Source organism: Bifidobacterium sp. LH_413, assembly GCF_056357015.1.
The window spans coordinates 344129-401799 of sequence record NZ_JBKEVK010000002.1; the positions used below are offsets into that span (position 1 = coordinate 344129).

Annotated in this window: 41 protein-coding genes, 1 tRNA gene and 3 pseudogenes (2 of these 45 running past the window's edge); 24 read left to right on the forward strand and 21 right to left on the reverse strand. The window is 65.0% G+C overall.

Annotated features, from left to right (window positions below):
• The 4 genes from xylA to AC1AYN_RS05480 form a co-directional block, all read right to left on the reverse strand.
• Positions 1–657: the beginning of a xylose isomerase gene (gene xylA / locus AC1AYN_RS05465; RefSeq protein ID WP_101621831.1), read on the reverse strand. It extends 687 nt beyond the left edge of the window; 657 of the gene's 1344 nt are visible here — the first part of the coding sequence; the start codon lies at positions 655–657; its stop codon lies off the left edge, out of view.
• 263 nt (positions 658–920) lie between these two features.
• Positions 921–1877: a zinc metalloprotease HtpX gene (htpX, locus tag AC1AYN_RS05470; RefSeq protein ID WP_476502282.1), complete on the reverse strand. Its 957-nt coding sequence runs from the start codon at positions 1875–1877 to the stop codon at positions 921–923.
• 269 nt (positions 1878–2146) lie between these two features.
• Positions 2147–3409 carry a serine hydrolase gene (locus tag AC1AYN_RS05475; RefSeq protein WP_476532478.1) on the reverse strand — a complete coding sequence of 421 codons (1263 nt, stop codon included), beginning with the start codon at positions 3407–3409 and terminating at the stop codon, positions 2147–2149.
• A 352-nt stretch (positions 3410–3761) separates the two neighbouring features.
• Positions 3762–5222, reverse strand: a complete 1461-nt coding sequence (locus tag AC1AYN_RS05480; protein ID WP_476532479.1) for an FAD-dependent oxidoreductase — start codon at positions 5220–5222, stop codon at positions 3762–3764.
• A gap of 272 nt (positions 5223–5494) precedes the next feature.
• On the opposite strand from AC1AYN_RS05480, the gene AC1AYN_RS05485 reads away from it, so the two are divergent.
• Together AC1AYN_RS05485 and AC1AYN_RS05490 are read left to right on the forward strand one after the other, a co-directional pair.
• Entirely contained in the window at positions 5495–7018 is a 1524-nt protein-coding gene (locus tag AC1AYN_RS05485; protein ID WP_476532480.1) for an amino acid permease, read from the forward strand.
• 14 nt (positions 7019–7032) lie between these two features.
• Positions 7033–8028, forward strand: a complete 996-nt coding sequence (locus tag AC1AYN_RS05490) for an asparaginase (RefSeq protein WP_476532481.1) — start codon at positions 7033–7035, stop codon at positions 8026–8028.
• Between the two features lie 370 nt (positions 8029–8398).
• Here AC1AYN_RS05490 and AC1AYN_RS05495 read toward each other — a convergent pair whose 3' ends face one another.
• Positions 8399–10831, reverse strand: a complete 2433-nt coding sequence (locus AC1AYN_RS05495) for an HAD-IC family P-type ATPase (protein WP_476532588.1) — start codon at positions 10829–10831, stop codon at positions 8399–8401.
• A 467-nt stretch (positions 10832–11298) separates the two neighbouring features.
• On the reverse strand, positions 11299–13359 hold the full coding sequence (locus tag AC1AYN_RS05500; protein ID WP_476532482.1) for a S1C family serine protease: 2061 nt from the start codon (positions 13357–13359) through the stop codon (positions 11299–11301).
• Positions 13360–13903: 544 nt separating this feature from the next.
• On the opposite strand from AC1AYN_RS05500, the gene tgt reads away from it, so the two are divergent.
• The 3 genes from tgt (at position 13904) to AC1AYN_RS05515 (ending at position 16449) form a co-directional block, all read left to right on the forward strand.
• Positions 13904–15253, forward strand: coding sequence for a tRNA guanosine(34) transglycosylase Tgt (tgt, locus tag AC1AYN_RS05505; RefSeq protein WP_476532483.1), 1350 nt, complete (start codon positions 13904–13906; stop codon positions 15251–15253).
• 183 nt (positions 15254–15436) lie between these two features.
• On the forward strand, positions 15437–16270 hold the full coding sequence (locus tag AC1AYN_RS05510) for a nitroreductase family protein (RefSeq protein ID WP_476532484.1): 834 nt from the start codon (positions 15437–15439) through the stop codon (positions 16268–16270).
• Positions 16271–16363: 93 nt separating this feature from the next.
• A tRNA-Leu gene (locus AC1AYN_RS05515) sits at positions 16364–16449 on the forward strand.
• Between the two features lie 64 nt (positions 16450–16513).
• On the opposite strand, the gene AC1AYN_RS05520 is transcribed toward AC1AYN_RS05515, so the two are convergent.
• Entirely contained in the window at positions 16514–16846 is a 333-nt protein-coding gene (locus AC1AYN_RS05520) for a putative heavy metal-binding protein (RefSeq protein ID WP_476502270.1), read from the reverse strand.
• 464 nt (positions 16847–17310) lie between these two features.
• On the opposite strand from AC1AYN_RS05520, the gene AC1AYN_RS05525 reads away from it, so the two are divergent.
• The 7 genes and pseudogenes from AC1AYN_RS05525 to AC1AYN_RS05555 all read left to right on the forward strand — a co-directional run bounded on the left by AC1AYN_RS05525 (position 17311) and on the right by AC1AYN_RS05555 (position 22773).
• Positions 17311–18159, forward strand: a complete 849-nt coding sequence (locus AC1AYN_RS05525; RefSeq protein ID WP_476532485.1) for a GNAT family N-acetyltransferase — start codon at positions 17311–17313, stop codon at positions 18157–18159.
• Positions 18160–18669: 510 nt separating this feature from the next.
• Positions 18670–18775 (forward strand): annotated as a pseudogene (locus AC1AYN_RS05530) (DivIVA domain-containing protein); the annotation flags it as partial.
• The gene (locus AC1AYN_RS05535; RefSeq protein WP_476532589.1) at positions 18775–19032 is read left to right on the forward strand and encodes a DivIVA domain-containing protein; all 258 of its coding nucleotides are present in this window, start codon (positions 18775–18777) and stop codon (positions 19030–19032) included. The pseudogene AC1AYN_RS05530 and the gene AC1AYN_RS05535, both read left to right, overlap by 1 nt.
• Complete coding sequence (locus tag AC1AYN_RS05540; protein WP_476532486.1) at positions 19029–19466, forward strand: very short patch repair endonuclease; 438 nt, start codon at positions 19029–19031, stop codon at positions 19464–19466. Before AC1AYN_RS05535 ends, AC1AYN_RS05540 begins: the two co-directional genes overlap by 4 nt.
• Before the next feature lie 234 nt (positions 19467–19700).
• Entirely contained in the window at positions 19701–20855 is a 1155-nt protein-coding gene (locus tag AC1AYN_RS05545; protein WP_476532487.1) for an ATP-binding protein, read from the forward strand.
• A 293-nt stretch (positions 20856–21148) separates the two neighbouring features.
• On the forward strand, positions 21149–22072 hold the full coding sequence (locus AC1AYN_RS05550) for a hypothetical protein (RefSeq protein WP_476532488.1): 924 nt from the start codon (positions 21149–21151) through the stop codon (positions 22070–22072).
• A 335-nt stretch (positions 22073–22407) separates the two neighbouring features.
• Positions 22408–22773: a hypothetical protein gene (locus tag AC1AYN_RS05555; protein ID WP_476532489.1), complete on the forward strand. Its 366-nt coding sequence runs from the start codon at positions 22408–22410 to the stop codon at positions 22771–22773.
• Here the strand turns inward: AC1AYN_RS05555 and AC1AYN_RS05560 are convergent.
• Positions 22743–24176: a hypothetical protein gene (locus AC1AYN_RS05560; protein WP_476532490.1), complete on the reverse strand. Its 1434-nt coding sequence runs from the start codon at positions 24174–24176 to the stop codon at positions 22743–22745. The genes AC1AYN_RS05555 and AC1AYN_RS05560 overlap by 31 nt on opposite strands.
• 203 nt (positions 24177–24379) lie before the next feature.
• Here AC1AYN_RS05560 and AC1AYN_RS05565 point away from each other — a divergent pair, with 203 nt between their 5' ends.
• Positions 24380–25489 (forward strand): helix-turn-helix transcriptional regulator, encoded by a 1110-nt coding sequence (locus AC1AYN_RS05565; RefSeq protein WP_476532491.1) that lies wholly within the window; start codon positions 24380–24382, stop codon positions 25487–25489.
• Between the two features lie 66 nt (positions 25490–25555).
• Here the strand turns inward: AC1AYN_RS05565 and AC1AYN_RS05570 are convergent, their stop codons facing one another.
• Positions 25556–25810: a hypothetical protein gene (locus AC1AYN_RS05570; protein WP_476532492.1), complete on the reverse strand. Its 255-nt coding sequence runs from the start codon at positions 25808–25810 to the stop codon at positions 25556–25558.
• 160 nt (positions 25811–25970) lie between these two features.
• On the opposite strand from AC1AYN_RS05570, the gene AC1AYN_RS05575 reads away from it, so the two are divergent.
• From AC1AYN_RS05575 to rhuM, 5 genes are all read left to right on the forward strand, one after another.
• Positions 25971–26393, forward strand: a complete 423-nt coding sequence (locus tag AC1AYN_RS05575; protein ID WP_476502263.1) for a (deoxy)nucleoside triphosphate pyrophosphohydrolase — start codon at positions 25971–25973, stop codon at positions 26391–26393.
• Positions 26394–26564: 171 nt separating this feature from the next.
• The gene (locus tag AC1AYN_RS05580; protein WP_476532590.1) at positions 26565–29804 is read left to right on the forward strand and encodes a DEAD/DEAH box helicase; all 3240 of its coding nucleotides are present in this window, start codon (positions 26565–26567) and stop codon (positions 29802–29804) included.
• A gap of 195 nt (positions 29805–29999) precedes the next feature.
• Positions 30000–31313 (forward strand): ATP-binding protein, encoded by a 1314-nt coding sequence (locus tag AC1AYN_RS05585; protein WP_476532493.1) that lies wholly within the window; start codon positions 30000–30002, stop codon positions 31311–31313.
• Between the two features lie 27 nt (positions 31314–31340).
• Positions 31341–32453 carry a metallophosphoesterase gene (locus tag AC1AYN_RS05590; RefSeq protein WP_476532494.1) on the forward strand — a complete coding sequence of 371 codons (1113 nt, stop codon included), beginning with the start codon at positions 31341–31343 and terminating at the stop codon, positions 32451–32453.
• Positions 32454–32577: 124 nt separating this feature from the next.
• On the forward strand, positions 32578–33888 hold the full coding sequence (gene rhuM, locus AC1AYN_RS05595) for a RhuM family protein (RefSeq protein ID WP_476532495.1): 1311 nt from the start codon (positions 32578–32580) through the stop codon (positions 33886–33888).
• Here the strand turns inward: rhuM and msrB are convergent.
• The 6 genes and pseudogenes from msrB to AC1AYN_RS05625 all read right to left on the reverse strand — a co-directional run bounded on the left by msrB (position 33792) and on the right by AC1AYN_RS05625 (position 42446).
• A complete protein-coding gene (gene msrB / locus AC1AYN_RS05600) occupies positions 33792–34859 on the reverse strand; it encodes a peptide-methionine (R)-S-oxide reductase MsrB (protein WP_476532496.1) in 1068 nt (355 codons plus the stop codon). The two genes, rhuM and msrB, sit on opposite strands and share 97 nt — an antisense overlap.
• A 10-nt stretch (positions 34860–34869) precedes the next feature.
• Complete coding sequence (locus tag AC1AYN_RS05605; RefSeq protein WP_476532497.1) at positions 34870–37596, reverse strand: bifunctional lysylphosphatidylglycerol flippase/synthetase MprF; 2727 nt, start codon at positions 37594–37596, stop codon at positions 34870–34872.
• A gap of 80 nt (positions 37597–37676) precedes the next feature.
• Positions 37677–39179 (reverse strand): alpha/beta hydrolase, encoded by a 1503-nt coding sequence (locus AC1AYN_RS05610; protein ID WP_476532498.1) that lies wholly within the window; start codon positions 39177–39179, stop codon positions 37677–37679.
• 650 nt (positions 39180–39829) lie between these two features.
• A complete protein-coding gene (locus AC1AYN_RS05615; RefSeq protein ID WP_476532499.1) occupies positions 39830–40360 on the reverse strand; it encodes an Hsp20/alpha crystallin family protein in 531 nt (176 codons plus the stop codon).
• A gap of 751 nt (positions 40361–41111) precedes the next feature.
• A pseudogene (locus tag AC1AYN_RS05620) lies at positions 41112–41396 on the reverse strand (acylphosphatase); the annotation flags it as partial.
• A 138-nt stretch (positions 41397–41534) separates the two neighbouring features.
• On the reverse strand, positions 41535–42446 hold the full coding sequence (locus AC1AYN_RS05625) for a DMT family transporter (protein WP_476532500.1): 912 nt from the start codon (positions 42444–42446) through the stop codon (positions 41535–41537).
• Between the two features lie 84 nt (positions 42447–42530).
• Here AC1AYN_RS05625 and AC1AYN_RS05630 point away from each other — a divergent pair, with 84 nt between their 5' ends.
• On the forward strand, positions 42531–42851 hold the full coding sequence (locus AC1AYN_RS05630; protein WP_476532501.1) for a hypothetical protein: 321 nt from the start codon (positions 42531–42533) through the stop codon (positions 42849–42851).
• 167 nt (positions 42852–43018) lie between these two features.
• Here AC1AYN_RS05630 and AC1AYN_RS05635 read toward each other — a convergent pair whose 3' ends face one another.
• The 6 genes from AC1AYN_RS05635 to AC1AYN_RS05660 form a co-directional block, all read right to left on the reverse strand.
• The gene (locus tag AC1AYN_RS05635; RefSeq protein ID WP_476532502.1) at positions 43019–44209 is read right to left on the reverse strand and encodes a toxic anion resistance protein; all 1191 of its coding nucleotides are present in this window, start codon (positions 44207–44209) and stop codon (positions 43019–43021) included.
• 279 nt (positions 44210–44488) lie between these two features.
• Positions 44489–45598 carry a hypothetical protein gene (locus tag AC1AYN_RS05640; protein WP_476532503.1) on the reverse strand — a complete coding sequence of 370 codons (1110 nt, stop codon included), beginning with the start codon at positions 45596–45598 and terminating at the stop codon, positions 44489–44491.
• Entirely contained in the window at positions 45595–46311 is a 717-nt protein-coding gene (locus AC1AYN_RS05645; RefSeq protein ID WP_476532504.1) for a hypothetical protein, read from the reverse strand. The genes AC1AYN_RS05640 and AC1AYN_RS05645 overlap by 4 nt, the downstream gene beginning before the upstream one ends.
• Positions 46311–48059, reverse strand: coding sequence for a VWA domain-containing protein (locus AC1AYN_RS05650; protein WP_476532505.1), 1749 nt, complete (start codon positions 48057–48059; stop codon positions 46311–46313). Before AC1AYN_RS05650 ends, AC1AYN_RS05645 begins: the two co-directional genes overlap by 1 nt.
• A gap of 319 nt (positions 48060–48378) precedes the next feature.
• Positions 48379–49476 (reverse strand): alpha/beta fold hydrolase, encoded by a 1098-nt coding sequence (locus AC1AYN_RS05655; RefSeq protein WP_476532506.1) that lies wholly within the window; start codon positions 49474–49476, stop codon positions 48379–48381.
• A gap of 228 nt (positions 49477–49704) precedes the next feature.
• Positions 49705–52158: a prolyl oligopeptidase family serine peptidase gene (locus AC1AYN_RS05660; RefSeq protein ID WP_476532507.1), complete on the reverse strand. Its 2454-nt coding sequence runs from the start codon at positions 52156–52158 to the stop codon at positions 49705–49707.
• A gap of 185 nt (positions 52159–52343) precedes the next feature.
• Between AC1AYN_RS05660 and AC1AYN_RS05665 the strand changes: the two genes are divergently transcribed.
• The 5 genes and pseudogenes from AC1AYN_RS05665 to AC1AYN_RS05685 all read left to right on the forward strand — a co-directional run.
• Positions 52344–53045 carry an FhaA domain-containing protein gene (locus AC1AYN_RS05665; protein WP_476502248.1) on the forward strand — a complete coding sequence of 234 codons (702 nt, stop codon included), beginning with the start codon at positions 52344–52346 and terminating at the stop codon, positions 53043–53045.
• Between the two features lie 69 nt (positions 53046–53114).
• Positions 53115–53702 (forward strand): FHA domain-containing protein FhaB/FipA, encoded by a 588-nt coding sequence (locus tag AC1AYN_RS05670; RefSeq protein WP_476532508.1) that lies wholly within the window; start codon positions 53115–53117, stop codon positions 53700–53702.
• A gap of 7 nt (positions 53703–53709) precedes the next feature.
• Positions 53710–55129, forward strand: a pseudogene (locus AC1AYN_RS05675) (PP2C family protein-serine/threonine phosphatase); the annotation flags it as partial.
• Between the two features lie 358 nt (positions 55130–55487).
• The gene (locus AC1AYN_RS05680; protein WP_476532591.1) at positions 55488–57005 is read left to right on the forward strand and encodes an FtsW/RodA/SpoVE family cell cycle protein; all 1518 of its coding nucleotides are present in this window, start codon (positions 55488–55490) and stop codon (positions 57003–57005) included.
• Positions 57002–57671 carry the 5' end (the start) of a peptidoglycan D,D-transpeptidase FtsI family protein gene (locus AC1AYN_RS05685; RefSeq protein ID WP_476532509.1) on the forward strand. It continues 797 nt past the right edge of the window, so the window shows 670 of its 1467 coding nt (coding positions 1–670); the start codon lies at positions 57002–57004; its stop codon lies off the right edge, out of view. The genes AC1AYN_RS05680 and AC1AYN_RS05685 overlap by 4 nt, the downstream gene beginning before the upstream one ends.

Sequence of the window (57671 nt, forward strand, 5' to 3'; positions counted from 1 at the left end):
GGCGTAGTCGGCGGCCAGGTGGAAAAGCTTGGCCATGTGGGCCTGCTCGCGGTGCATCTGCGTGTTCCACAGGTTCTCGTAGCCTTCACGGCCGCCCCAGAACACATAGTTCTCGGCACCGAGGCGCTTGGCGATCTCGAGGCTCTTCTTGACCTGCGCGCCCGAGTAGGCGAAGATGTCGGCGAACGGCGAGGTGGCGGCACCGGAGACGAAGCGCGGGTTGGTGAAGAGGTTCTGGGTGTTCCACAGCAGCTTGACGCCAGTGGACTTCATGTTCTCCTCGATCTTGTCGACGACCTTGTCGAGGTTGGCGTTGGTCTCGCGCAGGGTGTCACCTTCCGGCGCGATGTCGCGGTCGTGGAAGCAGAAGTACTCGACACCCAGCTTGGTGTAGAACTCGAACGCGTAGTCGACCTTGGCGAGGGCGAGGTCCATCGGGTTCGTGTACTTGTCGTACGGACGCTCGGCGGTGCCGTCGCCGAACGGGTCGACGAGGCGCTGGTCGAAGGTGTGCCAGTAGGCGACCGCGAAGCGCAGCCAGTCCTTCATCTTCTTGCCGGCGACGACCTTGTCGGCGTCGTAGTAGCGGAAGCCGAGGCCTTCCTTCTCGCCCTTGCGACCGACGTACTCGATCTTGTCGATATCCCACAGACCCATTGCAGTCTCCTTTGATGTTCGTGTTCACTGCGTTCTTCGTCGAATCCGCGTGGCGTCCCATCACTGTGCGCCGCCATCCGTTTCCGATTGACGATTCAATATGTTAAATGGTCGAACAATGTTTGTCAAACGAATGAACTTAATAGGCCGCATACGGCGTGTCCCCAATGATTCCAACGTTTTCCCCGCCTCATAACAAGTGAGTCCCCGATGACCTCAATCATCGGGGACTCACATCGGCCGAATCGGCGGACGGCGAGACGCTACCAGCGCACCTGCGCAGGACCGCCGACCCCACCGGCACCGCCGTACACCTGGGCGGCGCGCATCTCCTGGGCCATCTGCATGAGGCGCTTGATGCGGTCCTCGGTCGGAGGATGGGTGGAGAACAGCTTCGAGAATCCCACCGAGGAGAACGGGTTGGCGATCATCATCGCGGAGACGGACTGCGTGCCGGCGGTCTTGCGCATCGGCGTGGTCTGCGCGCCGTACGAGATCTTATTGAGCGCGGAGGCGAGCGCTTCCGGATCGCCGGTGAGCATGCTGCCGTCCTCGTCCGCGTCGTATTCGCGCGTGCGGGAGATCGCCAGCTGCAGCAGCGACGCGGCGATCGGCGCGAGGATCGCGCTGAGCAGCACGCCGATCAGGCCGAGCCCGCCGGACGCGTTGTCGCGTTCGTCGCGCGACGTACCGCCGCCGAAGTACATGAGCGAATAGCCGAGATACGTGATGACGGTCGCCATCGCGGAGGCGACCGCCGAGGTGAGGATGTCGCGGTTGTACACGTGCATCAGCTCGTGGCCGAGCACGCCACGGATCTCACGTTCGTTGAGAATCCTGAGGATGCCCTGCGTGCAACAGACAGCGGCATGGCGTTCGTTGCGCCCGGTGGCGAACGCGTTCGGACTCATCGTCGGCGCTACGTAGATGCGCGGCATCGGCTTGCCGGCCTTGGCGGACAGCTCGCGGACGATCCTGTACAGCGTGGGCGCCTCCGCCTCGCTGACCTCCTGCGCCCCCATCGACGCGATAGCGAGCTTGTCGGAGAACCAGTAAGAGAAGAACGTGGAACCAAGTCCGATGAGAATGAAGATGCCGAGGGTTCCCCTACTGCCGCCCGTGGCCCACCAGACCAGCATGACGACGGCCCACATCACTCCGAAAAGCAGGGCTGTCTTCAGGCCATTGCAATGGCCGTGCACACGCATTTTGCCGTCCATACGGCTCACGCTAACGGGGCTATCTGAAATTTCGCTGGACGGCAGCCGAGCGGACCGTGCGATGTTTCACGTGAAACACCGCCTGCATGCATCCCGAAATCCCTCCCCCAGTCGGCTCCGCCGACAGCCCCCTCGTCAGAGGGGGGCCAACATGCCACCACCAAAGACGACACCAGCCTCGCCTCCCTCTGACGAGGGAGGTGGCACGGCGCAGCCGTGACGGAGGGAGAGACCCCGGCACTACCGGCGGGCCCGAGAAGATGACCCGCTTACTGCGCCATCGCCGACGAGTGGATGCCGTCCAGCGCGGAGACCAGACCGGCCACCAAGTCGTACTGTTCGACCGCATCGGTCATCACCGCGAGTACGTACCCGCCGGAAGCGTTCGTGACGATGCCGGCGTCGTTCAACGCGTGATAGTCGTCCTCGTCAATCCACCCCGCCTTCGTGTACACCGCATAGCCGTCCTGATCACCGAGCGCGTTGTGGATGCTCGAGTTGAGCGTATCGGTGAACTCGCCCGCGAGCCATTGCCGCGCCGCATCGGACGTGGCCGGCTTCGACCCGCGCACGGCGAGCGCCGAATCGCCATCGAACAGGTAGCCGTACCCCATCGCCCACATGCGCGCCATGTCCATCGACGAGATGTTGAGGTACGCGCCGCCCGTCACGTCGACGCCCACATGCGCGCGCGTCGCCCACGCGGCGAACGCCCCCGAACCGTACGTGCGGTGGAGCGCGGCGAAACTGCTGTTGTCGGATACGGAGATCGTCTGCGCGATGAGCTGGTTCACGCCCGCACCGGTCGAGGTGAGCGCCATGTCCGACGCAATCGCCGACTCGTCCTCCTCCGACGCGGCCGACGCGCCCGTCGCGTCGCCGTCGGCGGAGGAGACCGGCTGCCCGTCGGTGCCGACGCCGGTCGGGTTCGCATCCGACGACTGCTGGACCGCGTCGAGGTCGATCGTGCCGGTCGCGGCGAGGGAGATGATGTAGGGGCCTTTGATCGCGGACGCCGAGTAGCGCGCGTCGCCGCCGTGCACGGCGAGCGCACGGTCGGTCGTCATGTCGACCATCGTCGCGGATACGCCGTATCCGGCCGACGTGACGGTCGCGACGGCCTGGTCGAGCGCCGCGCGGTCGTCGTCGGATAGCGTGAAACCTTCCGTGGAAACGTCGGCCGCGCCGTCGAGGCCGCCGATCGCGTTCACCGCGCGTTCCGCGGCGGTGAGCGCGCGCGGCTTGGCCGTCGACGCGCGGTGCAGCGCGGGATGGCCGGACGCGGCCTCCACCACGTCGCCCGCGCCCGCCACCCAGCCGGGCACGTGCGCGATCACGCCGACGACGAGACAGACCACGGCGAGCGCCGCCACGCCGACGACGATGCGCCGGCGGCGGTAGACGGCGCGCATCCGCCGTGACGCATGCTGGTATTGCGTCGTGTGGTGGCGGCGCGCCTGGCCGTTGCGCGACGGCCGTCCGCCGCCATGCGCTCCCCTCCCCCTATGCGAGGAGCCACGCGACTGCTTCATGACGGACCACCTTCCGATTATGCGGATACGCGATATCACGTCTGCGATATCACGGTCATGGGATATCACGAACGTGATATCGAACCGCATGATGATGACTGACGCACGGGCCCGCGTATGCCGACGCGCGCACGTGTACGTATGAGAATAGGACGAAGCATATGACGAAGCCGCGATCGGCAGGGATTCCGGTGGGACCCGGATCCGATTCCGCCGATCGCGGCTTCTGTGTGACGCACGGATGTGGCGCGCGGCCGAGCACTCCCGGCGGGTGTTTCACGCCATGCTACGACGTGTCACGTGAAACGCGGCGTGAAACACCTGGCCGGAATGCGACCGACCGACTCGCGACTCACTCGGCGTGGGCAAGCTCGCGCATCTGGGCGGGCTCGATGACCTTCTTGTGCTCACGGCCCTCTTTCGCGCCCTCGGCGCGTTCGAAGGCGTCGACCTTCTTCCAGCCGGCGAAGTCGATCGGCTTGACGCCGCGGCTCTCCAGCAGGCGGTCGATGGACTCGGGGTCGCGGTCGGCGGCCACGCGGCCACCCTCGGCGGCCTTGGCGAGGTCCTCGAGCATGTTGGTGACGATGGCGAGCGCGTCCGACTTGGTCGAACCGATCAAGCCGACCGGGCCGCGCTTGGCCCAACCGGTGGCGTACAGGCGTTCGCGCACCTCGCCGCCGTCGGCCTCGGTGGTGATGCGGCCGTCACCGTTCGCGTTGGCGAGGTGGGCGCCGTGGCTGTCGTAGGCGATGCCGGGGGCCTCGGCCGGCTGGTAACCGATTGCGTGGTAGACGGCCTCGACCGGGTAGTCGGTGAACTCGCCGGTGCGGTGCATCACGCCGTCGGCGCCGGTCTCGGTGCGCTCGACGCGGATGGCCTTCACCTTGCCGTCCTCGCCGACGATCTCGGTGGGCGCGGAGTTGAAGTGGACGTAGTACTTGCGGTCGGCCGGGTTGCCCTCGTAGTCGACGTCGCCGTCGTCCTCCATGTCCTCGGCCATCTCGCGGATGGCGAACAGCTCCTCGACCATCTGGCGGGTGAGCTTGTCCTTGCCGGCGACCTCGATGGTGTCGTCGTCCAGTTCGAAGTCGTCCTCGTTGATGATGAGCTGCACGCCGGGCAGCTTCTCCATCTCGCGCAGCTCCTGCACGCTGAACTTCGCCTGGGCGACGCCGCGGCGGATGAACAGGTGGAGCACCTTCGCCTTGTTGTTCTGGATGCCCTCGTAGACGTTGTCCGGGATGTCGGTCTTGGCCTTGAGGTCGTCGGCGTTGCGCATGAGCTCGCGCGCGACGTCCATCGCCACGTTGCCGCCGCCGATCACGGCGACGTTCTCGGCGGTAAGCGGCCATTCGCGGGCGCCCGTGGGGTAGCCGTCGTACCATTCGACGAACTTGGCGGCGCCGTACACGCCGTCGAGGTCGGCGCCGGGGATGCGCAGCGGCTTGTCCTTGACGGCGCCGGTGGCGAACAGCACGGCGTCGTAGCGGGCGAGCAGGTCGTCGAGGGTGACGTCCTTACCGAACTCCACGTCGCAGTACAGGTGGATGTCCGGGTTGTCGAGCGTCTTCTCGAGCGCGGAGGCGATGAACTTGATGGACGGGTGGTCGGGGGCCACGCCGTAGCGGACCAGGCCGAACGGCACGGGCAGCTTCTCGAACAGGTCGATGCGGGCCTTCGTGCCGAGGCCCAGCTCCTCGCCGAGCTTCTTGAGCTGGCGCAGGAAGATGTCGGAGGAGTAGACGCCGGCGGGGCCCGCGCCGATCACGGCGATGCGGAGTTCGTTTGCAGTATTCGAAGATTCAGTCACGCGTAACAGGTTATCGCAAGCCGCCGAATCGCGGTACCCCCATTTTCCACGCATTGCAACGCTTTTCGCACATTCCGCACATTCGCCCGCACATTCCCGCTCGCCTCGGCGTCCACGCGCACTCCGGCGTCCCGTTCGAAGATCCGCCCCTTGGTTGTGAGCTACGACGGGATCCGTTCACCTGATTGGTTATCGAGCGTCATATCATGTTCACCGATTGCGCGCCACGATGCCGCGATATCGGAGAATCCACCGAACAAAAGGACGGAATCATGAGTGAGAGAGAGAAGACGACCACGCCGGAGGCCGCACCTGCGAACGCCGGAAAGGAAACCGGCAAGGAGACCGCCAAGGAAACCGCCACCGTCGTGCGGGACAAGGGTGACGCCGGCTACGCGAAGGAGCTCAAGCCCCGCCACATCCAGATGATCGCCATCGGCGGCTCGATCGGCACCGGCCTGTTCCTCGGCGCGGGCGGACGTCTCGCGCAAGGCGGCGCTGGCCTGACCATCGCCTACGCGATCTGCGGCATCTTCGCGTTCCTGATGGTGCGCGCGCTGGGCGAGCTGGCGATCCGCCGCCCGTCGTCGGGCGCGTTCGTCTCCTACGCCCGCGAGTTCCTGGGCGAGAAGGGCGCGTACATCACCGGCTGGATGTTCTTCCTCGACTGGTCCACCACCGTCATGGCCGACATCACCGCCGTCGCCGTGTACTTCCACTACTGGAAGGCGTTCGCCGACGTGCCGCAGTGGCTGCTCGCGCTCGGCGCGCTGGCCCTCGTGTTCGTGCTCAACATGATGAGCGTGAAGATGTTCGGCGAGGCCGAGTTCTGGTTCGCCGCGATCAAGGTGTTCACGATCATCGCGTTCATGGTCATCGCCATCTGGGCGATCGTCACCGGCGCACCGGTCGGCGACACGCACGCCGGCATCGCCAACATCACCGAGCACGGCGGCTTCTTCCCGATGGGCATCGCGCCCGTGTTCGCGCTGACGCTGGGCGTCATGTTCGCGTTCGGCGGCACCGAGATGGTGGGCGTCGCGGCCGGCGAGGCGCAGGAGGCCAAGGAGGTCCTGCCGAAGGCCATCAACTCGATGATCATCCGCATCTTCGTGTTCTACGTGGGCTCCGTGATCCTGATGGCGCTCGTGCTGCCGTACACCGCGTACTCGTCGAACGAGTCCCCGTTCGTCACGTTCTTCTCCGGCATCGGCATCCCGCACGCGGGCGATGTGATCCAGGTGGTCGTGCTCACCGCCGCCCTCTCGTCGCTGAACGCCGGCCTGTACGCCACCGGCCGCACGCTGCGCTCGATGGCCATCGCCGGCTCCGGCCCGAAGTTCGCGGCCCGCATGAACAAGCACCACATCCCGTACGGCGGCATCATCATCACGTCCGCGCTGGGCCTGATCGGCGTGGTGCTCAACGCGGTGCTGCCGTCCGACGCGTTCGACATCATCATGAACCTCGCCGGCATCGGCATCGCCGGCACGTGGGCCTCCATCCTCGTCACGCACCTCGCGTTCCTCAAGAAGGTGAAGGCCGGCGAGGAGACGCGCCCCGAATACCGCATGCCGGGCGCCCCGTACACGAACTACGTGTCGCTGGTGTTCTTCGCGATCGTCGTGATCTCGAACCTGACGAGCGCTTCCGGCCGCTGGACGCTGGCCCTGTTCGTCGTCGTCGTGATCGCCATGGTCATCGGCTGGTACTACGTGCGCGGGCGCATCGACGGCAACCTGCTGGACGAGATGCTCGACGCCGACGCGGTGGACGAGGTCGAAGCCGCCAAGTAGGAGGAGCAATCATCATGCGCATTCACATCACGTATACGGGCGGCACGATCGGCATGGTCAACTCGCCGCACGGGCTCGCCCCCGGCGCCGACATGCTCGGCTGGCTGCGCGGACTGCTCGACGGCACGCAGATCGGCACCGACGAGGTCTCGTACACCGAACTCGACCCGCTGATCGACTCGTCGTGCGCCACGCCGGACAGCTGGCAGGCGATCATCGACGACCTGCGCGCGCACCGCAACGACGCCGACGCGTTCGTCGTGCTGCACGGCACCGACACGATGAGCTACTCGTCGGCCGCAGTGTCGTATGCGCTCACTGGCTTCGGCAAGCCGATCGTGTTCACCGGATCGCAGTATCCGCTGGGCATGGTCGAAACCGACGCCACGGCCAACGTGACCGGCGCGCTCAACGCGGTCATCAGCGGCCGGGCGCACGGCGTCTCGCTGTTCTTCGGCCATCATCTGATCGCCGGCAACCGCGTGAGCAAGGTGTCGTCGTGGGCGTTCGAGGGCTTCGACGCGCCGTCGGCCGGACTGCTCGCGCAGACCGGCGCGCCCTGGCACTGGGAGTCCTACGAGGGCCGCGGCGAAGGCTGGTACGACCCGCTGCCGTACACGCGCCATGACGTGGCGGTGATCGACATGGCGCCGGGCATCACGGCCGCGCGCCTCGACGCCATGCTCACGCCGCGCCCCGAGGCGGTGCTGATTCGCGCGTACGGCGTGGGCAACGTGCCGTGCACCGAGCCCGGTCTGACCGACGTGCTCGCGAAGGTGCTGGACGAAGGCGTGCCCGTCGTGGTGGCCTCGCAGTGCCAGCAGGCGACCGTGCTGCTCGGCCATTACGAGGCCGGCGACGCGATCGCGCGCGCGGGCGCGGTCGGCACGGGCGACATGACGCTCGAGGCCGCCTATGCGAAGATCGTGTTCCTGCTCTCGCAGGGCCTGACCGGCAAGGATCTCGCCGCCTGGGTCCCCCGATCCATCGCCGGCGAGATCACCGTGTGAGTCTGCTGGCCGCCGCGCAGGCGACGCAACGGGGTGGATGCCGCGTATTACGGCGTCCACCCCGTTTCTTAACGGCATCTCGCTTGGGAGGGGTACGTTTTGACCGTTCCGGAGGCGTATCCGCGTTACGAGGGGTACTCAATCACGGTCATTCCGGGCACGGAGAGCGGCATGGAGCCACTCAAGCCCGTTATGCCCTCTGTCAGATACCCCTCGTAGGCCAGTTGCCTCCGCGCAAGGACGACGAGGTACCCCTCCCGAACGAGAAAGCGCCATGGGCAAGCACTGCGACCGCGCGAAACCCGCACACCGCAACGCAGCACCGACGCGTCACCACCACAGTACCGGCGCAGCGCGAACAGCGATGCCACTAGTCCCGGTCCAACACGGCGGTGAGCGCCCACAGGATGCTCACCACGTCGATGCCCTCCTGCAGGAACGCGCCGACGACCACCGGGATCAGGTCGAACGCGGCCGCGACCATGCCGACGACGGCGAGCGCGAGACCCACGATCACGGCCTGGAGCATCACCCGCTTCGTACGCCGCGCGATGGCGATGGCGCGCGGCACGGCGGCGATGTCGTCGTTCATCACGACGACCTGCGACGATTCGGAGGCGGCGGTGGACGTGCCGTCGGTCATCGCGACGCCGATGCCCGCGGCCGCCAGCACCGGAGCATCGTTCACCCCGTCCCCCACCATCATCGTGACGGGATTGGCCACCGCATGGGAACGGACGATCTCGCCGGCTCCTCCGTTCCCGCGTTCCCTGTCTCCACCAGCGGCCACACGCACCGCGGCCACCTTGTCTTCGGGGAACAGCTCGGCGTGTACCTCGTCGATGCCGACTTCGCGCGCGATGATCTCGGCCGAGGCCCGCTTGTCGCCGGTGAGCATCGTGAGCTTGGCGACACCCAGCTGGTGCAGCTTCGCGAGGGCGGCCTTCGCGTTCGCGCGAGGCACGTCGCGCAGCACGATGCGCGCGACCAGCCGCCCGTCCACCGCCACATACGACGCCATCTCGTCCGCCGCCAGCATCCCGAACCGGGCCCCACTCTTTGCGCCCTCTTGAGCGGGCCGCATTCCCGACGCCGGCACCACACTCCCCGCGCCCTTTGCGCCCCCTTCCAAGGGAAGCCGCTCCAGCTCGTCGCGTCCCTGCCTCCCCTTTGCGCCCCCTTCCAGGGGGAGCTGTCCGCGCAGCGGACTGAGGGGGTCTCCCGTGCCCCGGCCCGTCCGTCCGGCACCAGCCACCGTCACGAACCCGTCCTCGCCCGCGGCCGCGAACGCCAGCCGCCCGACGCGCACCGCATGACCGTTGACTTCGGCGGAGATTCCCTTGCCGGATTCCTCCTTTACGTTCGTCACGACTGGATAGTCACGCCCGTATCCGCCATTGCCGGCGCCCGCCGCACCGCCGCCCGCGACGGCCGCCGCGTTCTCCGGGCACTCGCGCCGCCCGGCCGCGTACCGCGCATGCAGCCGTCCGAGCGCCTCGCGCCCAGCCGCCGCGATGCCTTTGGCGAGCACATGCACCGAATAGCTTTCGACCACGCCCGCGAACATGAGCACATGGTCCTCGTCGAGTCTCGGCACGCGCGCACCCGCAACACCGGCACCCGCGATACCGTCACCATCCACCATCTCCACACGCACGACCTGCGGCTGCTTGACGGTCAGCGTGCCGGTCTTGTCGAAGAACACCTGCGTGACGCGCCCCAGCTGCTCAATCACATCCTGCGTCTTAATGAGCACGCCGGCGGCGGCGAGACGCGACGTGCCGGCGATGTACGCGACCGGTGCGGCGATGAGCAGCGGGCAGGGCGTCGCGAGCACGAGCACCTGCGCGAACCGCAGCGGCGTGCCGGCCACCGCCCACGCGACGCCGGCGATGAGCAGCGAGAGCAGCGTGAACGACACGGCGAGGCGATCCGCGGTCCGCACGACCGCCGGCCGCGACTCCTGCGCCTGGCTCACCATCGTGAGAATCCGCTGGTACTGCGAGTCGGCGGCGACTTCGACGGCGCGCATGGCGAGCGTCGTCGAACCGTTGACCGCGCCGGACATGACGCGCGCGCCCGCGTACACTTCGCGCGGCACCGGTTCGCCGTTGATCGCGCTCAGGTCGAGCGTGGCCGCGCCGGACAGCAGTTCGCCGTCGACCGGCACGGTTTCGCCGGGCAGCACGATGATCACGTCGCCGAGCCGCACCTGGTCGACAGGCACGGTGTCGAATCGCGCGTCCGCGCCCGGCCGCACGCGCGCGTCGGCACGCGCGACGGCCGGATCGCAGGATTCCGGGTCACGGCCGGTGATCGCGCACACGTCGTCCGTCGGTCGGGTGGCGCGGCGGAAGCCATCGTCGCGGATCGGCGCGATGTTGCGCGCCGCTCCCCTGCCCACGCCGGGCAGGTTCGCGACGTGTGCGGTGCGCGGCGCCGCGTCGAGCAGCGCGGTAAGGCTGTGTTCCGCCTTCGATTGCGCGTATTCCTCGATCGCCTCGCCGGACGTGACCATGAGCACGACCGCCCACGACGCCCAGTATTCGCCCACGACGAGCGTGGACAGCATGGCGAGGACGGCGAGCAGGTCGATGCCGACCTGGCCGTGGCGGATGTCGTCGATCATGCCGATGACAGTGTCGATCACGGTGTATGCGACGAGCGCGACGACGATCCACTGGCCGAGCGAGAGATGACTCAGTGCGGCGAGCACGGACGCGTGCGACGGGAGCGCGCCCCACAGGCAGATGTTCCACAGCAGGGCGATGGGAATCGCGGAGAGGACGACGACCGGCAGCATCGGCAGGCGACGGCACAGGTCGGCGAGCGCGGGGATGGTGCCGCGGCGTTTCGATGAGGTGGCCTGGTCGACTGAATCGGTGGTGAGGGATGGGATGAGCTGGCTCATCTGATGCTCCTTACGCTGGTACGGGCCGGGCGTGCCGCTTTGCAATCGCTTGGCCTTGACGGTATGCAAAACGTGACGCACGGCTGGTGCGGTCACGCCTTGTTAACCCATCGGCGGCATCGGGGCGGGAGCGGGGCCGGACCCTGCGCTTCCGCATGATGCATCGCTCGATACACGGCGTAAAGAATCGATATTCGGTTATTGCGCTGCCATTCTAACAGCGGCCCACGAGCGCCGCAACCCACGGCGTGGGCGCGGCCACACGCATTGCGCGCCCACGTCCCCCACCTGCGGCCGGCCCGGAAACGGGAAAGCCCCGGCACTCGCGCGAAGCGAATGCCGGGGCGGGACGCTGCCGATCACCACATGTTGAACGGGAATCCGTTGCTGCCGGAACCGTCCGAACCGTCGGAGCCGGAGCCGGAACCATCCGAACCGGAGCCGTCGGAGCCGTTGCCGTTCTGGCTGTTGGAGTCGGAGCGGTTGGAGCCGTTGACCTTCTCCTCCTGCTGGTCGAGCGTCACATCGACGTCCATGGTCTTGCCGTCACGCACGATGGTGAGCGTCGCCTTGTCACCGAGGGCGGAGGCGCGCACGAAGCCGAGCAGGGAGGCGTTGCTGCCGACCGCGTTGCCGTTGAAGGCGACGATCGTATCGCCTTCCTTCAGGCCGGCCTTGGCGGCCGGGGAACCGGAGACGACCGCGGAGCCGGACGAGCCCTTGGTGATCTTCGCGCCGGCGCGGGTCACGCCGTCGGCCTCGACCGTGTCGGAGGTGATCGTGATACCGAGCGCCACGTGCTTGACGGAGCCGTTCTCGATGATCTCGTTGGCGACGCGCTTGACGAGGTTCGACGGGATCGCGAAGCCGATGCCGATCGAGCCGGCGGTGCTGGAGGACGACGAGCTGGAGGTGGAGGCAATCGACGAGTTGATGCCGATCACCTGGCCAGCCGCGTTGAAGGTCGGGCCGCCGGAGTTGCCCGGGTTGATGGCCGCGTCGATCTGGACCGCGTTGGTGACGATGTCGTTGTTGTTGTCGTCCATCACCGTGACCGGGCGGTTGAGCGCGGAGACGATGCCGGAGGTGGCGGTGTCGTCGTAGCCGAGCGGGTTGCCGACGGCCATGATGTCCTCGCCGACGGCGAGCTTGTCGGAATCGGCGAATTCGACGGCCTTGAGGTCGCTCGGCGGATTGTCGAGCTTGATGACCGCGAGATCGGTGGTGGTGTCGGTGCCGACGACCTGCGCGGAGTACATCTGGCCGTTGGAGAGCGTCACCTGGATCTTCTGGGCGCCGGAGATCACGTGGTTGTTGGTCACGATGTGGCCCTTGGTGTCGAGGATCGCGCCGGATCCTTGGGCGGAGCCATCGGACAGCTGGGTCTGGATGGAGACCACGGAGTTGGAGACCTCCTTGGCGACGGCCTTCCAGTCGGGGGCCTCGCCGGACTTCGCGGTGGCGGAGCCGGAGCCGGAGGAACCGGAGTTGACGTTGGCCAGCGAGCTGGTGGTCGGCACCCTGACCGCGCCGCTCGTGATGGCCGCGTAACCGACGCCGAGGCACAGGCCGGCGGACAGGAGCGCGGCGACCACGCCGATGACCACGCCGCGCACCGTGCCGTTGGCGGCCTTCGGGCGGGCGTTGAGGTTCGGGGTATTCGGATCGTTCGGGTTGTTCGGGTTGAGACCGAACGGATTGCCGTTGTTCGGGGTCCCGGGGGTTCCCGGGGTTCCCGGGGCGGACGGGTTGGGGCCGAACGGGTTCTGCTGCGGGTTCTGCGGGTTCTGCGGATTCTGCGGATTCTGCACGCCCTGCGGCGCGAACGGATTGTTGGAGGCTCCCGGTACGCCGGCGTACGGGTTGCGGTCCGGCGCGGGCTGCGTCTGGCCCGCGGATGCGCCGGACTGGGTGCCTTGGGCACCGGTCTGCGTGGGCACCGGGCCGTAGGCGCCGTATTCGGGGGCCGGACGGTACTGGCCGTATGCGGGCTGGGACGGCTGGGAGGCCGGGGCCGTCGGCGCGTCAGAGCCGGTCGGCGCCGAGGAGACCACGGTCTGCTCACCCTTGGCGGCGGCGTAGTCGGGAACCGCTTCGGGCGTGTTCGACGCCGTGGCGGGCGTGGAGGCGATCGGGGCCACAGGCGCGGTCGGGAACGTCTGGGTCGCGGCGGAGCCGGATGCGGCGGCCGCCTGTGCGCCCTGCACGGCCGACGGATCGATGGTCTCGGTGGGCTGCTCGTTGTCCGCGGGCTCGCCGCCGTATGCGGGGGCGAAGCTCTGCGTGGCCTGCGCATCCCGCTGGTCGGAGGTATCGGCACTGGTCTGCGGCGTCAGCGGTTGCGTGGCCGAGGTCTGCTCCTCCTGCGGCTGCGTGTTCTGGTCACCCTGCGGGTTCCAGCTGTTCTGCTCATCAGCCATAATCGTCTGCTCCTTCATAGGAACGGCGGCTTCATATCGTTGTCTGCACTTCAGCAATCTCGCCGCCGGTTCGTATTGCTACCTAAGAGTAAAGGCAGTAGCTCTGGATGTTTCCTGAATGTTCGTTGGAAGTGCCGAGTGAATCTTCTACCGACTTCCCGCATGCGCCCATCCGGGATGCCCGCCCGGTTCGCCTAGGCGGGGTCGCCCGGCCGAGCCTTTTGCGCGCACTCGTCCGACGCCACCGCCTATCTCGCTTGCAAGGGGTGGATGTGACGGGCCTCGAACCGCTATCCCCGTTGCAAGGGGTACTCCGCCGACGGGAAACCTGCGCCGGGCGTCGGAATTTCTCCAAAACCTCCCGGGTACACCGTCTCCGGCACCCCTCCCAACGGAGATACACATCGACGTACGTTCCGAAGTACCCCTCATAAGCGAGACAGCCCTACGTCGTCCTTCCATCCGCTCCGCCGCACGCATCTCCAGCGGTTCCGCCCGCCCCATCGACCTTCCCGCAATCCGCTTGTCCGCCTAAAGTGAAGCTATGACCGACAACCCCACGAACACTACAGCCGACGCCACGGCGAACACCGACGCAACCGCCGTAGTCGACCTCAACGATCATCCGCGCGGTGCCGCCCCCGGCAAACCCGGCGACCGTGCCGCGTTCTCATTCGAGACCACCACGCGCCTGCCGGACGCGGCCGACGGCAAGGGCAAGGACGGCGCGCGCTACGGCCGCACCGGCATCATCCACACGCCGCACGGCGACATCCGCACGCCCGCGTTCGTGCCGGTGGGCACGCAGGCCGCGATGAAGGCGGTCCTGCCCGAATCGATGCGGGATCTCGGCGCGCAATGCCTGCTCGCCAACGCGTTCCACCTGTTCGAACGCCCCGGCGAGGACGTGCTCGACGCGGCCGGCGGCCTCGCGAAGTTCATGAACTGGCACGGCCCGACGTTCACCGATTCCGGCGGATTCCAGGTCATGTCGCTGGGCGTCGGCTTCAAGAAGACGCTCGCGATGGACGTGACCGGCATGAAATCGGACGACATCATCGCGGAAGGCAAGGAGCGCCTCGCCTGGGTGGACGAGGACGGCGTGACGTTCAAATCGCCGCTCAACGGCGACGAGCACCGCTTCTCCGCCGAGATTTCGATGGGCATCCAGCACAAGATCGGCGCCGACATCATGTTCGCATTCGACGAGCTCACCACACTGATGAACACGCGCTCCTACCAGGAGGAGTCGGTGGAACGTACGTACCGCTGGGCGCAGCGGTGCGTGGCCGAGCACCAGCGGCTCACCGAAGCCCGCCTCGGCAAGCCGTACCAGGCGCTGTACGGCGTGGTGCAGGGCGCGAATTATGAGGATCTGCGCCGGCACGCGGCCGAGCAGATCGCCTCGCTCGACTTCGACGGCGTGGGCATCGGCGGCGCGATCGAGAAGCGCATCATCGGCGAGACGTGCGCGTGGATCTGCGACGCGATGCCGGAGAACCGGCCACGCCACGTGCTCGGTATCGCGTCCGTGGACGACATCTTCGCGTGCGTGGAGAACGGCGGCGATACGTTCGACTGCGTGGCGCCCGCTCGATGCGCCCGCAACGGCGCGATCTTCACGCGTCATGGCCGCTACAACATCAAGCGCGCGCAGCACAAGTTCGATTTCGGGCCGTTGGAGGATGGCTGCGACTGCTACACGTGCGCGCATTACTCGCGCGCCTACGTGGACCATCTGCTGCGCGCGCACGAGTTCACCGGGTTCACGCTCGCCACGATCCACAACGAGCGGTTCTTCGTGAAGCTCCTCGACGACATCCGCGCCTCGATCGACGGCGGCTACTTCGAGGAATTCCGCGACGAATCCCTGGCCCATTTCTACGGCAAGTAGACCCCGGCCATCCTTGGCTCCTCCTGACAGGGGAGTAGCCAACGATTTTTAGCAGCGAATCCCTGACCCGACTTGGCTCCCCCTGTCAGGGGGAGCTGTCCGCGAAGCGGACTGAGGGGGTCCCATCCGCACCATCACCCCGTCACCCCACCCATCACCTCAATCAATCACCGCAAAGGCATCATGATGAATCTTCTCGAAGCAATCGACGCGCGCCACGCGATCCGCGCCTACACGGACGAACCGGTCGCGGCCGACGTGCTCGCCGCGTTGCAGGCCGAAATCGACGCGTGCAACGCGGCGAGCGGCCTGCACATCCAGATGACCGCCGGACTGAACGACGCGTTCCTCGGGCTGAAGACGCACTACGGCCGGTTCAAGGGCGTACACAACGCAATCGCGCTGATCGGGCGTGCGGGTGACGCCGGCGACGTGAATGGCACGGGCAACGCGGGTGGTGCCACGCTGCAAGCGTTCAAGGACGCGGACGGCACGCCGGTCTCGCCGGCTGCCGCCGCGCTGCAAGAGCGGGTCGGATACTACGGCGAACGTCTCGTGCTGCGCGCCGTGCAGCTGGGATTGGCGACGTCCTGGGCGGTGCTGGACGGCACCGAAACCGTGCCGGCGGCCGATGCATGGTGGACGCTGGACGATGGCGAATCCGTGGTGTGGGTGATTGCGTTCGGCCATGGCGCGCGCCCGGGCGGGCGGCGCCGCACGAAGCCGATCGAGGAACTGGCGAGCGTGGCGAACGGTGCGACGAACGGTGCGACGGAAGGCACAACGGAAGGCGGAGACGCCGGGACTTGGCCGGACTGGTTCGTGCGCGGCATGGAAGCGGCGATGGCCGCGCCCACGTCGCTCAGCCAGCAGCCGTTCCACTTCACGCTCAACGAGGATGGCTCGGTGACCGCGGAGGCGTTGGACGGCCTGTTCGCGCACGTGGGTCTCGGCTGTGCCGAATACCACTTCGAGATCGGTGCCGCCCCGCACGCGGTGGAGTGGCGCGTAGCCTAGGTGCGTCGAAACGCGGCATCCTCGGCGCGACACGCCGAAGACACGCTCGATTTGCGTCTCGCGCCGAGGTGGTGCTAAGTTATCCACTTGTCTGCGAGTGTGGCGGAATGGTAGACGCGCTGTCTTCAGGTGGCAGTGAGTGTATGCTCGTGGGGGTTCAACTCCCCCCACTCGCACCAGCAAGAAAGGGCTGGAACCGAAAGGTTCCGGCCCTTTTGCTTTGACTTGGCCCGGCAACTCCTCTCACCGGGCGCGGGCGAGCTGGACGGCGGTGCCGGAGGTGGTGACCATGAGCATGGAGCCGTCGGTGCCGAGCACTTCGTAATCGACGTCCACGCCGACGACGGCATGGGCTCCGAGCGCCTCCGCACGCTGCTGCATCTCGGCGATCGCCTCGTTGCGCGCCTTCATCAGCTCCTCCTCATAGCCTTGGCTGCGTCCGCCGAACATGTTGCGGAAGCTGGCGCCGATGTCCTTGAACATGTTCACGCCGGCGACGACCTCGCCGAACACGATGCCCTGATAATTCGTAATCACGTATCCTTCGACCGTTGGCGTAGTGGTGACGAGAATCATGATGCCCTCCTTGGCCTTTCATATCCGATTCCGCTTTCGGTTCCATTCGAACCCGCATACGCCGCTTCGCGCACGCGCGTTATGACCATCATAGCGACGAGGACCGGCACATGGTCCGCGGCGTGCATACCCCCGCGGCGTGCGCGCCCCGGCGGCGACCGAGTCGGCGCACACCGCTGCCGCACCCCCTTACCCCCTTATTCTCCTTGTACACCCCCTATCTTCCCCTGCCTCGTCGCGCATTCCCGCACCGCGGCCGTACGCCCTCGACGGGACTCCGCCGGCAGAACTCCGCCGATACGCCAAGCCCCCCCCTCCCTGCCGGAACGTAGTTGTGAACAAGACCACAATCCTCATCCCCCGCGGCCACATATTGAATAGGGGGTGTATACGAGGGGCCCAACTACCTAGTTTTCGGGGGTGGGATCAAGGAAGGAACAAGAAGGAAAGAAGGATTCTGCACCATGCCATGCGATACCGGCTCGGATGCCAGCAACGCAATCACCTTCAACCAGCACATCGCCACACCGGTCCAAGGACGTTCCACCGCCGGGCGACGCCATGTCATCAAAGACACCGCCACGACCGCGCCCTCACCGGGCGCGCCCATCCACATCGTGTCGATCCCGCAGGTCGCCGTCCGTCAGGACATCCGCAGCGGCGGCTTCTATACGACGGACGAACCGGCGACCGATCCCAGCGCCGACGACGAAGCCGTCATCGTCAAGCCACGCCGCTCCAGAAGAAAACGCGCCGGAGCCAGACGCCGCGGCCGGCGCGGGCCGGCGCCGCACCTGTCCAAGCCGACGATGGACGACCTCGACGACCTGCACACGCTGTTCGCCGACCCGCGCATATGGTGGAACATGCCGAACCATCGCCACACCAGCATCGACCAGACGCAGACGATGCTGGAGCACTGGATTCACGACTGGCAACGCCATGGCATCGGCTACTGGGTCATGCGCGACCACAGCGGGCACTTCCTCGGCACGGGCGGTATCCGTCGCGCCGGCGACATTCTGAACATGCGCTACTACATACCGCCACGGCTCTGGCATCTCCGGTACGGCTCATACCTTGCGGCGAGCGGGCAGAAGATCGCCGCGCAATACGATGCGGCGCTGCCCATATTCCTCGCGGCATTGGCGCGCAACTACGCCTCCTGCATGATCGCCGACAAGCTCGGCTTCGTCGTGGTGCGGCGTGACGTCGACTTCACCGCCGACGCCGCGTCGCGCAGAATCTACGCCGACCGCGCGGTACGACAGCAGGACATCGACAACTACCTGAGCCTGCGTGAGACCGTCTGAGCCCTAGGCGCCGGATTCGGCGCGGAACCTGCAGGGTTTGGGCGGCGACCTGCACGGTTCGGAAGGCGACCTGCACGGTTCCCACAACAACCTGCATGATTCGACTAGCAACCTGCAGGGCCATCCCGTAAAGAAGAGCCTCTACCCGCCGATGGCGGTATCCGGAATCGGCAGAATCATGCGGATTCTCCGGAACGGAAAAACCAGCGGTCGGAAGTTCTTCAAGGGGACACCCTGCACATTCGCCGTCAGGGACTGCACATCTGCTCAGAAACCCTGCAGGTTCGTGCCGAAACTCCGCAGGTTGCCGCCCAAACCCTACAGGTTGGCCCCTGCGCTCCGCACATTCGTCGCCGCTCCCCACCCTTCGATGCCCGATGGCTCGTTCCCTGCGGCGCCGCCGGGTCTCAACGACCCAGGCTAAGCTGAAGGGCTATAAGACGACCAGCCGCAGCCGGCCCCGCCCGAAGCATGAGCCCGGCCGCCGGCCACCGGTCGCCAGACGGGAGGATGACGATGGTCAGCGTGGATGATATCCGCAACAAGACGTTCCAGACCGTGCGCTTCAGGGAAGGGTACGACGTCGACGAGGTCGATGATTTTCTCGACGAGGTCATCGCCCGCCTGAAGGCTGGCAACCCGATGACGGCGACCGAACTCGCAGCCCGGACGTTCCAGACCGTGCGCTTCAAGGAGGGATACGACGTCGCCGAGGTGGATGGGTTCCTGGACGAGCTCGCCCACGGCGTGACGACGGACGGCACAACGGCGGGCAGCGGCGCAGGCGTGCGCCCCTCCGCCTCGGGTTCGGGCGGCGACCCGTTCTCGAACAACAGCCCGTTCTCGGGCGACGAGGCGCAGATCCCGTGGTGACCCCGAAGCCCCCGGAGAAATACGCGCGCGGCACCCGGTCGTACACGATGTCGCATATCCGCGGCAAGGACACGTCGATTGAGATGCTGGTGCGCAGCTACCTGTTCCGCCGCGGACTGCGGTTCCGCAAGAACGACAAGCGCTACCCCGGGCACCCGGATGTGGTGCTGCCGAAGTGGCGCACGATCGTGTTCGTGAACGGCTGCTTCTGGCATGCGCATGAGGGGTGCGCGCGGCATAGCACGCCGAAGTCGAACGTGGAGTTCTGGACGGCGAAGCTGCTGCGCAATCGCGAGCGCGACCGTCGCCAGCATGCGGAGCTCCGGGCGGCCGGCTGGCGCGTGATCGACGTGTGGGAGTGCGAGCTCGTGAAGTCCAAGCGCGAGGACCGCCTCGCCCGCCTCTACGACGAGATCGTCGGCGGCAACAGGTAGCAGCGGCGCTGTCATCGAGAGCGCTGGAACCACGCCTGACGGCAGCGACGGTGCCTCCCGTGACACCCGCGCCATGCGCGAAGCAACCAGTCACGATTCCATGCAGAATTCTCAGTAGGCATTATGTCAAACTGCCAGTAGCTCCTATGCAAAACTGTCAGTAGAAGTTATGTTAAACTCTCAGTAGGAGTCGATAATCGTTGAAATGACGGGAAGATAATGATACCTAGGACATTGGCCACGGATATCGATGAACTGCTCGCCGGATTTCCCGTGGTTTCCATCACAGGCCCAAGGCAAAGCGGCAAGACCACGCTGGCAAGAGAGCTACATCCGGAATTCCGATACGTCAGCCTGGAAGATACGGACACTCGGCATCTCGCCGAGGATGATCCGCGCCTGTTCTTCACCATGTACCCGAAGCACACGATCATCGATGAAGCACAACGCGTTCCTGAGCTGTTCTCGTATCTCCAAGGCATCGTCGATGCCACCAACGAACCGGGGCAGTTCATCCTCACCGGTTCCCAGAACTTCCTGCTGCTGAAGTCCATCTCGCAATCACTGGCCGGACGAGTGGGGCTCACGTATCTGCTTCCTTTGACCTATTCCGAAATCCTGGCGGCCGGGCTTCAGCCCGGCAATCTCGACGAATGGCTGCTCCGAGGCGGATACCCCCGTCTATATTCCAGCCGCCTGTCCCCGAACCGCTTCTTCGACACCTATGTCAGCACTTATGTGGAACGCGATGTGCGCGGCGAACTGGGAGTGCGCAAGCTCGCCGATTTCAGGCGATTCCTCGGATTGTGCGCCTACCGCATCGGAGAACTCACCTCCGACAGTTCCCTTGCCACCGACGCTCGCATCAGCACAAATACCTCCAGTGATTGGATGTCGATTCTCGAAGCGAGCTTCGTTACGTTCCGTCTTCAACCGTATTACCGCAACTTCGGCAAACGCCTGACCAAGACGCCGAAACTGTACTTCTACGATTCCGGTCTGGCCGCGCACCTGCTTGGACTGGAGAGTGTGGAAGACCTGCGTTCGAACAATGCGTTCCGTGGGCACCTATTCGAGAACATGGTCGTTTCGGAAATCGTCAAGGAGCACTACTCGCGCGGCAAGACGCCGCACGTCTACTATTGGCGCGACTCCAATCAGAAGGAAGCCGACCTGATTGTCGAAAAGGCGGGGCGTATACGGTATCTCGTGGAAATCAAGGCGTCCTCCACTTATGATCCCCACGTGTTCGCCACGTTGGATTCCCTAGGAGAATTGATGGGATGTGATGCCAATCAAAAAGTGCTGGTCTACGGCGGTGATGATTCGTTCATGACACGGCATGGGCGGGTCATCAGTGTGCGGCAGCTACACGAATTGGTGGAATAAGCAGAGCAAACGACAAAACCGCCTGATGTCGTTCGTGCGCGACGGCGCGACCGTGGGCAGATAGCCGTCCGGCCACAAGCGGCCGTTCCGCGATGGATGTCCCACTACTCCCGCATGCATGACCAGACGTGTTCGCAAACGACATTGCCCTTTCGACAGTTAAATGGCAGCGGAACAAAGGGAGAAACGTATCTGAACATCACCTCCCCACGAACGATATTCACGGCCATACGCCCTCTCCGAGTAGGACAATGGTGGCAGGACGAACCGATGAGCATCGACCGAGGAGGATCGTGAGCGCCATTCCCGAGCCACAGTTCCAGCAGCCATTCGACGACCAGGACGGCACGCAATATACCGGCATCCAGCAAGCCGGCATCGGCATGCCGGCGTCGTTGGAGTCTCCCGCCCCGGAGCCTCCCGAACAATCGTGGCGTACCACCAGTTGGACCGGCACCGACGCCCCTCGCGCGGACGCCGAGAAAGCGGCGAGAGCGCAGCAGTTCAACATGGCGTGGTTCTACGCCATGTTCGCCTTGTTCTGCTGGGTGTTCGCCATTATGGGGGCCGCGATGGAGCTGGATCAGCATGGAAGCATCGTGCCGGCGTTGCTGTTCGGCATTCCGGCGATCATCACCACCGTAATCGCCGTTCGCCTGTTCCACCAGTATTACGAGATGCATCATGACGCGAATCCCTACGCAGGACTTGTCGGCGTTGACGGGAAAGACATCGCTTCCGAGCTCGGTGTCAAATCGTTGCAGATGCAACACTACGATTCGGACGACCACCCCGACCCCTATCACATCGACCGCGTTCTGTTCCCTCCTATGACGGCTGCGACTTTACGGTTTCCCGTTTCCATCAGTTCGCATCTTTGGCGGCTGAACCGTCGTTCCACTCCTGCGAAAACCGATATCGACAACCAACTCGACCAGCTGGCGGCATCCGAGACGACGGCGAGCATTCAACGCATCATCGTCAAGAGCCTGAATGACTGCGAGCGCCTGCATATCACCTACATCACGCTGCGCATCGCGAACGGAAGAGCGTCGGTCACCGATATCGACCCCCTCAGCACAGCAGGTCAGCAGATGGAATTCAAGAACAAGGGCGCAATCGCCTGCATCTCAGGCGGCCGGTACGACGCTGATGCGAAAGCCCTCATCGTCGGCGCTCCCAACGCACGCTTCAAGCCCCGATCCTCGGCGCTATAGACGTCACCGCAACATGTGAAGTCTGGCGAGACGGCAGTCTGATTCTGTTCATCCGCGACGGCGCGACCGTTGATGGCGAGCGATCTGGACGATGTCGTCTCGTGCCGAATCCCCAGTAGAACTGACAGCAAACTATCAGTAAGACTATGGTAGATGTCCCGCACGCTCAGGCCCTTTTGAAGATTTTATTAATCTTTTGAAAAGTTTTATAATTTTTTATATTTTGCTCGCTCACCCGTTCGAGCGCCTGCGCGAGCATGCGGCCTACATCCGATTGAACGCAGGTCTAGAAGAGTAACGACACGGCGGCAATGGGAAACGGAGAGAAAGTCACCATGGTTACACGACTCAAGGCGCTGAACACGCTGCTGGAGACGCAAAGAATCGGCGGCCTTACTGAATACGCTGGCGACGGCAGTCTGATTCTGTTCATCCGCGACGGCGCAACCGTGGACGGAGAGCCGTCCGGCCGCGAGTGGTCGTTCCGCGCCGAAACGCCCGACGATGTCGCCCGCGAGGTGCGCCGTATCGCGGACGACGTGATGGATCCGACGGCCGTTGTGACCGGTATGCTGGACGACGGCGTGGATATCGACACCGCCTACCGCCGCATGTGTACTGTCCGCGACGGGTTGCGAAGCGTCGCGGACAGCGCACAATATTTGCTACATCACAGGATTCCGGCGAGCGCCATCTTGTAGGCGTCTTCGACGGTGTTGTAGCTTACCACCGACTTGCCGACCTTCTGCGGGTCATAGTCGCACGGCACGAATACCTGCGCATAACGCTTTACGATACCGGGCAACCACTTATCAAGGAACGCAACAGGATCAGTACGCCATTCCATCTTCTCTGGATCGACCAGAACGGTCAGACCGTACACCAGCGGCGTGATGAATCCATCAGGACTGACTGCTTCCACAGGATTACCGGCGAACGGTGTGACCTTGTCGGTGGTGCGAGCATTCAGATTCTTCACCGCCGTGATACGGCCATAACTGCCGCCCGCACGGTTGTACAGTCCCGGGAACTCAGCATAGATCTTGTCATACAACGCGGGAACTTGCGCGGCCAAAACGAATGCCTTACGAACGGTCGTGTTCCTCAAAGCGCGACGATAGTTTCTGTGGTCCTGACTAGTGACCTTTTGCGAGCTCATGAAACGTTCGAATAGCGCCAGGCAGCCGCCCTTGCTTGCGTACAGCTTGGTAGGAGCAGGAGCTTCGACTTTCTTACCGTCACCATCTTCGATCGGGCACATCCACCGCAGAACGATCCACGTCAAAGCGATAATGTCTTGAACCTTGATGTCGCCGCCGTTATTGGTCTTCCATTCGATACGCTCGTGAACTTCCGGGTTAACCTCGCCCAACGCATCGGCCAATGCGTCGAAATAACCCTTCTGGTTGGCCTTGGCGCTGGCGTTCAGCTCGGCGTTGTTGTTGCGAGCCACACAGATCTCCAGAAGATTATTACTAAAATCTTCGACGCAGATGGGATCAGCCGAGTCAGTCGGCACCAGCAGTTCGACAGGAACGTAGAAGGACAGATCATCACCCTGCGGCTCTTCCTCGGAGTTCAGTGTCTCGTCCTTACGAATCGCCTCCTGATAGTCCTGAATGAGCTTGCGATTGGATTTCCATAGATCCTTGAATTCGGCCCACGTTTTCGAGCCTGTCGGCAGCTTGACGCGCGCGACTCCCGTAGACCGGGCATATCCCAGAGCACGCTCCAAAATCAACAAGCCAATGGCCAGCGTGTTATGGCCGCCATCAAGGATTCCTTCGGTGGACGGATCGTTAAAGATAATGCGAATACGTCCCCTGTTCATCATCTCATAGTCGGATGCGGCGAGCAGCAGGCCCTTGGTCTTGAAGGGGAACAGCATCGGATCCTCATCAATGGACCGCTGAATGGCCTTCGTCACCGGGCCTGTCTTGGAATTACGCGGGTTAGCCTGAAGGTCGAGATTATCGATGACGGGAATCAGATATTTCGCACGGACCAGACCCACGATCTTCGTGGTCCCTCCGACAGATTGCTTCACCGACTTCTCGAAACGGATGATGATGCCGCCATTGCCATCGTTCGAATTCTGAGTCATGTTCCAAACTCCTTCCAGAGTCCACTTCGCTGCCCACACCCTGTGAAGCAGCCATTTTTCAGAGCCCGTCCGAGCTCTTGACTCACATTGAACACCCGAATTTTTACCTCGGCAGAATTTTGCCGAGGTAACCATTGGCCGAGAGAGACCATATTTGAGATCGCGCCACGAGCACCTTACCTTTCCTCGTAGCATCAGATCTTATGAGCCAGATAGCAGCCAACGGAGAAGCATCTGCAAAAGCATCATCCAGACAGCATTATGCCAGTAACAGCACTCCGGCAATTCTCGAGATCCTATGGCGCCACACATATTCAGGGCATGGGCTCAGCACCCGCAGAATCCACGACGCCCTAGCAAAACGACTCGGGGATTCCGCACCGTCCCTTCGCACGGTCGCCAATCAGCTCAGCGCCTTGGAAGGGCAAACCTTCCTAGGAAGGGAGATCCATAAACTCGATCCCAAGAACAACGAGGAGGATGCCGGAGAAATCGAAGGAGCCACCGATCCGCAACCCGGCTGGCGCATGAGTACATTCTTCGAACCATCCGAAGCGCGTCTACTCACTGATGGCCTGGCTCTATCCCGCATCAGCCGAGACTCGATCAGAGACATCATCATCAAACTCAATGAATTGGTAGGCGGCATATCGATCGGCAATGACTACCTGACCACTACCAGTGCCAAAGACGACTTCAGCAAGGAATTCCTCCGCAACATCGGGCTGCTCAATGAAGCCATCACACAACACTGCTCCGCAATTTTCAACTACACGAATTATGATGCGGACGGCCAACTTCGTCCGCGTCTGGAAGGTGACACAGGCAAACCCCGGCAATATCACGTCGACCCCTACCAGATGGTATTCAAGAATGGCCGATATTACTTGGTCTGCGCACTGCACGATGATGTCACTCAGCGGCGCATGTTCTGCATCGACCGTATCGTCAACCTTCAAGTCACCGATATTCCACTTCATATGAACGGCTTGAAGTTCGACGCCATCACCTACATGCGGGAACGCCCGTATCCCGTGACCGATGAGCCAGTCACCATCGTCATGACGGTCCCACCGTCAGCATTCAATCCCCTGTTCGAATGGTTCGACAATCCGAAAATCGTCGGACCGAATTTGTCCAACCGTTATAAGGTCACCGTGCGAAGTCCCATCAAAGCCGCCTACTGGTGGACACTGCAATACGCCGATATTCCAATCGTCATCCAACAGCCTAAGGAGCTGCGCGAGAAACTCATCAAAACCGTATACGTGTTTGCGGGCCGGTACAACCTGCTACGGGCTGAGAAATCCTAAGGTAAATGCTAGGGGGAAATGAAAGGCAAATCTCCAAGAGTAGGAAAACGTAGCACACGGCCCTATTCAGAAAGCAGGTTCGCTACTTCCACCGTCGGCACCATCGTCAACATCGTCTCCGCTCAGCCAATCATCGGACAGCAGCATCACTGAGACCGCCAACGGAACAGCGTCGGCCAGAACATCCGCCAAGCGCTCGCGCGTGGTGATTTCGGTTTCGCCGTCCGCTTCCAAGGCGTTCACGATATTGCTGTACCAGCGGATTCGTTCGCCGTTCGGCATCACGAACGTCGCGCATGCGGGGATATGCACACTCATCATCAGTCTCCTTACGAATCGTTGTCGGATGCCATTCATCGTGATCGATGAGCGCGCGCTTCCAAAGGTGAACCGTGACAGATCCACGAGTGATCTACGATCCGCGTATCCGCACCGCTGCGTGTCCTCCACGATTCCAGCGTAGCCGTTGTATCCTGGCCGCATGGAAGCAGGCAGTTCCAAGACCAAGGTCATCAATGTCGTTGGCGCGGCGATCGTCCGCGAGGGTGCGGTGTTGTGCGCGCGGCGCGGACCGGGCAAATCGCTCGCCGGGTATTGGGAGTTTCCCGGCGGCAAGATCGAACCACACGAGACCGCGCGTCAGGCGCTGCACCGCGAGATCGAAGAGGAGCTGCTGTGCGAGGTCGACGTGGCGGAGGAAGTATGCACCAGCGAATACGCCTATGAGTTCGGCACCGTGCGCCTCACCACGTTCATCTGCCACCTGACCGCGGGCACACCGCATCTCACCGAGCACACGGATATTCGTTGGTTGGAACCGGCGGAAATGCCACAGCTGGATTGGGCACCGGTCGACCGGGAAGCGGTCGGCATCATCGCGAAGAAGCAATCGCTGGCGAAGTAGCCAGACGCGACCGGGTGCGACCGGACACGACCATCCACAGCCACCAGTAACCAGTCGCACAATCAATCGGCAGTAATCAAGTAATCAGGAGACGACATGACGAACGCGGATTTCGACATCAACCTGCGCCTCGGCCATTCGGCCACGACCGCAACCGCAACCACGACCGCAATGGAATCTGACAATGACGCCAGACACTCCGTGATCGAAGGCGCCATCGCCGGTCTCATCGAACCACGGCCGGATGCCCCCGTCACCTATAAGCCCGCGCTCATCTCCAATCGTCCCGGCGGACTTACTATGCACGATCAGCTCAGCGATGCCCTCGCGAACAGCGATTCCTTCGACATCTCCGTCGCGTTCGTCTCGGCCAGCGCCGTTCAGAGTCTGCTGCAATCCTTCGTCGATCATCACGACAGCGAGCCTCGGCACCCCAGCCGTCTGATCACTTCAACGAAGAATCATTTCAACGATCCCCGCGCCTTCTGGGAACTGCTGCATCTGAAGCGCACCGCCGACATCGACGTGCGCGTCTGGGAAGGTTCCGACAACGATTCGGCCACCGAATCGCAAGGCCAACCGTTCCATCCGAAGGGCTACATTTTCGCACGACGTATGCATAACGGCACCCCGTATTACGACCTGTTCATCGGCAGCTCGAATCTCACGGGTGCGGCGCTGAGCACGCAACGCGAATGGAACCTGAAGGTCTCCTCCCTCGCCGATGGCGAACTGGTCCAACAGGTGCGTGACGAAATCGACTCGCAGGTGGCCGATTCGGTGCCGCTCACCGAGGAGTGGATCAAACAGTACGAGGAGGATTTCAAGAAGTACGCGCCGCCACGTCGCGACATCCTCGAATCCCTCGAAGGCCGCGACATCCAGCCGAACACCATGCAGAAGGAGGCGCTGGAGAACCTCAGGAAGCTCCGTGAGCAAGGTGAGCATCGCGCGATCATCGTGTCGGCCACCGGCACCGGCAAGACCTATCTGTCCGCGTTCGACGTGCGCGCGTACAAGCCGAAGCGCATGCTGTACATCGCGCAGCAGCAGATGATCCTCGCAGCGGCGAAGAAGTCCTATCAAAAAGTGCTCGGCTGCGACGAATCGGAACTGGGCATCTATTCGGGCACCAGCAAGCAGCAGGATCGCAAATACGTGTTCGCCACCGTGCAGACGATGCGACAGCCGGAAGTATTGTCGCAGTTCGCTTCCGACGAATTCGACTATGTGCTGGTCGATGAGGTGCACCATGCCGGTGCCAAGGGGTATCAGGACGTCATCGACCATTTCAAGGACGCCGATTTCATGCTCGGCATGACGGCCACTCCGGAACGCACCGACGGCATCAACATCTTCGAATTGTTCGGCCACAATATCGCCTACGAAATCCGGCTGCAGAAGGCGCTGGACGAGAACATGCTCTGTCCGTTCCACTATTACGGCGTCGCCGAATACCTCGGTTCCGACGATGATCCGGATCAGGCCGCGCATCGCCTGGACGTCACGCAAGGCCTTGACGCGAAACAATCGAAGCAGCTCAAGTACGAGATCAGACAGCTCGCATCGGAAAAGCGCGTGCGCTACATCATCGACAAACTGCAGGAGTACGGGCAGTTCAACGTGCCCGTCACCGGGCTCGTGTTCTGCAGCCGTCAGGAGGAGGCGCACGAATTGTCGCGCCTGTTCAACCAGCAGTGGAACCAGCAGGCGGAGCGCCTCTACCGGACGGCCGCCGTGACCAGCACGGACGCCGACGGCAAGCAAGTCTCGCAAGCGCAGCGCGACGAGTACGTGCGGCAACTCACCAAGGGCGAACTCGATTATCTGTTCACCGTCGACATGTTCAACGAAGGCGTCGATATTCCCGCGGTCAACCAGATCGTGATGTTGCGCAGCACGGAATCCAGCATCATCTTCACCCAGCAGCTGGGTCGTGGTCTGCGCAAGTTCCCGCATAAGGAAAGCGTCGTCGTCATCGACTTCATCGGCAACTACACCAACAACTACCTGATTCCGGTCGCCTTGTACGGCAATACCGGCGACCGCGACCGGGCGCGCAGGAACCTGCAACGCAAGTCGATCGGATTGTCGTCGATCAGCTTCGACAGAATCGCCAAGGAACGCGTGCTGAAGTCGTTGGACACCGCCGACTGGTCCGAGATGAAGAAGCTGTCGGAGCAGTATCGTCAGGTGAGGTACGAGCTCGGTCGTATCCCGATGCTCATGGATATCTACGCCTATGACTCCTCGCTGCCGTACACGTTGGCTTCGAAGCGCAGCAACTATCTTGATTTCGTGCGGTCACGCGAGAAGAGTCTCGGCGGCGGGAAAACGGCCAAAGCTGGCAAAACCAAGGAAATGTCGTTCGCGGATCAGCTGGAACCGGTGAGCGAGGTCGAGGATGCGGTCCTCAAGATGGCGACGGAACTGCTGCTGCCGGGCATCCGTCCGCACGAGCTCGTCATCCTCGATCGGCTGTGCCGGTTCGCGGACGAACGGCCAGGTGGCGACGCTGCCGCTGAAGCAGAGTGGGCACCATCGGCACCAATCTCCCGCAGCACACTCATCGACGCGATCCGCGCGGACTTCCCGCAAGCCGACCTGTCCAGCGTGCAATTCGACTCGGCGATCGGCGTGCTCGACTACTCGTATTTCACCGGGCCGAATCGCAAACGCTTCGGCGGGCAGCCGCTGATCGACGCGACGGATGTCGCCGGCGGCAGCGGCGAACCCGCGTACCGGCTGAACGCGACGTTCGCCGCGATGCTCGCCCAGAACCGCACGTTCCGCATCTTCTTCGCGGACACGCTGCGCACCGGACTCGTCAACTGCCGTGACCTGTTCCGGGAGGCGCGCGAGAACCGGCGCGCGTTCGACCGCGCGTTCCTGTACGAACGTAAATACTCGATGGCGGACGTCATGCGGCTGTGTGGATGGCGGAAGGAGAACACGCCGCAGAACGTGGGCGGGTATCTGCTCGACAAGGAGACGGGCACGATGCCGATCTTCGTGAAATACGCGGCCAGCCAGTACGAGGACGAATTCCTCAACGCGCAGGAGATGCGGTACTACAGCAAGAACGGGCGCACGCCGCAGTCGCCGGAATTCCGGTGGGTGCGGAGCGAAATGGATGGTGACGGTTCGCCGCGCAGTGGCGCCGGCACCACCGATGTCACCGCCGGCGCGACTGACTGGCAGCGCACGCATTTCGTGCCGCTGTTCGTCATGCGCAAGGCGGAGGAGGCCGACGGGCGGTACTACTACGTCGGCCACGTCGCCGCGTTCGACCATCCGACGCTCACCACGAAGCCCACCGCGTCCGGCGAGGGACGCGTGAACGTGACGCTCTCCACGCTGCGGCTCGCCAAACCACTCGACCCGGAACTCTACCGTCATCTGACCAGCTGAAACAGCCAAGGTGATTGTGGCCGAGGCCAACTGGGAGACAGGCCGACAAGCCCAGCGAAACAAACCGGGCAGTGCGTGCCCTCGTCGTCCCCTACCCAAAGTCCACATGAAAATGTGCCTATTTACGCAAAAAGTCCACATGAAAATGTAGCATAAACATTAAAAAGTGCGCATGAAAATGTAAGGAATGGCCTAATGAAGCGGTTTCTGATGCACCGTCTGGAGGAATGGCAGAAATCCCCCAACCGCAAGCCGATGCTGCTAGAAGGCGCCCGTCAGGTCGGCAAGACCTGGCTGGCCAACGAATTCGGGCGCACCCATTACGACAAAGTCGCATACGTCTCTTTCTACGACAACGCCACCATGCGTGCCCTCTTCGAGTCAAGCATCACCGTCGAGCGGCTGATCCCGGCACTATCCATCGAATCGGGGACTCGGATCACCCCCGAAGATACACTCATCATCTTCGATGAGGTGCAGGAGGTTCCTCGTGCACTGCTTTCGCTGAAGACCTTTGCCGAAACAGCACCGCAATATCACGTACTCGCCACAGGTTCCAGTCTCGGCATCGCCTTGCACCCCGGCACCTCGTTCCCCGTAGGCAAGGTCCATCGGCTGAAACTCTATCCACTGACATTCCTGGAGTTCCTCGATGCGGCCGGTCAGGATGCCATGGCCGATCTGCTCACCTCGCAGAACTTCGACCTCATCGACGTCATGCACGACAACATCATGACGTGGTTCCGCTACTATCTGTATACGGGAGGCATGCCCGACGCCGTACTTGGATTCGTCAGAACGTTCCCGAACGTCGACTTCACGGCCATCCGCACCATTCAGAACACATTGCTGGCCGACTACCGGGATGATTTCTCCAAACATACCGGCACCGGTGAGCGCGGAGCCTCGTTTACCCTGCGACTGAATCAGGTCTGGGATTCATTGCCTTCCCAACTTGCACGCGAGAACAAAAAGTTCATTTACGGGGCGGTACGATCCGGAGGCCGAGGCAAGGATTTCGAACTGGCGATCCAATGGCTCAAGGATTCTTCTCTGGTACTGCAAGTGCCGCGCGTCAGCGCCCCGATGCATCCGCTACGCGCCTATAGAGATGATGCGGCTTTCAAACTCTACAGCCTCGACGTCGGACTGCTTGGCGCCATGAGCGAGCTGGACGTCAAGACCCTCATCGAAGGGGATCGGTTGTTCCAAGAGTTCAAAGGAGCCCTCATCGAGCAATTCGTCTGCCAACATCTGACGGCGAAACTCGAATCGACGCCTTGCTACTGGTCCGCATCGAACTCCAGCGGAGAACTTGATTTTCTCTATGAGACATCCGGTGAGATCATTCCCGTGGAGGTCAAGGCAGGCAATCACACGCAAGCCAAATCGCTTATAGCCGCCGTACGTAAGTACGACTTCCCCGCCGCCTTCCGATTCTCCACCCGTAAGCACCACGACGGCGGCGCCATCAAGGACATGCCGCTATATATGGCGGGCATCGTGTAAGACGGCAAGCGGGAAAGGAACGGAATCATGCGGATTGACGATCTCATCTTCGGCACGTACGATGCCGACGACCAAGACGGGTCTGCGGCCATCGCCAGGGCACGCGTATTGCCCGAACCGCCGCAGCGCGCGAAACGATGGCGGCGCGGGCTTGGGCAGGATGGTTCGCGCGCCGACCGCATCCTCTTCTCCGGCGACATCCACTGCAAGAGCGCGAAGATCTGCCCGATCATCGAGGAGACGGCGGATCGCACCGACGCCGGCACGATCGTCCTGCTTGGCGACCTGCTCAACGAGTGGGGCATCAGCGCCGCCGGCGAGGTCGCCGCGTTCGAACGGCTTGCGGAGTGGGTGAATCGGCAACGCGAGCAGCGCGAGGTGATCGTGTTGCTCGGCAATCACGACCTCACCTACTGGGCGGATTCCGCGATGGCCGACCATCGCGCATTCCGCGACACCTGCCCCGGCTACAACGATGCCGCCTATCCGGACGTGCATTATCTGCTGCACATGATGCGCCCGCGGCTCGCCTACGGGTTCGCGGATGCGCGCGGGAATCAGGCACTCGCCTCGCACGCCGGCGTCACGCAGGCATGGTGGGAGTGGATGATCGGCAAACTCGCCGATGCGGGCGAGCCATTGCCGGGAGAACCATTGTCAAACAAGCCGCTGCCGGATGAGATACTGCCGGGCGGCGGCTCCACCGAAAAGACCGGCGCCCGCTCCCCCATCCCCGGCGCAGCGCAGGTAGCCGATGCGATCGACGCGTTCGCGCAAGGGCATATCGCCGGCGGCATCCGGCCGTTCGGCGTAATGGTCGGATATGAGCGCGGCGGCTGGCCCGGATCGATTCCGTCGCCGGTCTGGACCGGCATGGAGGAGTTGGCGCTCGACCCGCTCGTCGGATACCGGCAGATCGTCGGCCACACGCCGGTCGCCACGACGCTCTACCGCCGCTGTGGCATCGGCACGGGTGAGCCTGCCGCAGCCGGACGCCAGTCGGGGCGCCATCGCGCGGAGTTGTGGTATTGCGACACACATTCGCTGTATCGCAACGGACGGCCGATCGGCGACGACTCACTGCTGCTGTACGACCGCACCAGCGGCGGCGCGTGGAGCGTCATGCCGCACGTGCAATGACGTTTCACGTGAAACACCGCCGCAAGACCATCGCACCCCGCGTTCACCCCTTGCATCGCGCCGCGCCGGCGGCAAAACGACCGTCTCGACGTGTCGTATATAGCAGATATGCTATATTAGAGGTATGAAAAGCATTGAGGAGCTGCGCGAGGAGCGCCGGCGACTGCACGTCACGCAGGGCGCGGTGGCGAAGGCCATGGGGACCACCCAGTCGGCGCTGTCGCGCGCGGAACGCGAGGGAAATCCGACGCAGGATTTCCTGCAGCGGTACGAGCAGGCGCTCGACGCCCTCACCAGCCCGCTCACACCGGCCACGGCGAGCCTCACCGGCATCATCTTGCCCGATGCCGATGATGAGCCCGACGTGGCCGCATCATCAGACATCGTCACGAACACGCCGCCCCACGAATCAGCCAAGAACATTGAACTGTACCGTTCCGAGGACGGCACCATACAACTGGAAGTCAATGTGAACGGCGACACGGTATGGCTGACTCAGGCCCAGATGGCGGAACTGTTCGACCGTTCCGTAGCGTCGATTTCTCGACATATCGCCAACGCCATCGCGGAAGGAGAAATCAACGGAGAAAGCAATTTGCAAAAAGTGCAAATTGCCCACTCCGACAAGCCCGTCACCTACTACGATCTCGACGTCATTATTTCCGTGGGCTATCGTGTGAAATCGCAACGCGGCGTGCAATTCCGCCGCTGGGCCACCACCGTGCTGAGGCGATACCTCATCGATGGCTATGCGGCCAACAAGCGACGTCTGGAACAACTGGGAAGAATCGTCAACGTGCTTGCCCGCAGCGACAACCAGCTGGCGGCCGGCATCGCGGATGTGGTATCAAGCTACCTGCCGGGATTGGACATGCTGCGCGACTACGATGCGCGCGAACTATCTCCTGAACCGCAAACACATCCGGTCTGGAAACTCGGAGCCGATGACGTCCATGCTCTGGCGATGCGCCTGCGACAGGCGTACCCCGCCGATTCGTTGCTCGGACGGGAACGGGGCGAATCCGTGGAACGCATCATCGGCGCCATCTATCAGAGCTTCGACGGCCAGGACCTGTACCCGACAGTCGAGGAGAAAGCCGCGCATCTGCTGTATTTCATGGTCAAGGACCATCCGTTCGCCGACGGCAACAAACGTATGGCCGCCGCACTGTTCGTGCGATTCCTTGAGGGAAACGCCGACGCCTTCGCCGGCGGCCATACGCCGGAAATCACCAACAACGATCTTGCGGCCATCACGTTACTCGTAGCGGTAAGCGACCCTGACGAAAAGGACGTGATGATTGATTTGGTAGAACGGATGCTGGCCGAGCCGCGCCGTCACTCGCCGGCCACACCGGCCACACCAGCCGCACCGGCACCATCCACACCGTCACCGTCGGCATCGCCGTCGACCGCCGGGATCCACTTGGCGTAGCCTTCGGCCTCCATGCGGGAGCGAGGCACGAACCGCAGCGAGGCCGAATTCATGCAGTAGCGCAGGCCGCCGCGCTCGGCGGGACCGTCCTCGAACACATGGCCGAGATGAATCTGCGTGTCCGCGGTGCGGATCTCGATGCGCGGGCGGCCGGGCACGCGGTCGTCGGCATGCTCGGTCAGCGAGGAGGCGTCCAGAGGCTTCGAGAACGCGGGCCAGCCGCAGCCGGAATCGAACTTGTCGCGCGACGAGAACAGCGGCTCGCCGCTCACGATGTCCACGTAGATGCCCGGCTCGAACGTGTGGTCGTACTCGTTGACGAACGGACGCTCGGTGGCGGCGTTCTGCGTCACCGCGAACTGTTCGAGCGTCAGGTCCCAAATCTTCTCCACGTACTTCTGGCGGCGCTTCACGTTCGCGATCGCGGCGAGCGGGATATGGCAGTAGCCGCCGGGATTGTTCACCAGATAATCCTGATGATGCGCCTCAGCCGGGTAGAAGTTGCGCAGCGGCTCGATGAGCACGGCCGGACGCTGCGGCTGACGGTCGATCAGCTGCTCGATCGCGGCGATGTAGGTCGACCGCTGCGCATCGGACGTGAAGAACATGCCGGTACGGTACTGGCGGCCGGAATCCTCGCCCTGACGGTCCACGGAGAACGGGTCGATGACCTCGAGGAACAGCAGCGAAAGCGTGCGCAACGTCACGCGTGACAGGTCGAACGTCACCTTCACGGTTTCGGCGGCATCGGTCTGACCCGCGCACACCTGCTCATAGGTCGGGTTCTCGACGGTGGACTGCGCGTAGCCGACGGTCGTGTCGGTCACGCCGTCCACGTTCTGGAAGTAGCGTTCCAGCCCCCAGAAGCAGCCGCCCGCGAAATAGGCGACGTTCGTCTCGGGCGCGGAAGCCCCGCCCGTCACGCCCGTGGCATCCGTCGCATTGCTCTTGGTCTCGTTCGTATCAGTCATGTCCCCAAGACTACTTGCGCAGCGTCCTGAGCATGCCGGCTATCTCGCCGGGCGTGACGGACGGCACGTAGGCGTGGGTGACGGCCAGGCCGATCTGCGCGAGCTTCGCCGCATCCGGGTAGCACACGTACACGGGCTCTTCGCTCGGTTGGAACTTGCGTTTGAAGTTGAACAACGAGTGGAATCCGTACGCGGGTTCCATCCAGTCGGCCACGAGCTGGAGCGCATGCTGCAGCACCTCGATGCCGTCACCGGCGCCGCCCGGCAGCGTGTTGTCCCGTTCCGGATTCATGCCGGCCAGCGGCGCGGCGGACAGGCTCATGAACTCGACGGCCGACCCAGCCCCAGCCGAGCCAGCCCCATCCGAACCAGCCGAAGCCCCCTCATCCCGCAACCGTTCCGCCATACGCGCGATCAGGAACTCCATCACGCCGTTCGGGCTGTCCGGACGGTGCCGCATGAAGTCGAGCGTCCATCCGACGATCCGCCCGTCGCGCCACGTGGGCAGCCAGCTGGTCACACCGAGCACGCGGCCGTCCGCGTCCATCGCGTACAACAGCCGCACGCGCGGGTCGCGCAGCTCCTCGACGCCACCCAGCGTGAACTTCATCTCCGGCAGCGCCTTGCCCTGCGCCCACTCCTCGGAGATGTCCTCGATCTGCTCGCGCACGTCGAGCGGCGCGTCGAGGAACGTGGAGTACACGTCCACGACGCCCTGCCGCTTCGCCTTGTTGATCGCGGTGCGGATGTCCTGCCACTTCTTGCCGGTCGTCTTCCACTGCCGCGGGTCGACGACCATCTCGCCGCCCACTTCGATCGACTGCCATCCCATCGCGAGCAGCCGGTCGCGCTGTTCGCGATGCACCGCGTAGAACGCGGGCGTCAGCGACCGCGACGCGCAATACTTCGAGAACGCGATCAGATCATCATCCCACTCGGACGGATCGCCGAACGGCCCGGTGCAGGTGAGCGCCACGCCGCCCCACACACGATACGCGACCGCGGACCGCCCGGAATCGGACATCCAATACTCGTTGCCCTCCCACGTGGTCATGAAGCTCATCGACTCGCCGCCGGCCTCGACGAGCCGTTCCGCACGGGCGCGCGCACGCTCGTCGACCGCCGTCACGTCGCCCATCCACCGCACGACGACCACCAGCACGACGATCCAGAACACGAGTCCCACGCCCTGGTACACGATCGACGCGAGCGGCGTGACCGGCACGAACGCGAGTCGCACGTGACTGAGGAAACCAATCGGCAGGAACCGTCCCGGCAGCTCGGCGAGCAGCGTCGCGGCCGTGGCACGCGGCGCGAACTCGCCCGGAAGCGCGAGACCGTACAGCAGGTACACGGCCGTGCATGCGAGCAGCGCGAGCACGCACGCCGTGACGCCGCCGGCGAGACGCCGCCATCCGACGCGCACCGGGAACCGGCGCAGACCGACGAGCAGCGCCACGGCGAACGCGAACGGCGGCAGCGCGTTCGCGACGCACGCGGCGAACGCGCCATGGTCGACGAGCGAGTAGACGCCGTCCGGCGCGAACCGCAGCGGCACGACGAGATAGTAGGCGACCGCGACGCCCGCCGTGACGAGATTGACGGCGATGGAGGCGATCGCGGCGAACCGACGGCCGCGGTACAGGCCCCACGCGAGCACGAGCGTGACGGCGGTGGGCAGCAGCGAGCGCAGCACCGCGCCGGGCATCGACGTGCGCAGCAGGTCGAACTGGAGGAAGCAGTCGGTGCGCGTGGAGCCGGCGATGCAGCGGGCGAGCGTGCCGTCGTCGGCCGCGGCGGGGCTCATGATGAGTCCCAGCGTGCTCAGCGGTCCGGCGTGCGTGTGCGCGGTGATGGCGAGCACCGGGCCGAGCGCGAGCACGATGGCGATCGCGGCGTAGAGGCGGCGGATTTCGTACGAGGTGCCGCGCAGCCAGTGCCAGCGGGTTTCGGCGGATTCGGTTCCGGCCGAGGCGTCGGTTTCGGCGCGCGTCGCGTCGTGCGTCGCGTCGAGCGCGCCGACGCGACGTTCGCGCTGCCGCATCACCACGCCGGCGACATGGCCGATGATCGCGGCGGCGAGGATGCAGTAGCCGCCGGGATTGCCGCTGTACAGCAGCGTGACCAGAATCGCCACGTAGCCGACGAGACGGATGCGCTGCCGCCACAGGTGCGTGCAGTACGCGCTGGCGGCCATCAGCGCGCCGACCGGCAGCGTGAGCGGGCTCAGCACGAACGAGATGCGCTCGATGATGCGGGTGTCATGCAGCAGCGACCCGGTCGCGGCGCACAATGTCAGACCGACAATCACGCCGCCGAGCGCGCATGCGACGGCGATGCGCACGGTGCGCGCGCGGCCCAGCCATCGTTCGGCGATGGACAGCATGACGAGCCACAGCAACGCGTCGAAGACCAATTGGATGACGCCGCGTGCGAGGAACAGCGAGCACAGGAGCTTGCCGAAGCTGAATTCGGCCATGCTGGTGTGCAGGCGCAGCGGGAAGTCGAATCCGGTGACGGCCGCCGCGATCCACGCGACGAGATTCACCGCCACGAACGCGAGCGTCGCGCCGACGGCGAACCGGTGCGCGTCCGCCCATCGGCGTGCGTCGCCGGCGAGCGCCTGCCACGCCTGGGTGGTCGGCCGGGTCTTGCCCGATTGCGGCCGGGCCGTCTGCCGGGGCCGGCCCGACTGCCGGGACTGCGACTGCCCGGACTGCGACGACTGTCCGGCCATCCCGTTCCGTTGCGACTGCCCAGTCGTTCCGTTCCGTTGCGACTGCCCGGCCGTTCCGTTCCGTTGCGACTGCTCTCCGCTCATTCCTGCACCTCCACTTGCGGGTAATCCTTGACGGCCTTCGTCATCGCGCCGAGCCCGGTGCGCGCGCTGAACCAGTCGACGCCGGGCTTCCACACGGCCTGCACCGCATGCCAGTCGTGGCCGTGGCCGGGCACGACGATCTCGGTCACGTCGCTCACGCCGGCCTTGCGCGCGGCCGCGGCGATCGTGCGCATGTTGCGCACCGAATCCTTGTCGCGCTCCCCCGCGCCGGCGAACAGCGCGAGGCCGCGCGCCTCGCCGGGGTCGAGCGCGGCGAGCGCGTTGACCGGCACCTGCGCGTCGTAGTCGGCGCGACGGCCGCGGAAGTAGTTCTTCGTCATGTCGGCGACGGACCCGTTGGTCGGCTTGAGTTCGCCGTCGACGGGCAGCATCGCGCCGTACAGTTCCGGGTGGCGCGGCGCGATCTGCGTCGTGCACGTGCCGCCCTGCGAGAATCCGCCGATCGCCCACATGCGCGGGTCGGTCGCGACGGGCAGCGTGCGTTTCGTCCACGCGACGACGTCGCGCGTGAGATACGTTTCCGCGTCGCCCTGGCTGGTGTCGGCGCACAGGCTGTTGTGCGTGTCGGCACCGTTCTGGTCCGGCACGACGACGACTGGCGCGAGACCGTCATGCGCGTCGGCGTACGCGTTCATCATGCGCGCGAGGCCGGCGGCCGCGACCAGCCGCCCCGGACTGCCCGGCTGCCCGGCGAGCAGCTCCATGACCGGCAGCCGCGGCGGCCGCTTCGCGAGCGCGGCCGGCGGCAGGTATACCATCGCCTTGCGCGCCGCGAAATGGGATTTCGTGTTCGGGATGGTCACGGACAGTATGCGGCCGTGCGCGGGATGGTCCGGCGCGTCGTGACGCGCGGCGGCGGCGCGCCACTGCGCGACCGTCATCGCCGCGCGGTGGATGGTCACCGAGTCGATCGACGCGTACGGCGTGTACCCGACGACGCTGCCGACGGTCTGGTATTCGCCGAAGATCGCGTCGACGCGCAGCGCGGTGGCGAGCAGCGTGAGCGGGATGAGGATGACCGCGATCGCGCGGGTGATGCGGCGAGCAACGGCGCGGGGCGCGCGGCGACGGTTCGCGACGACGATTGCGGCGGCGATCGCGCCGAGACCGGCGAACCCGCAGGCGACGGCGATGATGACCGGCCAGCCGAGCGAGACGCCGAACACCATGATGCCGTCGGAGATGAACCATGCGAGGAGCAGGCCGATGAGGCCGGCGGCGAGCGCGGCGGCGGGGATGGCGAGCGCGGGAAGGAAGGCGGCGCGCGGGGTTGCGGAGGCTGGTGTGGCGGCGGAATCCGCGGGCTTGCCGGGAGCCGGGCTGAAAGCCTGGCTGGGAGCCCGGCTGGAAACCTGGCTGAAAACCTGAGTCGGGCGGACGAGCGCGACGGCGAGCGATATGACGAGTGCGACCGCGGCGCATGCGGTGACTATGAACACGGTCCGCGGCAATACGCCCCGGACCAGCGACATCTGCATCAACCATGCCGATGACGCCATATCCAATGTTGAGACCGAAGCAGAACCCATCTCGATCATCCCCATGACATACTCACCATGCGCTTCACAATGCGCACGTAAGCCTAACACGCGATTCAGGAAGAGCCGAGAAAACCCAAGATTCTCCCCGACGATTCCCATGATTCACTCAGGTTGGGCCACAGGCCCGTCCTTGATTGCGGGCGGGGTGTCGGCTCCCGGCGAAGCCGGGTGGGGGAGAGATAGTTGCAAACGTCACGTTCCAGCTATCTCTCCCCCAGTCAGCCTGCGGCTGACAGCTCCCTCGTCAGAGGGAGCCATAAGGAAGGCGGCAACCCCCGTACAACGACAAAAGAGGCCGGCGCATCGGGGATGATTCTCGATGCGCCGGCCTCTTGTTGGCTGGCATTGTTTCCGCGTCGCCCGTCTACTCAATCCCAAGGAAGGGGGACGTATGGGGCGGACGGCGTACCGTCAGATGCGCTCAGTCTGAGCCTACAGACAGCCACCGGGCTGCCTGCTTAACGGCGTCTCCTCCGGCCCTGCAATTACGGACCGGCCTACGGCCGGGCCCAGACCTGCCTTCGCTCGGCTTTCGCCTCGCTCAGGCTGAGCCTACAGACAGCCCACCGGGCTGTCTGCTTAACGGCTCAGCCTTCAATCGCGATCTGGTGCTTGGACTCGACTTGCGGCTGGGCCTGCATCTTCGGAACCTGGATGCACAGCGTGCCGTTGTTGTAGCTGGCGTGGATGTCGGATTCCTTCACCTCGTCGCCCACGTAGAAGCTACGAGAGCAGGAACCCATGTAGCGTTCGCGACGCAGCCAACGACCGGACTCGTCGGAACCGCAGGCGCACTGCTCGCCCTTGCCCTGGGCGTCGGAGGCGTTCGCGGACTCCGGAGCCTTGTCCTCATGCTCGCTGGAACGCGAGGCGGACACGGTCAGGTAGCCGTTGTTCAGCTCGAGCTTGATGTCGTCCTTCTTGAAGCCCGGCATATCGATGTCCACGTCGTAGCCCTTGTCGGTCTCACGCACATCCGTGGTCATCATGTTCGCCATCGTGTTCGCCGGCATCATGGAGCCCATCTGAGAGTCCATGTTGCGCCAACCCTCGAAGAACGGGTCATCGAACAGATCGGAGAACATCGTGTCATTCATCAAAGCCGGAAACATCGCCATAATCGGTACTCCTTCAACAAGGAGAGAACACGGCTTGGCTACCGTCCCGCCCGCCGCCCTGCCATAGGCGGCGAACGGAAGCGGATATCGTGGCCGGTTCCGGAACCCCTTCCGGGGCTCTCACCTTCGCCTTTCACTTCACTCAATTCCCGAGAGCCCGAATCATTCCACGGTTTTACCCACAGTGAACATGCCCGGGAATCAGCGAATACGGACGCGAACCCGCGAATGCGCATGGTTTGGAGGGCGGTGTGCATGGTTCAGAACGCAACCTGCATGGTTTCCGGAGCAACCTGCACGATTCCCGGGGCAATGTGTAGTCCTCCGGACCGAACGTGTACGGTGTGGTGCCGAAGAACGACCTGGCACAGGCACAAGCGCCTACGCAAAAGCCCGGAATTCCGCCAAACGTCCTACCGGCCGACAGAGCGAACAGGCGGCTCTTCACGCCGCCACCCCACAGGTTCGCTCAGATGGACTACACGTTCGTTCCGCAATCATGCACGTTCGCCCCGGAACCATACACAACCAGTCAGAAACCCTACACAACGCCCCGCAAACCATACACATTCGCCATACGGCCAGCCTATGCGCCTACCGCATACGGGATATAACGCGGCTCAAAGGGCAACGAAGCGGAGCAGCACCGCGCGATCAACGCCATTCAGGCATCGGGATAGACGCGGAAGGAATCGGCCCGTTCCGCCGCACGGCGAAAACCGTCCCCGGCACGGGAACCTCGCTTGGAGCCAATGCCGGCACGCATCCCGGCACCGTCTTCCGCCGGGATCTCGCGCACTTCCACATGCTCGACCTGCGACCAGCGGGGGCCGACCTTCAGCGCGCTGATCAGCTGCGCGACCGCGGCGCGCGACCCCTGCGCCTCGACCTCCACCGAGCCGTCATAGCGGTTGCGCACCCATCCGGACAGTCCGCCGATCGCGCGCACCTTCGTCACCACGAAGTAGCGGAATCCCACGCCCTGCACCATGCCCGTCACCACGGCATGCACACGGATGATCTCATCACTCATCATTACTCATTCCAATCGTTCGATAGGTCGGCGTCCCCTTCGCAAGGACGGGAACGGGAAGACAAAGAAGACAGGGACCGGGAGAGACTGCGAGAAAGTAAGGGGAAAGGGCCAAGGGGGAGGGCCTTAGGCACGCGCCCGTCACCGCACCAGGAACACCATGGCGAGGATGAGCACGAAGCCCACCAGGTCGGTGGGCGTGAACACGGCCCCGAGGAACAGCACCGACGAGACGGTGGCGGCGACCGGCTCGACCGTGCCGAGCATCGTGGCGCGCATCGCGCCGACCCGCACCACGCCCGCGAGGAACAGTCCGAACGCCCCGAACGTGCCCAGCACCACGGTGAACGCCATCAGCGCCCAGCCGAGCCCGTCGAACGAGGGCGACCCGGCCCACGGCCGCACAATCGGCAGCAGCACCAGCCCCGAGATGACGAACATCACGCCGTTGACCACCATGTTGCCCCACCGCTGCACGAGCTTCATCGGCAGAATCGACATCGCGCCGGTCGCCGCCGCGTTGATGAGCCCCCACACGAGGCCCATGGCCGGCAGTTTCAGCGTGGACAGGTCGCCACCGGTGGCGATGAGCACGGTGCCGGCGAACGCGAGTGCGACGCCCGCGCTTTCTCGCAGTCCAGGCAAGCGCCGCCCGCGGATGCAGACGAACAGCAGCACGAACAGCAGGTTCAGCGACTGCAATACGGTGGCGGTTCCGGCGTTCGTCCAGTCGATCGAGGAGAGGTAGGCGACCTGCACGGCGAGCACGCACACGAGCGAGCACACGAAGAACGACAGATACGATTTCCGGTCGCGCACCGCGCCGGCGACGAGTTTCGGCGTGCGGATGCCCGCCGCGGCGAGGAACAGGACGCCGGCGAACAGTTCGCGCATGCAGGCGAGCCACAGCGGATCGACGTGGTACGGCCCCATCAGCACCTTCGACACGGTGGCGTTGCAGCCCCACAGCAGTCCGCCGAACAGGACGAGGCCGGCGCCGATCAGGATGTCGCGCGGCGTGCGTTCGAATGTGGGGGTGCTCTTCTCACTCATGGCTACCAGTATGGCACCGGACGATTCCCGAACCGCGGCAGAACCACGGCCGGACCACGGCCGAACGGCACTATGCTGGGGCGTATGAGCGAAGCACATGAATCCGAGAAGCAGTCACAGAGCCGGTCGCGGTCCGGCGAAGACGAGGACGGTCTCAAGCCGGTGAGCGCGAAGACGCGCACCGTCACCATCGTCGCGACCGTAATCGGCCTGGTCGTCGTGTTCCTCGCGCTGGGCTTCTTCGTGCACTGGGGACTCGCGGCGATCTTCGCGATCATCATGGTGCCGGGCGCGATCTCGATGGCGATCGTCGCGCGTCACCCGGAGAAGACGGGTGGGCGCAGCATGCTCGGCGTCTCGAATCCGAACACGCTGCTCGAACCGTTCACGGGGAAGCGGAAGTAGGGCTCTCCTTACACCCCCTCAGTCGCCTTTGGCGACAGCTCCCCCGCAATTACGGACAGCCTGCGGCTGACCTCATATCGGCTCGCCTGTCGGCTCGCACGTCGCCTACAAACGCCTCTGGCGTTTGCTTCACGGCGGCGTCCCGTCAGAGGGAGGCATGAAACGAGTCACATGGCCTGGGCGTTTTCGATGAGGGCGTTCCTGAGGTCGGATTCGATCTGACGCATCTTGACCTGGGCGGCCTCACGGTTCGCCTTGCCCTGCTTCTGGATCTGCACGGTCTCCTTCAGCGTGGCGATGAGCTCCGAGTTGATCTTCTCCAGCGTCTCGATCTCCACCACGGACCGCTGGTTCGCCTTCTCCGCGTCCACCGCGCCCTTGTGCAGGGCCGACGCGTTGCGCTGCAACAGCTTGTTGGTCACGTCGTCGGCCTTGTTCTGCAGGTCGAGCGCCTTGCGCTGGTTGGACAGGCCGAGCGCGATCACCATCTGCGACTTCCACACCGGAATCGTCGTGGAGATGGTCGTGTCGATCTTGTCGACGATGGTCTGGTCCGCGTTCTGGATGATCTTGATCTGCGGCGCGGTCTGCAGCGTGACGACGGAGATGCGGTCGAGGTCGTCGAGGCGCTTCTCGAACCGGTCGAGCTTCGCCTTGAAGTCCTTGAGCAGCTGCGCCTGCATCGGGTCGCCGCTCTTCGTCGCCTCCGCCTCGAGCGCGGGCAGCTGCGTGGCGCGGAAGTCGGCGAGCGCCTTCTTGCCGGCGAGCACGGTGATCTTGAGTTCGCGGTACTGCTGCGCGTTCTGCTCGTACATCGTGTTGTACATGGAGATGTCGGCGACGAGGCGCGACTGCGCGGCCTCCAGCTTGGTGATAATCTCGTCGATCTGCGCGTCGACCTTCTGGTAGCGGCGGCGCAGCTTGTCGATCGAGACGGCCACCTGGCCGAGGATCGGGATCTTGCGGAATCCGCTGAGTTCGGCCTCGTCGATGGTGACGAGCATCGTGCCGAGCAGTTCGCCCGCCTCGCCGGTGTCCTTCGAGCGGGTTTCGGAGAGGATTTCGTCGGCGAACGTGCTGGTGGCGCGTTGCGCGTCCTTGCCGTAGCTGGATTCGATGCCGTCGCGGGTGAAGTCGATCTGGTCGGCCATCTGCGCGACGGTCTGCTGGTCGGCGGGCGGCAGTTTCGCGATCTGCTGGTCGGGTGTGAGTTGGGTCGCGTCGGCGACGGCCTGTGCGGCGGTGGGGACGAGTTCGCCGGCTGCGGCGCCCGTTCCGGCGCCGTTCAGCCCGGCGAGTGCGGGATTCGTGACCGTGTTGCCGCCGGCGAGGTCGGCGAGTGAGATCTGTTTTGCCATGATGATTGTGTTCCTTTCGTGTTCTGCGACTTGCCCCCCCTCAGTCGCCTTCGGCGACAGCTCCCCCTGAAGGGGGCGCAGGTCTCTCCCCCACCCGCTTCGCGGGAGCCCATCCGCAATTACGGACGGGCCTACGGTCCGACCTGACCTTGGCTCGCTTGTCAGCTCGCACACCGCCTACGAATGCCTCCGGCATTCGCTTTACGGCGTTGTCCCGTCAGAGGGGGCCGAAGAATAGCAACTCCGCCAGAGTGGGGCCTATTGGAGCCCGGTGCAGCGTCACTGCGGCTGCGGCGTCAGTCCTTTGAGGGCTTCGATGAGCTCCTGCATGGCGCTGTTGCGGGGCAGTTCGGAGACGGCGGGGATCTGGTCGAGCGTGCCGTTCACCTTGAAGCGCTTGATCGAGTCGGTGCCGGTGAAGTTGGCGGCGCGGAACCCGTGCTGCTCCCAGGCGAGCTTCTGGATCGCGGGCGATTTGAGCACGGTGAGCAGCTTCTCCCCCTTCTTGTCGAGCGCCATCAGCGTGTGCGTGCTCCACACGGTGGGCGTCGGGTAGACGATGACGACATCGTCCTTGATCTGCTTGAACGCGTCCGGCTGGTTGACGGCGAGGTCGAGGATCTGCGCTTCGTAGCCGACCATCATCGGCTTGGAGCCGACGCCGAGCGTGAGGAACTGGTTGAACGAATCCTCGGACGAGTTCTCCATCCATCCGGACTTCGCGAAGATCGACTTGATGGTCTCCTTGTCGCGGGCGAGCGAATCGGTGGTGGCGGGCTGGCCGCCGTTGAGCACGTTGGCGATGAGCGCCGCGTACTCGTTGCCGGAGTTGGACTGGACCGGGTCGGTGGAGTCGATGCGGAACTGTCCGTAGCCGGCCGCGTAGCCGACGTCCGCCCACGTCTTGTCGTGCACCATCGCGTCGACGGCCTTGGCCATGTCCATCGAGTAGACGCCGTCCTTGCTTTTGCTCATCAGTCCGCTGGAGACGAGACCATCGGCGACGGCCTTGTGCGTGTACAGCACGATCGGCGAGTTGAACACGATGTCGCTCTGCGTGGCCTTCACACCCTTGTCCGCGCCGTATTCGACGGCGGCGCGGGAGGAGGGGAACAGGTAGTCCATGCCCTTCGTGTCCGCGGTCATCATCGCGAGGCTGCCGGCCTTGCGGTAGTCGACGTTGAGACCCTGCGCGGCGGCGGCCTTCTGGAAGTCCGGATCGTCGAACAGTCCGATCTTCTCGCCGCCGAGGTAGCCGTTCACCTTCACCGTCTCGACGGGCGCGGCCGGCTTGGGCTGCGCCTGCCGCCAGACGAGCGTGCCGCCGATGATGGCGACGATGGCGAGCAGCGCCACCAATCCGATGATCTTCGATTTCGACAGTTTCATTGTTGTGATTCGACTTTCTGCTCTGGCTGCTCTGGTGACTCGCCGGACCACCCCCCGGCCGGCAAAGCCTGCCGACCCCCGCCGGCGGGGGTGGAGGCGGGCGCCGCCGTCTGGTAGCCGTCCATGCTGGCGAGGCGCTGGATCGCGTCGGAGTCGGCGGCGATGCCGAGCGTCTTCGAACTGACGGCGCGGCTCAGTTCGCCGGCGGCGGTGCGTTCCAGCACCTGCAGCGCCTCGATGGTCTCGACTCTCGCCTTCTCGGCCTGGTCATGCGCGCCGGACGATTCGACGTCCACGTAGGCGCGCAGCAGTTTCTGCGTCTGTTCGCCGTACACGGTGATGTAGTGGCGCAGGATCGCGTAGGCGGACGTGTCCTTGGCGACGTAGTCGACGAGGCTGCGGGTCGCGGCGACGAAGTCGTCCGCCTCGGCCTTCACCTGCTCGTCGTGCACCTGCCGGGCGAGCATGGCGATCGCGTTGAGGCGCGAGTTGGCGGCGTCGATCGCGTCGGCCGCCTTCTGCCCGTTCGGCAGCGCGCTGGCGAGCATGTGGCCGATGCGGCGTTCCGGCTCGGTGAGCGACGATCCGGCGACATAGCCGAGCGCGGCGAGCGCGAGCGAGACGCCGAGGCCGATGACGCCGCCGCCGGAGACGGCGAATCCGAGTGCGGCGAGCACGCCGCCGGCGATGATTCCGCAGATGATCTGGAGCATCAGTTGAATCCCTTGACGGTGCGGAACACGTCGGCGAGGTCGCCGGTGCGGCCGTCGAACACCTTCGCGTTGGACATCTGCGCGATCGGGTCGAGCTGCGAGGAGTCGGCGTCGCCGAACATGATCGAGAAGATCGGGACGTCGAGGCTGTCGTCCTTGTACTGGGCGAGCGCGGCGTCACGGTTGTTGACCTGCGACTGGCCGTCGGTCATCAACACGATCGCGGTCGTGTAGTCGTTCTTCTGGTCGGCGCCCGGCAGCTGCTGGTACGCGGCTTCGAGTCCCGCGTAGATGTCGGTGCCGCCGTCGGCCGCGGTGACTTCGGCTGTGTTGAGCAGGTTGCCGGTGTCGGTGCCGTTGGCGCGGATCGGATCGTGCGGAATGCTTTCAAACGGGATGAGGATGTTGACGTCGTTGCCGGAAGGCTGGATGTGTGCCGCCGCCGATTCGGTCGGGTCGAGCGCCGCCTTGAGGCCCTTGACGACGCCGTTCTTGCCGTCGCCATCCATCGAACCGGAGTAGTCGACGACCCACACGGTCCAGCTGGGCTTGCGCAGTCCGTTCTGGTACACGTCGAGCGCCTTGGTGATGGTCTTCGCGGTGGGCAGCGGAATCGCCTTCAGCGTGCTCGCGTTCGTGTCGATGCCCCAGGCGGCGCGGAACGACTGCTTGACCTGGCTGTCGGAGGCGTAGGTGAGCGCGCCGCCGAGTCCGGTGCGGCGGCCCGCGCGCTCGAATTCGAGCTTGGAGTCCTTGGAGTGCAGCGCCTTCGCGAACGCGTCGTACGCCTTGCGTTTGCCGGAGGCCTGGCCGCGGTCCACGTAGCCGAGCGGCGAATCGGACACGGCGATGCCATCGGACGGGTAAATGGTGAGGAGCGGGTCATGGCCGTTCTTCGTGAGCGTCTTATCGGCCTGGATGACGAGCGACTCGTAGTTGACCATCGAGTCGAAGCGGTCGGGGTTGGCCACGACCATGTCCTTCAGCCAGTCGGAGGAGCCGGAGGAGCGGTCCACGCCCTTGAGCAGCTGCGCGACCGACGAGGTGAGCGAGGCGTCGGCGAGGTCGCTGTCGGTGAGCGGGCCGGTGCCGCCGCGCAGCGCGGTCATGAACGCGAGGTACGCGGAGGCGCCCGAGTTGGACTGCGTGGCGGAGGTCATCGAGAACTTGAGGTCGCCGCTTTTCACCTTGGCGAGCACGTCGGCGGTGGAGACGGCCTTCGTCTTGCCGGAGGAGTCCGCCCAGCCGAGCTGTTCGGCCTTCTTCTTCGCGATGCCGAACACGATCGGCGTGGTGGACGTGCTCTGCGCGTCCTTGACGAGGTGCTTGGTGTCGCCCATCGAGATCCACATCGAGGAGGCGGGCCAGACGGCGTCGTACTCGGCGGCGCCGGATTCGAGTACGTTCATGATGTCGAGCGAACCCATGTAGTCGACGGTCACGGTCACGCCGGACGCGTCGGCGGCCTTCTGGATCGCGCCGGCCACCTCCTTGTTCTCGGAGCCGGAGGCGATGCGGATGTCGCCGGCGGAGCCGGAGCCCGGCTTGAACGTCTGCGTGGTGCCGTTGTTGCTCGTCGACGAGGTGCCGGCGGGGGCGGAACCTTTGCCGTCCGCGCCGTTCGACCCGTTGCCGGAACCATTCGATCCGTTGCCGCCCGACGCGCATCCGGTGAGCATCATGGCGGCGGCGCAGATCACTGCCGCCGCTGCGGCGATTCGACGGCGAAACCCAACTTTCCTATCCATGATTCCATTGTCGAACGCGCTTCTTGCGCCGCCGATACCGCCAAGCGACATCAAAGTGAACAATGCATGAAAAACAACACCCACCTACGTAGGGAACTTGCTTCGCCTCCGCTCACCCAACCCCCTCAGTCCGCTTCGCGGACAGCTCCCCCTGAAAGGGGGAGCAAAGGTGATGGTGGCCGAGTAGTCGGTGCTGTTGGCGCCCCAGGGAGGGGAGCAACCGATGATGTCGGGTTCCCTTGCGCCCCCTTCAGGGGGAGCTGGCCGGCCGTAGGCCGGACTGAGGGGGTCAAGGACCGAGCCACACGAAGCCCGTCCGCTACTCTTCGGCGAGCACTTTTTCGCCGTAGAAGGCGAGGATACGTTCCAGATAAGGCCCGGCGACCTTGTTCGGCATCGAGAAGACCTCGTGCTCGGATTCGGGGATGCGCACGAGCGTGGCCTGGCCGGAGCCGTCCTTGACACGGCGCACGAACTCGGTCTGCGGCTGGTTGCGCACCCAGATGTCGCGCCCGCACTGGAACAGCAGGATCGGCGTCTCGATCTCGGCGCATGCGGCCGGGGCGAGCACGGCCCGGTTCATGCGCATCGCCTGCCGCACCCATTCGAACGAGGCGCAGTACGTCTGATATTCGGGATTGGCGCAACGTAGTTCGTGGTACCAGCGTTCGCGCGGCTCGCTCGATAGCTGGTAGGAGCTCAGGTCGAGCACGCCGTCGAAGTCCTTCTGGCCGAACACGCGGTGGCGGCCCAATCCGCACGCGCACAACGCGCCGACGAGCGCGCGCGTCAGCCACATCGGCATGCCGGTCTGCGGCGCGATCATCGGCGCGGACAGCACGGCCCGGTCGAACAGCGACGGGTAGCGTTCCAGCACGGCCGCGCCGATGCCGCCGCCCATCGAATGGCAGAACAGGTTGAGCGGGCGGCCATCCGCATACGACTGTCCGATCGTTTCGGCGAACCCGGCGAGGTCGGCGACGTAGCGGCGCCAATCGTCGATCCAGACGAGCGACGGATTGTCAACGTCGCGCGCGGACTTGCCGTGCCCGCGATGGTCGAGCACGCACACGGAATAGCCGGCGAGCAGGAAATACCAGACGAGTTCGTCGTATTTCTCGGCGAACTCGGTGAACCCATGGCTGATGACGATCGCACCACGGAAGGCCGCGGTGGCGCCGGCCTCGCGCTGGGAGTCGAACTTGGCCGCGTCGTAGCACAGGTAGTGCAGCTGGCCGCCGCGACCGCCGGTGTCCATGTTGCCGGGCAGCGGTTCGAGCCCGGCGGCCCGTTCGGCGGCCGACGGGTCGAACCAGCCTTCGTCGCGGCAGGCGGCGAGCGCGGGGATCACGGTCCCGCGCATCGTCTCGGCGTACCGGCATTCGTCGATCATGTTCAGCTGCGTCATGCCGCCCATCCTACGCGAGCGGCGACGTGATAGCGCGGTCCGGTCCGTCGCCCACCCCCTCAGTCCGGCCCATGACCGGCCAGCTCCCCCTGATGGGACGTCGCCGTAGAGCAAACGCCGGCGGCGTTTGTAGGCGACGTGCGAGCCGACAGGCAAGCCGACAGGAGGTCAGCCATGGGCTGTCCGTAATTGCGGACGAGCTGTCGCGCGAAGCGCGGCTGAGGGGTGCCCGCGAACCTACGCGAGGGCGTTCCTGAGGAAGTCGCGTTGGAGGGTGAGCAGGTTCTCGGCGACGGTCTCGTCGTTGGTCATGTGGGTGATGCCGGTGAGCGGGAGGAACGTGTGCGGGCGGCCGGCGGCCATCAGCGCCTGGGAGAGGCGCAGACTGTGCGCGATGGTCACGTTGTCGTCGGCGAATCCGTGGATGATCATGAGCGGACGGCGCAGTTTCGGCGCGTCCGCGATGATCGAGTTGCGTTCGTACACGGCCGGGTCGAGGCCGAGGTAGCGCTCGGTGTAGTGGGTGTCGTAGAGCGTCCAGTCGGTGGGCGGCGCGCCGGCGCAGGCGGCGGCGAACACGTCGGGGGCGTCGAGCACGGCGAGCGCGGAGAGGAATCCGCCGTACGACCATCCGATCATCGCGACCTTGTCGAGGTCCGGCGCGGGGATCGGTGCCGCGGCATCCACCTGCTGCGCCGCGTTGAGCGCGGCGACGGCTTCGGGCAGGGCGTGCACGGCCTCGATCTGGTCGGCGAGGGTCACGTCCTTCATATTCTCGAAGATCTCGCGATCCCAGCGCGGGCCGCGGCCGGTGGTGCCGCGGCCGTCCGCGGTGACGACGAGGAAGCCCTGGTCGGCCCACCATTGCGCGTCCCAGTAGAAGGACTGCGCGGCGACGACCTGCTGGAATCCGGGGCCGCCGTACGGCTTCATCAGCACGGGCAGTTGCGCGGCGTGCGCGTACGGGCTTCCGGCGGACGGCGCGACGATCGCCGTGTACAGGCGATGCTCGCCGAGCCGCGTGAACGTCACGTTCGGCGTGAATCCGGTTTCGGCGGCGTGGTTCGCGATGGTCGCGGCGAGGCGGGCGGAGGCGGCTCCGACCGTGGCCTCTCCCTCAGTCGGCTTCGCCGACAGCTCCCTCGTCAGGGGGAGCCCGGCGGTCAGCGCGTGTTCCATCGTGACGCCGGGGGCGGCCATCGAACGGCCGGTGACGACGATGCCGCGTCCGGCGCGCGACGCGGTCCACACGCCGGTCGTCGTCGTGACCGGCGTCATCGAACCGTCGTAGCCGAGGCTCACCACGTCGAAGCTGCGGGCGTCGTGCTGGACGACGGCAAGCACGTCGTCGTCGGTCACGTCGAGCACGGTGCGCACGTTCCAGCCGAGCGGCGTGAACGCGTGGCCGTCGACGGTGAGCCGGTTCGTGTCGCCGGCCATGTCGTTCCACGCGCTGACGAGTCGTCCGTCGGGGGTGAGCGCGGGCGTGCCGGCGACGAGGTCGATCCACTGGTCGTTCGCGTGCTCCTCCATCACGTGGGTGGAGCCGAACGGATGGTCGGCGGTCGGGCGCGCGACTGTGACCTGGAGCACCTGGTCGCGCGTCTGACGGCGGTTCTGGACGAGCACGATCGGGTCGTGGCCGCGCGTCCAGCGTACGGCGGCCACGTATTCGTAGGATTCGTTGTCCCAGTCGACGTCGGCGTTCGCGAGGATGCCCGTGTAGCGTCCGTCCGCGTCGAAGTCGAGCGCGAGCGCGGTCAGGTAGACGTCGGCGTTGCGGGTGAGCGCGCGCGGGTAGCGGCGGCCCGCGGCCGGCTGTTCCGGGTCGGCCGGATCGGCGATGTACCAGGTGGGTTCGTCGGCGGTGTCGAAGGATTCGAAAAGCACGTGGCGCGAATCGGGCGCCCACCAGAAGCCGTCGTAGCGGTCCATCTCCTCGCCGGCGACGAATTCGGCGAGGCCGATCCGCCACGTGTTCTCGGCCGGATTGCCGTCCTCGTCCTCGACGGAGACGCCGTAGATCGCGGTCACGCGGTCGTCGAGCGGCTCGTAGTCGTCGTCTTCGTCGACGACTTCGGCGGCGTCGACGACGTCCTCATCCGGCCAGTCGCCGATGTCGACGAGCATGAGCCGCTCGCCGGTGGTGTACAGCACGTGCTCGCCGTCCGGGCTGATGCGCGGGTTGAGGACCGGCGTATACAGCGCCGGGTCCTCGTCGAGCCATGCGCCGGCGAGCTCGCGCGTGGCGACGTCCGGCGCGGCGGCGCGGCCGTCGGTCTCCTCCGCGTCGCCTTCCTCCGCATCGTCGCCCCAGTCGATTTCGGTGAGATACAGACGGCCGTTGATCGTGAACACGACGCGGTCGCCGTCGGCGCATACCGAATAGGAGACGATGCCGGCGCCGCCTTCGCGGGCGCGCTCGCGGCGGGCCTTCTCCTCGGCCGGGACGTCCTCGCTGTCCGCGCCCGCGCCGAGCAGGTCGCGCGGGTCGGCGAGCTTCGTCTCGTGGTGGCGGCCGTCCGCGTCGAACCAGCTGAGCCACAGGGCGGTCACCAGATCCTCGGGGCCGTCGGAACGCAGGAACAGGGCTTCGGAACCGTCGCCGATCGCCGTGGCGGAACGCGGGGCGCCGCAGGTGAACCGCAGGGTGCGCGCCTTCGCGCGGGGGAAATCATCGATAACACTCATGCCGCCCACGATACCCGTCTTCACGCGGAGGCCCCGGCAGGCGACCAAGTGGGGAATCAGCCCTAAAATGGCATGGCGTCGAGCCCGGAACACGCCGTGATTTGTTGCTTTTGCAAGTATCGACGCGTGAAATATGGCCCGTTCCAACCCCTGCGTACACTAGTCAAGGATAGAAAGGGATGACTATGAGCGTTCTCGACCGTTTTGAGAAAAGCGTGGAAGGCGCAGTGAACGGAGTGTTCTCGAAGTTCGGCTCCAAGGATCTGCAGCCCGTCGACCTGTCCAGCGCACTTGAGCGCGAGATCGACAACGAGGCCATGCCTGTGGGCCGCGACCGCACGGTCGCCCCGAACGAATACCGCTTCAAGCTGAGCACGCCCGACTTCGACCGCATCGAACAGTGGGGCAGCGAGACCCTCGCCGACGAACTGGCCGACAACCTGACGAACTACGCGCGCACCCAGCACTACGCGTTCGTCGGCCCGGTGGTCGTGATCTTCGAGGAGGACCTCGACCTGAGCAAGGGCAGCTTCAAGCTGACCTCCGCCTCGGTGCAGGGCAACGCGGTGCCGGTCACCACCACCGACCAGAACCAGGACAGCCCGCTGCTGGAGATCAACGGCAGCCAGTACCTGCTCACCAAGGACAAGACGATCCTGGGCCGCGGCTCCGGCTGCGACATCGTCATCGACGACCCGGGCATCTCCCGCAAGCATCTCGAGATCGACATCACCCCGAACGGCGTGATCGCCCGCGATCTCGGCTCCACGAACGGCACGTACGTCGAGGGCCATCAGGTGCCCGCCGCCACGCTGCTGGACGGCAACACCATCACGATCGGCCGCACGCGCATCCTCTACTGGGCGTCCTCCCAGGAGCAGGAGTGACGCGCCCCACGGCGTGAAGATCCGTGGAGGCCCCGCATGGGTCTCCGTAGAGGTTAAGGTCGAAACCGCATGACCGAACTGACATTCGCACTGCTCAAGTATGGATTCCTGATTCTGCTGTGGGTGTTCGCGTGGTTCGCCGTGCGTTCTTTGCACAAGGACATCGAGTCCTTCAGTCCGCGTCCCTCGCGTTCGCGTCGTCGCAAGGAGCGCCATGCCGCGCGCAAGGCCGCCGCGCCCGCCGTCCCGGTGACGGGCGGCGCGCCCGTCGTGGCGCCCTCCGGCGAGACGCCGCGCACGAGCACGCCCAAGCCCGCCGCGCCGCGTGCCACCACCCCCGCCGCCGCCGGCGGCACGTCCCAAGGGCCGACGCTGCTGGTCATCATCGACGGCCCGTTGGCCGGTTCCTCGGTGCCGTTGACCGGCGAGGCGATCACCCTCGGCCGCGCCGCGTCGAACACCGTGGTGCTCGACGACGAATTCGTCTCCTCGCATCACGCCCGCGTGTACGCCGATCCGCTGTCCGGCCAGTGGGCGATCGAGGATCTCGGCTCCACCAACGGAACCGTCGTCAACGGCCAGCGTCTGACCGTGCCAACCGTACTTCCCGCCCGTGTGCCCGTGCGCATCGGCGCCACTACTTTCGAGCTGAGGTGATGCATCCATGACAGGATCCGCCGACCAGTCGCCCACCACGCCGTTGCCGCAGCAGTCCGCCGGGCGCGCGCCCGAGCAGGACGAGCAGGCCACCCAGGCGATGCCCGTCAGCGCACGGGATACGCAGACCACCACGCCGATCGTCGTGAACCCGAATCCGGAACCGACCCCGGACGCGGGCGTCGCCGACGACGGCTATGCGGCCCCCGCCGGCGACGACATGGACGACCTGATCGGCGACGCCGACGGCTCCGGCGACCCCGACACCGTCGATACCGGCACCGGCACCTCCGCCGCGACTGACGCCGACGCCGCCGACCAGAAGCTCTTCCTGTGCTCGACCACCGTCTCCGACGTGGGCACCGTGCGCGCGAACAACCAGGATTCCTCGTTCGCCGGCGAGCATCTCATCGCGATCTGCGACGGCATGGGCGGCCACGCAGGCGGCGACACCGCCTCGACGATCGCCATCCGCTCGCTCGCGCACATCGAACGCGACGACGTGACCGACGACGTCGCCTCCGTCGCCTCGATGATGGAGACCTCGGTGATGGCCGCGCACGACGCGATCGTCGGCAAGGCCCGCCGCGAGCGCAAGCTCGCCGGCATGGGCACCACCGTGACCACCGTCGCGCTCGTCGACGGCTGGTGGGTGCTCGCCCACATCGGCGACTCCCGCGCCTACCTGCTGCGCGACGGCGTGCTGAGCCGCGCCACGCAGGACCACAGCTACGTCCAGCATCTCATCGACACGGGCCGCATCACCGCCTCGGAGGCGAAGAACCATCCGCAACGCAACGTCGTGATGCGCGTGCTCGGCGACTTCGACATCGACCCGCATCCGGACATCGCGATCCTCAAGGCGCATCCGGCCGACCGCTGGATGCTGTGCTCCGATGGTCTGTGCGGCGTGCTCGAGGACTCCACGATCGCCGAGACGATGACGGAACTGTCCGATCCGGCCGAATGCGCCCAACGTCTCGTCTCGATGGCGTTGCGCGCCGGCAGCACCGACAACGTGACCGCCGTGATCGGCGACGCGACACTCGCGCTCGACGCGCACGCGTTCGCGCTCCCCCAGCAGACGCCGCTCGTCGGCGGCGCCGCGAGCGCCAGCCTCGAGCCGCTCGCCGACATCGTCAACGAGCCGGTCGCGACGGCCCCCGCGCTGCGCGACGACGGCTCTCCGGCCCGTCGCGCGGCCGCGCTCACGCAGGAGGCGCACGATGCGGCCTCCGGCGCGGGCCAGCGCGAGGAGGCGCCGCGCGTCGCCCAGCCGTCCATCGTGCGCGAGGAGGCGGGCGAACGCCGCAATCCGGACACGGGCGAGATTCCGGTCGTCAAGAAGAGCGATGGCGAGGTCACGACCGATCCGAACGATCCGGCCGTCAAGCAGGCGATCCGCGAGGAGAAGGTCGAACAGCGCAGGACCGAGCACGACCGCCGCCGGCGGCGTCGCGTCGCGCTCGTCGTGGCGATCGTCGCGCTGCTCGCCGCGATCGCGGGCGGCGTGTACGGCGCGTACCGCTACAGCCAGTCGAAGTACTACGTCGGCGAGGCGGACGGCGTCGTCGCGATCTACCAGGGCGTGCCCACGAACCTCGCCGGTCTCGAACTGTCGCATGAGGTGGAGCGCACGTCGATCCAGGTGAGCAAGCTGCCCGCCACGTGGCGCACCGAGCTGCAGCAGGGCATCGTCCGCGACAGCCTGAGCGAGGCGCAGGACCATGTCAAGCTGATCCGTGACGAGTTGAAGACGATGGAGAAGGAAGGCGGGGACCAGTGATGATCGTCCTCCGTCTCCGTCAGATCGCGCTGCTGCTCGCGTCGTTCGCGATCTGCGGCATCGCGTTCTACCAGATGTTCATGCGCGTCGACGGCTCGTTCCCGTCCGAGTATCTGATGGCGTTGGGCGTGGCCGGCGTGCTGTCGCTCGTGTTCTGGATTCTCGTGGACCGGTTCCAGCCGTATGCGAGCCAGGTGATCCAGCCGTGCGTGCTGTTGCTCACCGGCATCGGCGTCGTGATGATCGCGCGTATCGACCATGAGAACGAGTCCGCGGTGGCGCTGCGCCAGATCATGTTCGTGTGCGTGGCGATCGTGCTGTGCGCGGCGCTCGTCATCGGCCTGCGCGACTACCGCGTGCTGCGCCGCTTCTCGTATGTGAGCATGGTGGTGGGCCTCGTATTGCTGCTCTCCCCGATGCTGCCCGGCCTCGGCCAGGAGATCAACGGCGCGCGCATCTGGATCCGCATCCCCGGCCTCGGGCAGATCCAGCCGGGCGAGTTCGCCAAGCTGTTCCTCGCGTTCTTCTTCGCCGCGTACCTGTTCGACCACCGCGACCAGCTGGCCGTCGGCGGCAAGAAGGTGCTCGGCCTGCAGCTGCCGCGCATCAAGGATCTCGGCCCGATCATCATCGTGTGGGTGGCCGCGATGGGCGTGCTCATCATGCAGCACGATCTCGGCACCTCGCTGATGTTCTTCGCGATGTTCGTCGCGATGCTGTACGTGGCGACCGGCCGTCTGAGCTGGATCGTCATCGGCTTCATCGCGTTCGCCGCGGGCGCGGTGCTCGCCGCGAGCCTGTTCAGCCATGTGGGCGCCCGTGTGGAGGCCTGGCTGCATCCGTTCGACAACGCGCTGTACAACCGCGCGTACGGCGGCTCCTACCAGATCGTGACCGGCCTGTTCGGCCTCGCCTCCGGCGGCATGCTCGGCACCGGCCTCGGCCAGGGGCATCCGAATCTCACGCCGTTCGCGAACTCCGACTACATCTACGCCTCCGTCGGCGAGGAGATGGGTCTCGTCGGCTGCATGGGCGTGCTCGTGCTGTACATCATCATCATCGCCTCCGGCTTCATCACCGCGATGAAGATCAAGGACGGCTTCGGCAAGCTGCTCGCCTCCGGTCTCGTGTTCACGATGGCGTTCCAGGTGTTCACCGTGGTCGGCGGTATCACGCTCGTCATCCCGCTGACCGGCCTCACACTGCCGTTCATGGCGGCCGGCGGCTCGTCGCTCATCGCGAACTACATCCTCGCGACGCTGCTGCTCATCATCTCGAACTCGGCGAACAAGCCCGCGCCGGACACCGATTCCGAAACGTTCCAGTTCGAGGCGATGGCCGTGCTGCGCGACCATGAGCTCAAGGAGCGCAAGGTCGAGCGCGCGGCCTCCGACGAGGCCGACGCCGAGCGCGAACGCCACGCCTCGCACGCCGCCCATGGCGCACATTCCGGCCGCGGCGGCCGTGCCTCGCGCGCCGAGCGGGCCGCACGCGCCACGCAGGGAGGTGCCCGATGAACAAGACCCTCCGCCAGCTGTTCACCGCCGTGATCGTGCTGTTCACGATCCTCGGCCTGTCGACGACGATCATCACCGCGATCCGCGCGACCGAACTCAACACGGACACGCGCAACTCGCGCGCCCTCTACCATGAGTTCGGCGCGCCGCGCGGCTCGATCCTCGCCTCCGACGGCACGGTGCTCGCGCAATCGAATCCGTCGAACGACGCGTTCAAATACCAGCGCTCCTACTCGAACGGCCCGCTGTACGCGCCCGTGACCGGCTACTTCTCGATCAGCCAGCGCGCCGACCGCGGCATCGAGGCGTCGCGCAACTCGCTGCTCTCCGGCGAATCGGACAGCCTGTTCTGGCAGCGCATCAAGTCGACGCTCACCGGGTCCGAGAACAAGGGCGCGAACATCGAGACGTCGATCAGCACGGGCCTGCAGCAGGCCGCGTACAACGCGCTCGGCAACCAGTCCGGCTCGGTCGTCGCGATCGAACCGAAGACCGGACGCATCCTCGCGATGGTGTCGACGCCCAGCTACGACCCGAACCTGCTCACCACGCATGACGGCAAGACGCTGACCACGAACTACGCGAACCTCACGCAGGATCCGAACAATCCGATGCTCAACAACGCGACCAGCCAGCTGTTCCCGCCCGGATCGACGTTCAAGACCG

Coding starts and splice junctions, on each gene's coding strand:
- htpX (WP_476502282.1), bottom strand. CDS start 1,877: ATGGACGGCAAAATGCGTGTGCACGGCCATTGCAATGGCCTGAAGACA.
- AC1AYN_RS05475 (WP_476532478.1), bottom strand. CDS start 3,409: ATGAAGCAGTCGCGTGGCTCCTCGCATAGGGGGAGGGGAGCGCATGGC.
- AC1AYN_RS05485 (WP_476532480.1), top strand. CDS start 5,495: ATGAGTGAGAGAGAGAAGACGACCACGCCGGAGGCCGCACCTGCGAAC.
- AC1AYN_RS05490 (WP_476532481.1), top strand. CDS start 7,033: ATGCGCATTCACATCACGTATACGGGCGGCACGATCGGCATGGTCAAC.
- AC1AYN_RS05495 (WP_476532588.1), bottom strand. CDS start 10,831: ATGCTGCCGGTCGTCGTCCTCTCCGCGATTCCCATCGCCCTGCTGTGG.
- AC1AYN_RS05500 (WP_476532482.1), bottom strand. CDS start 13,359: ATGGCTGATGAGCAGAACAGCTGGAACCCGCAGGGTGACCAGAACACG.
- tgt (WP_476532483.1), top strand. CDS start 13,904: ATGACCGACAACCCCACGAACACTACAGCCGACGCCACGGCGAACACC.
- AC1AYN_RS05510 (WP_476532484.1), top strand. CDS start 15,437: ATGATGAATCTTCTCGAAGCAATCGACGCGCGCCACGCGATCCGCGCC.
- AC1AYN_RS05520 (WP_476502270.1), bottom strand. CDS start 16,846: ATGATTCTCGTCACCACTACGCCAACGGTCGAAGGATACGTGATTACG.
- AC1AYN_RS05525 (WP_476532485.1), top strand. CDS start 17,311: ATGCCATGCGATACCGGCTCGGATGCCAGCAACGCAATCACCTTCAAC.
- AC1AYN_RS05555 (WP_476532489.1), top strand. CDS start 22,408: ATGGTTACACGACTCAAGGCGCTGAACACGCTGCTGGAGACGCAAAGA.
- AC1AYN_RS05560 (WP_476532490.1), bottom strand. CDS start 24,176: ATGACTCAGAATTCGAACGATGGCAATGGCGGCATCATCATCCGTTTC.
- AC1AYN_RS05565 (WP_476532491.1), top strand. CDS start 24,380: ATGAGCCAGATAGCAGCCAACGGAGAAGCATCTGCAAAAGCATCATCC.
- AC1AYN_RS05570 (WP_476532492.1), bottom strand. CDS start 25,810: ATGATGAGTGTGCATATCCCCGCATGCGCGACGTTCGTGATGCCGAAC.
- AC1AYN_RS05575 (WP_476502263.1), top strand. CDS start 25,971: ATGGAAGCAGGCAGTTCCAAGACCAAGGTCATCAATGTCGTTGGCGCG.
- AC1AYN_RS05580 (WP_476532590.1), top strand. CDS start 26,565: ATGGAATCTGACAATGACGCCAGACACTCCGTGATCGAAGGCGCCATC.
- AC1AYN_RS05585 (WP_476532493.1), top strand. CDS start 30,000: ATGAAGCGGTTTCTGATGCACCGTCTGGAGGAATGGCAGAAATCCCCC.
- AC1AYN_RS05590 (WP_476532494.1), top strand. CDS start 31,341: ATGCGGATTGACGATCTCATCTTCGGCACGTACGATGCCGACGACCAA.
- rhuM (WP_476532495.1), top strand. CDS start 32,578: ATGAAAAGCATTGAGGAGCTGCGCGAGGAGCGCCGGCGACTGCACGTC.
- msrB (WP_476532496.1), bottom strand. CDS start 34,859: ATGACTGATACGAACGAGACCAAGAGCAATGCGACGGATGCCACGGGC.
- AC1AYN_RS05605 (WP_476532497.1), bottom strand. CDS start 37,596: ATGGCCGGACAGTCGTCGCAGTCCGGGCAGTCGCAGTCCCGGCAGTCG.
- AC1AYN_RS05610 (WP_476532498.1), bottom strand. CDS start 39,179: ATGCAGATGTCGCTGGTCCGGGGCGTATTGCCGCGGACCGTGTTCATA.
- AC1AYN_RS05615 (WP_476532499.1), bottom strand. CDS start 40,360: ATGGCGATGTTTCCGGCTTTGATGAATGACACGATGTTCTCCGATCTG.
- AC1AYN_RS05625 (WP_476532500.1), bottom strand. CDS start 42,446: ATGAGTGAGAAGAGCACCCCCACATTCGAACGCACGCCGCGCGACATC.
- AC1AYN_RS05630 (WP_476532501.1), top strand. CDS start 42,531: ATGAGCGAAGCACATGAATCCGAGAAGCAGTCACAGAGCCGGTCGCGG.
- AC1AYN_RS05635 (WP_476532502.1), bottom strand. CDS start 44,209: ATGGCAAAACAGATCTCACTCGCCGACCTCGCCGGCGGCAACACGGTC.
- AC1AYN_RS05640 (WP_476532503.1), bottom strand. CDS start 45,598: ATGAAACTGTCGAAATCGAAGATCATCGGATTGGTGGCGCTGCTCGCC.
- AC1AYN_RS05645 (WP_476532504.1), bottom strand. CDS start 46,311: ATGCTCCAGATCATCTGCGGAATCATCGCCGGCGGCGTGCTCGCCGCA.
- AC1AYN_RS05650 (WP_476532505.1), bottom strand. CDS start 48,059: ATGGATAGGAAAGTTGGGTTTCGCCGTCGAATCGCCGCAGCGGCGGCA.
- AC1AYN_RS05655 (WP_476532506.1), bottom strand. CDS start 49,476: ATGGGCGGCATGACGCAGCTGAACATGATCGACGAATGCCGGTACGCC.
- AC1AYN_RS05660 (WP_476532507.1), bottom strand. CDS start 52,158: ATGAGTGTTATCGATGATTTCCCCCGCGCGAAGGCGCGCACCCTGCGG.
- AC1AYN_RS05665 (WP_476502248.1), top strand. CDS start 52,344: ATGAGCGTTCTCGACCGTTTTGAGAAAAGCGTGGAAGGCGCAGTGAAC.
- AC1AYN_RS05670 (WP_476532508.1), top strand. CDS start 53,115: ATGACCGAACTGACATTCGCACTGCTCAAGTATGGATTCCTGATTCTG.
- AC1AYN_RS05680 (WP_476532591.1), top strand. CDS start 55,488: ATGATCGTCCTCCGTCTCCGTCAGATCGCGCTGCTGCTCGCGTCGTTC.